This window comes from Burkholderia sp. MSMB1835 (assembly GCF_001526365.1).
Classification (GTDB): domain Bacteria; phylum Pseudomonadota; class Gammaproteobacteria; order Burkholderiales; family Burkholderiaceae; genus Burkholderia.
Genome location: NZ_LOYP01000028.1, coordinates 1 through 56,638, shown reverse-complemented (window position 1 = coordinate 56,638; position 56,638 = coordinate 1). Strand labels below are relative to the sequence as shown.

The 56,638-nt window shown below is 65.7% G+C and carries 51 protein-coding genes, 1 tRNA gene and 1 rRNA gene (1 of these 53 cut by a window edge); 23 read left to right on the top strand and 30 right to left on the bottom strand.

Annotated features, from left to right (window positions below; translation table 11 throughout):
- Nucleotides 1–555, bottom strand: the 5' portion of a protein-coding gene (locus tag WS96_RS12255) for an alpha/beta hydrolase family protein (protein ID WP_059832818.1). The gene continues 483 nt to the left of window position 1, outside the view; only the first 555 of its 1,038 coding nucleotides appear in the window; its start codon is at nt 553–555; its stop codon lies off the left edge, out of view.
- A gap of 280 nt (nt 556–835) precedes the next feature.
- Between WS96_RS12255 and WS96_RS12250 the strand changes: the two genes are divergently transcribed.
- Both WS96_RS12250 and WS96_RS12245 read left to right on the top strand, forming a co-directional pair.
- Nucleotides 836–1,777: a LysR substrate-binding domain-containing protein gene (locus WS96_RS12250; protein ID WP_059832815.1), complete on the top strand. Its 942-nt coding sequence runs from the start codon at nt 836–838 to the stop codon at nt 1,775–1,777.
- Nucleotides 1,778–1,941: 164 nt separating this feature from the next.
- Entirely contained in the window at nt 1,942–3,174 is a 1,233-nt protein-coding gene (locus WS96_RS12245; RefSeq protein WP_059832813.1) for an MFS transporter, read from the top strand.
- Nucleotides 3,175–3,309: 135 nt separating this feature from the next.
- On the opposite strand, the gene WS96_RS12235 is transcribed toward WS96_RS12245, so the two are convergent.
- Nucleotides 3,310–4,788: a cryptochrome/photolyase family protein gene (locus WS96_RS12235; protein WP_179949937.1), complete on the bottom strand. Its 1,479-nt coding sequence runs from the start codon at nt 4,786–4,788 to the stop codon at nt 3,310–3,312.
- Nucleotides 4,789–5,115: 327 nt separating this feature from the next.
- Nucleotides 5,116–6,096: a hypothetical protein gene (locus tag WS96_RS12230; RefSeq protein ID WP_034207941.1), complete on the bottom strand. Its 981-nt coding sequence runs from the start codon at nt 6,094–6,096 to the stop codon at nt 5,116–5,118.
- Between the two features lie 453 nt (nt 6,097–6,549).
- Between WS96_RS12230 and WS96_RS12225 the strand changes: the two genes are divergently transcribed.
- Nucleotides 6,550–7,917 carry an MFS transporter gene (locus WS96_RS12225; RefSeq protein WP_059832805.1) on the top strand — a complete coding sequence of 456 codons (1,368 nt, stop codon included), beginning with the start codon at nt 6,550–6,552 and terminating at the stop codon, nt 7,915–7,917.
- Nucleotides 7,904–8,950 carry a lactonase family protein gene (locus tag WS96_RS12220; protein WP_059832802.1) on the top strand — a complete coding sequence of 349 codons (1,047 nt, stop codon included), beginning with the start codon at nt 7,904–7,906 and terminating at the stop codon, nt 8,948–8,950. Before WS96_RS12225 ends, WS96_RS12220 begins: the two co-directional genes overlap by 14 nt.
- Before the next feature lie 67 nt (nt 8,951–9,017).
- Here the strand turns inward: WS96_RS12220 and WS96_RS12215 are convergent, their stop codons facing one another.
- Entirely contained in the window at nt 9,018–10,055 is a 1,038-nt protein-coding gene (locus WS96_RS12215) for an AraC family transcriptional regulator (RefSeq protein ID WP_059832798.1), read from the bottom strand.
- Nucleotides 10,056–10,279: 224 nt separating this feature from the next.
- On the opposite strand from WS96_RS12215, the gene WS96_RS12210 reads away from it, so the two are divergent.
- The gene (locus tag WS96_RS12210; protein ID WP_059832796.1) at nt 10,280–11,389 is read left to right on the top strand and encodes a fatty acid desaturase; all 1,110 of its coding nucleotides are present in this window, start codon (nt 10,280–10,282) and stop codon (nt 11,387–11,389) included.
- Between the two features lie 31 nt (nt 11,390–11,420).
- Here WS96_RS12210 and WS96_RS12205 read toward each other — a convergent pair whose 3' ends face one another.
- The 12 genes from WS96_RS12205 to WS96_RS12155 form a co-directional block, all read right to left on the bottom strand.
- A complete protein-coding gene (locus WS96_RS12205; RefSeq protein ID WP_059832794.1) occupies nt 11,421–12,044 on the bottom strand; it encodes an HAD family hydrolase in 624 nt (207 codons plus the stop codon).
- A 122-nt stretch (nt 12,045–12,166) separates the two neighbouring features.
- Nucleotides 12,167–13,039 carry a hypothetical protein gene (locus WS96_RS12200; RefSeq protein ID WP_059832791.1) on the bottom strand — a complete coding sequence of 291 codons (873 nt, stop codon included), beginning with the start codon at nt 13,037–13,039 and terminating at the stop codon, nt 12,167–12,169.
- Between the two features lie 51 nt (nt 13,040–13,090).
- Nucleotides 13,091–13,747, bottom strand: coding sequence for a TerD family protein (locus WS96_RS12195; RefSeq protein ID WP_006482759.1), 657 nt, complete (start codon nt 13,745–13,747; stop codon nt 13,091–13,093).
- A gap of 98 nt (nt 13,748–13,845) precedes the next feature.
- Nucleotides 13,846–14,862, bottom strand: a complete 1,017-nt coding sequence (locus tag WS96_RS12190) for a DUF475 domain-containing protein (protein ID WP_034207805.1) — start codon at nt 14,860–14,862, stop codon at nt 13,846–13,848.
- A 43-nt stretch (nt 14,863–14,905) separates the two neighbouring features.
- Complete coding sequence (locus WS96_RS12185) at nt 14,906–15,646, bottom strand: VWA domain-containing protein (RefSeq protein ID WP_034207806.1); 741 nt, start codon at nt 15,644–15,646, stop codon at nt 14,906–14,908.
- Nucleotides 15,647–15,666: 20 nt separating this feature from the next.
- Nucleotides 15,667–16,764, bottom strand: coding sequence for a toxic anion resistance protein (locus tag WS96_RS12180; RefSeq protein WP_059832788.1), 1,098 nt, complete (start codon nt 16,762–16,764; stop codon nt 15,667–15,669).
- A 348-nt stretch (nt 16,765–17,112) separates the two neighbouring features.
- The gene (locus WS96_RS12175; protein ID WP_059832785.1) at nt 17,113–18,450 is read right to left on the bottom strand and encodes a hypothetical protein; all 1,338 of its coding nucleotides are present in this window, start codon (nt 18,448–18,450) and stop codon (nt 17,113–17,115) included.
- A gap of 47 nt (nt 18,451–18,497) precedes the next feature.
- Complete coding sequence (locus WS96_RS32270; protein ID WP_027784933.1) at nt 18,498–18,761, bottom strand: PAAR domain-containing protein; 264 nt, start codon at nt 18,759–18,761, stop codon at nt 18,498–18,500.
- Nucleotides 18,762–18,770: 9 nt separating this feature from the next.
- Entirely contained in the window at nt 18,771–20,252 is a 1,482-nt protein-coding gene (locus WS96_RS12170) for a virulence factor (RefSeq protein ID WP_156443624.1), read from the bottom strand.
- The gene (locus WS96_RS12165; protein ID WP_059832783.1) at nt 20,249–22,510 is read right to left on the bottom strand and encodes a T6SS effector phospholipase Tle3 domain-containing protein; all 2,262 of its coding nucleotides are present in this window, start codon (nt 22,508–22,510) and stop codon (nt 20,249–20,251) included. The genes WS96_RS12170 and WS96_RS12165 overlap by 4 nt, the downstream gene beginning before the upstream one ends.
- A gap of 23 nt (nt 22,511–22,533) precedes the next feature.
- Nucleotides 22,534–25,311, bottom strand: coding sequence for a type VI secretion system Vgr family protein (locus WS96_RS12160; RefSeq protein ID WP_059832780.1), 2,778 nt, complete (start codon nt 25,309–25,311; stop codon nt 22,534–22,536).
- Between the two features lie 418 nt (nt 25,312–25,729).
- Entirely contained in the window at nt 25,730–26,359 is a 630-nt protein-coding gene (locus WS96_RS12155; RefSeq protein ID WP_059832777.1) for a LysE family translocator, read from the bottom strand.
- A gap of 338 nt (nt 26,360–26,697) precedes the next feature.
- Between WS96_RS12155 and WS96_RS12150 the strand changes: the two genes are divergently transcribed.
- Nucleotides 26,698–28,878 (top strand): TonB-dependent receptor, encoded by a 2,181-nt coding sequence (locus WS96_RS12150; RefSeq protein ID WP_059832775.1) that lies wholly within the window; start codon nt 26,698–26,700, stop codon nt 28,876–28,878.
- A 57-nt stretch (nt 28,879–28,935) separates the two neighbouring features.
- A tRNA-Ser gene (locus tag WS96_RS12145) sits at nt 28,936–29,026 on the top strand.
- A 229-nt stretch (nt 29,027–29,255) separates the two neighbouring features.
- On the opposite strand, the gene WS96_RS12140 is transcribed toward WS96_RS12145, so the two are convergent.
- The 3 genes from WS96_RS12140 to acs form a co-directional block, all read right to left on the bottom strand.
- Entirely contained in the window at nt 29,256–31,271 is a 2,016-nt protein-coding gene (locus tag WS96_RS12140) for a sodium:solute symporter family protein (protein ID WP_059832772.1), read from the bottom strand.
- A gap of 3 nt (nt 31,272–31,274) precedes the next feature.
- The gene (locus WS96_RS12135; RefSeq protein ID WP_059504019.1) at nt 31,275–31,619 is read right to left on the bottom strand and encodes a DUF4212 domain-containing protein; all 345 of its coding nucleotides are present in this window, start codon (nt 31,617–31,619) and stop codon (nt 31,275–31,277) included.
- A gap of 82 nt (nt 31,620–31,701) precedes the next feature.
- Nucleotides 31,702–33,684, bottom strand: a complete 1,983-nt coding sequence (acs, locus tag WS96_RS12130; RefSeq protein WP_059832770.1) for an acetate--CoA ligase — start codon at nt 33,682–33,684, stop codon at nt 31,702–31,704.
- Between the two features lie 318 nt (nt 33,685–34,002).
- Between acs and WS96_RS12125 the strand changes: the two genes are divergently transcribed.
- The 9 genes from WS96_RS12125 to WS96_RS12085 all read left to right on the top strand — a co-directional run bounded on the left by WS96_RS12125 (nt 34,003) and on the right by WS96_RS12085 (nt 41,281).
- Nucleotides 34,003–34,911 (top strand): DMT family transporter, encoded by a 909-nt coding sequence (locus WS96_RS12125; protein WP_059832767.1) that lies wholly within the window; start codon nt 34,003–34,005, stop codon nt 34,909–34,911.
- A 112-nt stretch (nt 34,912–35,023) separates the two neighbouring features.
- A complete protein-coding gene (locus tag WS96_RS12120; RefSeq protein WP_034207817.1) occupies nt 35,024–35,608 on the top strand; it encodes a TIGR00645 family protein in 585 nt (194 codons plus the stop codon).
- A 44-nt stretch (nt 35,609–35,652) separates the two neighbouring features.
- Nucleotides 35,653–37,176 carry a fumarate hydratase gene (locus WS96_RS12115; RefSeq protein ID WP_059832764.1) on the top strand — a complete coding sequence of 508 codons (1,524 nt, stop codon included), beginning with the start codon at nt 35,653–35,655 and terminating at the stop codon, nt 37,174–37,176.
- A gap of 193 nt (nt 37,177–37,369) precedes the next feature.
- Nucleotides 37,370–37,846 carry a bacterioferritin gene (bfr, locus tag WS96_RS12110; RefSeq protein ID WP_006482753.1) on the top strand — a complete coding sequence of 159 codons (477 nt, stop codon included), beginning with the start codon at nt 37,370–37,372 and terminating at the stop codon, nt 37,844–37,846.
- Between the two features lie 34 nt (nt 37,847–37,880).
- Nucleotides 37,881–38,738 (top strand): glutamate racemase, encoded by an 858-nt coding sequence (murI, locus tag WS96_RS12105; RefSeq protein ID WP_059832762.1) that lies wholly within the window; start codon nt 37,881–37,883, stop codon nt 38,736–38,738.
- Between the two features lie 146 nt (nt 38,739–38,884).
- The gene (locus WS96_RS12100; RefSeq protein ID WP_006482749.1) at nt 38,885–39,121 is read left to right on the top strand and encodes a (2Fe-2S)-binding protein; all 237 of its coding nucleotides are present in this window, start codon (nt 38,885–38,887) and stop codon (nt 39,119–39,121) included.
- A gap of 217 nt (nt 39,122–39,338) precedes the next feature.
- A complete protein-coding gene (locus WS96_RS12095) occupies nt 39,339–40,070 on the top strand; it encodes an energy transducer TonB (RefSeq protein WP_059832759.1) in 732 nt (243 codons plus the stop codon).
- A gap of 34 nt (nt 40,071–40,104) precedes the next feature.
- A complete protein-coding gene (locus tag WS96_RS12090) occupies nt 40,105–40,839 on the top strand; it encodes a MotA/TolQ/ExbB proton channel family protein (protein WP_027784946.1) in 735 nt (244 codons plus the stop codon).
- A 13-nt stretch (nt 40,840–40,852) separates the two neighbouring features.
- Complete coding sequence (locus WS96_RS12085; RefSeq protein WP_006478310.1) at nt 40,853–41,281, top strand: ExbD/TolR family protein; 429 nt, start codon at nt 40,853–40,855, stop codon at nt 41,279–41,281.
- Nucleotides 41,282–41,726: 445 nt separating this feature from the next.
- Here WS96_RS12085 and WS96_RS12080 read toward each other — a convergent pair whose 3' ends face one another.
- Nucleotides 41,727–42,701 carry a LysR substrate-binding domain-containing protein gene (locus WS96_RS12080; RefSeq protein WP_027784947.1) on the bottom strand — a complete coding sequence of 325 codons (975 nt, stop codon included), beginning with the start codon at nt 42,699–42,701 and terminating at the stop codon, nt 41,727–41,729.
- Nucleotides 42,702–42,822: 121 nt separating this feature from the next.
- Between WS96_RS12080 and WS96_RS12075 the strand changes: the two genes are divergently transcribed.
- The 3 genes from WS96_RS12075 (at nt 42,823) to hemP (ending at nt 44,664) form a co-directional block, all read left to right on the top strand.
- Entirely contained in the window at nt 42,823–43,695 is an 873-nt protein-coding gene (locus WS96_RS12075; RefSeq protein WP_059832757.1) for a pirin family protein, read from the top strand.
- 99 nt (nt 43,696–43,794) lie between these two features.
- Nucleotides 43,795–44,277: an SRPBCC family protein gene (locus tag WS96_RS12070; protein ID WP_059504035.1), complete on the top strand. Its 483-nt coding sequence runs from the start codon at nt 43,795–43,797 to the stop codon at nt 44,275–44,277.
- A gap of 141 nt (nt 44,278–44,418) precedes the next feature.
- Nucleotides 44,419–44,664: a hemin uptake protein HemP gene (gene hemP / locus WS96_RS12065; RefSeq protein WP_034207822.1), complete on the top strand. Its 246-nt coding sequence runs from the start codon at nt 44,419–44,421 to the stop codon at nt 44,662–44,664.
- Nucleotides 44,665–44,939: 275 nt separating this feature from the next.
- On the opposite strand, the gene WS96_RS12060 is transcribed toward hemP, so the two are convergent.
- From WS96_RS12060 to uvrB, 5 genes are all read right to left on the bottom strand, one after another.
- Nucleotides 44,940–46,337, bottom strand: a complete 1,398-nt coding sequence (locus WS96_RS12060; protein ID WP_034207823.1) for a 4Fe-4S binding protein — start codon at nt 46,335–46,337, stop codon at nt 44,940–44,942.
- Nucleotides 46,334–47,176 carry an FTR1 family iron permease gene (locus WS96_RS12055; RefSeq protein WP_059832753.1) on the bottom strand — a complete coding sequence of 281 codons (843 nt, stop codon included), beginning with the start codon at nt 47,174–47,176 and terminating at the stop codon, nt 46,334–46,336. Before WS96_RS12055 ends, WS96_RS12060 begins: the two co-directional genes overlap by 4 nt.
- 57 nt (nt 47,177–47,233) lie before the next feature.
- Entirely contained in the window at nt 47,234–47,566 is a 333-nt protein-coding gene (locus tag WS96_RS12050; protein ID WP_006478303.1) for a cupredoxin domain-containing protein, read from the bottom strand.
- A gap of 55 nt (nt 47,567–47,621) precedes the next feature.
- The gene (locus WS96_RS12045) at nt 47,622–48,173 is read right to left on the bottom strand and encodes an iron transporter (RefSeq protein WP_006483880.1); all 552 of its coding nucleotides are present in this window, start codon (nt 48,171–48,173) and stop codon (nt 47,622–47,624) included.
- Nucleotides 48,174–48,399: 226 nt separating this feature from the next.
- Nucleotides 48,400–50,490, bottom strand: a complete 2,091-nt coding sequence (uvrB, locus tag WS96_RS12040) for an excinuclease ABC subunit UvrB (protein WP_034207824.1) — start codon at nt 50,488–50,490, stop codon at nt 48,400–48,402.
- 259 nt (nt 50,491–50,749) lie between these two features.
- Between uvrB and WS96_RS12035 the strand changes: the two genes are divergently transcribed.
- A complete protein-coding gene (locus tag WS96_RS12035; protein ID WP_059832750.1) occupies nt 50,750–51,949 on the top strand; it encodes an amino acid aminotransferase in 1,200 nt (399 codons plus the stop codon).
- A 123-nt stretch (nt 51,950–52,072) separates the two neighbouring features.
- Here the strand turns inward: WS96_RS12035 and WS96_RS12030 are convergent, their stop codons facing one another.
- Nucleotides 52,073–52,861, bottom strand: a complete 789-nt coding sequence (locus WS96_RS12030; RefSeq protein ID WP_059782050.1) for a 3-hydroxybutyrate dehydrogenase — start codon at nt 52,859–52,861, stop codon at nt 52,073–52,075.
- 165 nt (nt 52,862–53,026) lie between these two features.
- Here WS96_RS12030 and WS96_RS12025 point away from each other — a divergent pair, with 165 nt between their 5' ends.
- Together WS96_RS12025 and WS96_RS12020 are read left to right on the top strand one after the other, a co-directional pair.
- Nucleotides 53,027–53,998, top strand: coding sequence for a potassium channel beta subunit family protein (locus tag WS96_RS12025; protein WP_059827528.1), 972 nt, complete (start codon nt 53,027–53,029; stop codon nt 53,996–53,998).
- 105 nt (nt 53,999–54,103) lie between these two features.
- Complete coding sequence (locus WS96_RS12020; protein ID WP_059832747.1) at nt 54,104–54,949, top strand: 23S rRNA (adenine(2030)-N(6))-methyltransferase RlmJ; 846 nt, start codon at nt 54,104–54,106, stop codon at nt 54,947–54,949.
- Nucleotides 54,950–54,964: 15 nt separating this feature from the next.
- Here WS96_RS12020 and WS96_RS12015 read toward each other — a convergent pair whose 3' ends face one another.
- Nucleotides 54,965–55,300 carry a hypothetical protein gene (locus tag WS96_RS12015; RefSeq protein WP_059832845.1) on the bottom strand — a complete coding sequence of 112 codons (336 nt, stop codon included), beginning with the start codon at nt 55,298–55,300 and terminating at the stop codon, nt 54,965–54,967.
- On the opposite strand from WS96_RS12015, the gene WS96_RS34500 reads away from it, so the two are divergent.
- The gene (locus WS96_RS34500; protein ID WP_257127979.1) at nt 55,229–55,435 is read left to right on the top strand and encodes a hypothetical protein; all 207 of its coding nucleotides are present in this window, start codon (nt 55,229–55,231) and stop codon (nt 55,433–55,435) included. The genes WS96_RS12015 and WS96_RS34500 overlap by 72 nt on opposite strands.
- A gap of 12 nt (nt 55,436–55,447) precedes the next feature.
- On the opposite strand, the gene WS96_RS32250 is transcribed toward WS96_RS34500, so the two are convergent.
- The 3 genes from WS96_RS32250 to rrf form a co-directional block, all read right to left on the bottom strand.
- Nucleotides 55,448–55,594, bottom strand: a complete 147-nt coding sequence (locus tag WS96_RS32250) for a DUF3563 family protein (protein ID WP_006478295.1) — start codon at nt 55,592–55,594, stop codon at nt 55,448–55,450.
- A 215-nt stretch (nt 55,595–55,809) separates the two neighbouring features.
- Nucleotides 55,810–56,214: a Cu(I)-responsive transcriptional regulator gene (cueR, locus tag WS96_RS12010; RefSeq protein ID WP_059832745.1), complete on the bottom strand. Its 405-nt coding sequence runs from the start codon at nt 56,212–56,214 to the stop codon at nt 55,810–55,812.
- Between the two features lie 252 nt (nt 56,215–56,466).
- Nucleotides 56,467–56,579: ribosomal RNA gene (gene rrf / locus WS96_RS12005) — 5S ribosomal RNA — on the bottom strand.
- Nucleotides 56,580–56,638 lie beyond the last annotated feature (59 nt).

The window sequence follows — 56,638 nt, the reverse complement described above, 5'->3', positions numbered from 1 at the left end:
GAACACGGCCGCGAGCGCGGGCATCGCGACATGCCACTTCCACCACATGCGGCGCCGCTCGGCGGGCAGGTAATCGCGCCAGTACGCATACTGCGCGCCGACGGTCACCACATGCCGCACGTGCACGTTCGATGCCGCGAGGCCGAGCACGCAGCCGCCGATGCTGTGCGCGACCACATCGAGCGGCTGGCCCGCAAACGCGTCGCGCGCGTAATGCAGCGCGGCCTCGCAATCGAGCCGCCCCCAGTCGAGCCAGGTCGCGCGCAGCTTCGCGAGCTGCGCCGGGCGCGACCCGCCGATGCCGCGATAGTCGTAGACGAGCACGTCGCGCCCCTGCGCGAACAGCCAGGCCGCGAAACGAAAGTAGTAGTCGCAGCGCACCGACGTCGCGCAATTGACGACCGTCACGGGCCGCACGCCGCCGCCGCGATGGCGCCAGACATGGCCGCGCAACAGGTAGCCGTCGGCCGCGCGCAGCGTCACGGGCTCGGGCGGCAATGCGCCTGCCGCGCGAGTGCCTGGCGCCGCGCCGCTTTCCTCGTTCGAAATCGTCATCGTGTCTCCTGTCGGTCCGAGTGGGCGCTTGAGCGCTTACCTGGACCCCATGCATCGCGATCGCCCCAGTTGGCGCTGCCGCGCTTACCGGGTTCTCGTACAGGGCGGTCGCCCTCGTTAGCGTTTCGGCGCTTACTGGAATCCCATGCTTCCGGGTCGGTCCGGGTCGCCGCCTCGGCGCTTGCTCGGTCCCGCTTCCGCGATCGACCCGCCTCCATTGAACTTGACGCGTGCCGCGTTCTCAACCAATCTTGCTGCTCCGTTCGCATGAGCCACACGCATGTCAACGCCACTCGTCCGTCTCCCGTCGCTCGATCTCGTCCGCGGTTTCGTCGCCGTCGGCCGCCGCATGAGCATCACGCTCGCCGCGCAGGACCTGTGCGTCACGCAGTCGGCGGTCAGCCGTCAGGTCCATGCGCTCGAAGCGCATCTCGGCGTGACCTTGCTGCAGCGTGGCTACCGGAAGATCGCGTTCACGCCGGAAGGCGAGCGGCTGTTCCACGTCGCCGATGCGGCGCTGCACAGCCTGCAGGACACCGTCGCGTCGCTCGCCGCCGCGCGCGAGCGCCAGCCCGTGACGATCACCGCCAGCATCGGCGTGACCGCGCTCTGGCTGCTGCCGCGGCTCGGACGGTTGCAGGCGCGGCTGCCCGCGATCGACCTACGCGTCGCCGCGAACGACAAGGTACTCGATTTGCGCGCCGAAGGCATCGACCTCGGCATCCGCTACTGCCCGCGCGACCGTGCGCCGGCCGGTGCGCTGCGTCTGTTCGACGAGATCGTCGTGCCGGTCGCGCATCCCGCGCTCGCCGCGCGGCCGGTCGCGAGCGCGGCGGCGATCGCCGATCACGTGCTGCTCGAATTCGACGGGCCGCCGCAGCCGCAACTGCAGTGGCACGCGCACCTGCACGCGGCGGGGCTCGGCGACGCGCGCCCGAAAGGCGTGTTGCGCTTCAACCAGTACGACCAGGTGATCCAGGCCGCGATCGCGGGCCAGGGCATCGCGCTCGGCCGGCTCGCGCTCGTCGCGCCGATGCTCGCCGACGGCCGGCTCGCGGTGCTCGGGCCGCACACGCAGACGCGATCGGAAACGTACGGCTACTGGCTGTTCCAGCACGATCCGGCCCCGCGCCGCGAAGTCGCCGACGTGCGCGACTGGATACTCGCCGAAGCGGCCGAATGCGACGCGGCGATGCACGCGCACGATACGACGTCGGCCTGAGCCGGCGATGCGGATGCGCGCGAGCGCAGACGACGGCCGCCCGCTTCGCATTCCCGTTGCGCATGTCAACCTGACCGAATGATCGCTTGAGCGACAGCCGCCCCGCTCGTCTAATCGGGATCGAGCGCGGCCGTTTCGCCGCGCGCCTTCATCCGGAGACACGCATGACCCCGATCGAGCAGGAAGTCCGGCGCCGCTGGCTGCCCGTGCTGGCAGGCGGTCTGATCATGGGCGCCGCGCTCGGCATCCGCCACGTGCAGGGCCTGTTCCTCGCGCCCGTCTCGCTCGACCACGGCTGGTCGCGCGAAGCGTTCGGGCTCGCGCTGGCGCTGCAGAACCTGATCTGGGGCGTCGCGCAGCCGTTTACCGGGATGGTGGCCGACCGCTTCGGCTCGGTGCGCGTGATCGTCGCCGGCATGCTGCTGTACGCGGCCGGGCTCGTCACGATGGCGCACGCTGCGTCGACCGGCCTGTTCACGGTCGGCGCCGGGCTCGTGATCGGCGTCGCGCTGTCGGGCTCGGCGTTCGCGTCGATCTACGGCGCGCTGAGCCGCCTGTTCCCGCCCGACCGGCGCGGTTGGGCGCTCGGTATCGCCGGCGCGATCGGCGGGCTCGGCCAGTTCTGCATGGTGCCCGTCGCGCAGGAACTGATCGGCGGCATCGGCTGGCGGCACGCGTTCGTCGCGCTGGCGCTCCTCGCCGCGCTGCTCGCACCGCTCGCCGTGCTGCTGCGCGACCGGCCCGCGCAGGCGGCCGGCGCCGCAGCCGGCCCCGACCAGTCGATCAGCGAAGCCGTGCGCGAGGCGTTCGCGCATCGCGGCTTCTGGCTGCTGAACGCGGGCTTCTTCGCATGCGGCTTCCAGCTCGCGTTCATCGCGACGCACTTGCCCGCCTACCTGCTCGACCACGGACTGCCCGCGCGCCACGCAAGCGTCGCGCTCGCGCTGATCGCGCTGACCAACGTGGCCGGCACCTACGCGTGCGGGCATCTGGGCGGACTGCTGCGGCGCAAGTACGTGCTGTCGGTGCTGTACCTCGTGCGTGCATTCGCGATGGCCGCGTTCGTCGCCGCGCCGCTGTCGCCCGCGAGCGTCTACGGGTTCGCGGCCGTGATGGGGTTCACGTGGCTCGGCACGGTGCCGCTGACGAACGGCATGATCTCGCAGGTGTTCGGCGTGCGCTACATCGCGACGCTGTTCGGCTTCGTGTTCTTCGGGCACCAGCTCGGCAGCTTCTTCGGCGTGTGGCTCGGTGCGATCGTGTACGACGCGACGCATTCGTACCTGCCGCTGTGGATCGGCTCGATCGCGCTCGGCGTGCTCGCGGCGTTGCTGCACCTGCCGATCGACGACGCGCGCGTCGCGCGCCCGGCATCGGGCCGCGCGGCGTGGGCATGATCCGCGCGGCACTGGCGGCCGGCACGCTCGCGTTCGTCGCGTGGTGCGGCGCGGCCTACTTCGATGCGGGCGTCGCGTACGCGCTGCTCGAGCACGTCGCGTTCTGCAATTGAGGCGGCAAACCGGAGCGGACGGTCAACGGCGCTTCGGCAACGCCGCCAGCGCATCGAGCGCCCGGGCGCGCGCGGCCGCGTGCTCGACGAGCGGCGCCGGGTAGTCGACGCCGAGCCGTACGCCGGCCGCGTCGAGCGCCAGCGGCGACGCTTCCCAGGGCGCATGGATCGACGCATCGTCGAGGCCGGCAAGCTCGGGCACCCAGCGCCGCACGTACGCGCCGTCCGGGTCGAACTTCCGCCCCTGCGCGACCGGATTGAAGATGCGGAAATACGGCGCGGCATCGGCGCCGCAGCCGGCTACCCATTGCCAGCTCGCCGCATTGTTCGCGGGATCGGCGTCGACCAGCGTGTCGCGGAACCATGCTTCGCCCGCGCGCCAGTCGATCAGCAGATGCTTGATCAGGAACGACGCGACGACCATCCGTACGCGGTTGTGCATCCAGCCGGTCGTCCACAGCTCGCGCAGGCCCGCATCGACGAGCGGGTAGCCGGTCCGCCCGCGTTGCCATGCACGTAACGCCGCAGGATCGGCGCGCCACGGCATCGCATCGAATTGCGCGCGGAAGTTGTCGGTCGCGAGCGCCGGGAAGTGATACAGCAGCATGTAACTGAATTCGCGCCAGCCGAGCTCGCTCAGGAATTTGTCGGCGTGCGCCGCATACGCCGCGCCGCCCGCACTCGCGGCGCTTTGCACCGCATGCCACACCTGCCGCGGCGACACGTTGCCGAAGCGCAGGAACGGCGACAGCCGGCTCGTCGCCGGGAGATCGGGCCGGTCGCGCGCGTCCGCATAGCCGGCGAGCGCGGTCGTCACGAACGTGTCGAGTTGCGCGTGCGCGCCGGCCTCGTCGGGCGCCGGCCACGCATCGCGCAGGCCACCGGCCCAGTCCGGCGCATGCGGACGCAACGCGAGTGCGTCGAGCGCCAGCGCGCGATCGCGCAGGGCCTTCGGCCACGGATGAAACGCGATCCGCCCGGGTGCCGGCAGCGGCGCGGCGACCGTGCGATCGCGCCGCGCCGCGCGCCAGTACGCGGTGAACACCTTATACGGGCCGCCGCTGCCCGTCAGCACCTCCCACGGCTCGTTCAGCAGGCTGCCGTTGCTGCTCTCCACCGTCACGCCGTGCGCCTTGAGCGACGCCTTCAGCGCCGCGTCGGCGTCACGCTGCGGCTGCGCATAGCGGCGGTTCCAGTACACGGCCGCCGCGCCCGTGTCGGCGACGACGCGCTCGATCTCGCGCGGCGCGTCGCCGCGCAACAACAGCACGCGCCCGCCCTGCCGCGCGAGCGCGGCGTCCAGCCCTGCCAGCGACCCGTGCAGCCACCAGCGCGCCGCACCGCCGAGCGCAGGCCCGGCGCCGGCTCCCGTGTCGTCGACGAAAACGCAGACGAGCGGCCGGCCGGATGCGACCGCACGCGTCAGCGCGGGCTGATCGGTCACGCGCAGATCGTCGCGGAACCAGACGATCGCGGGGGCAACGGACGACTGGGTGGACACGGGCAGGCACCTCGATGGCGAAAGCAAAAAGAGACGCGTATTGTCGCGGCTGCGCCGCACGGTGTCGACGCCGGCCGTCACCGCCGGCGCGTCACGCCGACACCGCGTGCGGCCGCACGATCGGCTTCGATTCGATGGAAGTCGCACTGCCGGAAGGCGGCACGCACGGCATGTTTCCGCGGCTGGGGTGCGTCGAGCGGTTTCTTGCACACCGCGCATCCGCACGGCTGGTGCAACGCCGAACGCATCGCATCGCGCTGCGGCCGCCCGACGGACCGACCGTACCGCCGGTGCGACCGACCGAGCGGGTCGTCACGACGGGTCGCGTCAATCGAGCCGGAACGCGGCCTCGAAGCGCTCGGCGAACGCATCGAACTCGGCTTCCGGCAGATGGTTGATGCCGCCCGCGCGCTTGCGCCCGCCGCCGGTCGAGAAGCCGCGGCAGAACTCGTCCGCGCCGATCGGCCGGCCGTCGGGCACGCGTACGCTGACGACGAGGCCGCCGTCCGCGCGCGGCGACAGCACCGCGAGCGCCGCATGCGGCGCATTGCGCATCCGCTCGTTCGCGAGCATGCCGGTCGCGCGCCGCGCCCACGGGAGATCGGGCATCCGCACGAGCGTCGCGCCCGGCACCTCGCGCACCGGCGCGAGCGCGCATGCACGCGCCATGTCGTCGCGGTAACCGTCGCGCAGCGCGGCGAACACGGCCGTCTCGCGCACGAAATCGAGCGGATCGATGCACGGCAGCATCGCGTCCGCGAGCGCCGCCGGATCGAAATGCAGATCGCCGACGCACTCGCCGTATGCGTTGTAGTTCAGATAGCGGCCGAGCTCCGCGAGCACGCAACGCTCGGCTTCGTCGACGCCGTGCTCGCGCGCCAGCGCATCGCCGAGCGCCGGCAGTTCGTCGCCGAATGCCGCGACGATCGCCCAGCGCGCGTACCGGCCGCCGAGATGGCGGTTCACGATCGCGCTGGTGCAGACGTCGGCGGCCGTGTCGATATGCGCGTCGAAGCGCGGGTGGTCCGGCAGTTCGCCTGCAAAGTGATGATCGAAGTAACGGACCGTCGCGCCGTCGCGCAGCAGCCGCGCGCACGCGTCGCGGTTCTGGTCGTGCGACACGTCGAGCACGGTGACGAGGTCGCCTGCGCCCGCGTCGATACGCTCGAGCAGCCTGATGTCGCGCTTCACGCCGGTCACGAGCGTGCCCTGCACGCGTTGCGCGAGCCGCAACTGCTGAAGCGCGCACAGGCCGTCCGCGTCGCCGTTGAACGCGAACACATGCCGCGCGTACTGGTTGTCCTGCATGATCCGTTGCTCCGTCGTCAAGGCATGAAATCGCCGCGGTTCGCGGCGAGCGTCGCGCCCGTCGCCGGGTGCGCACGCGAGGTATTTTGCCGCAACCGCGAGCGCATCCGTCGATGGAACGTAGCCGCCCTCCGCTGCAAACGGCGCGCGCGTCGCCTGCGCGTCGTTGAACGCGATCGCGCCGAGCTTCTGCCCTTCTTCATATGCGGTACGCCCCCCGAAGGCGCCGCTCGTCGCGACGGCAACTGGCTTGATGTCATACGTCATCAGACATTACGAGCAAAACATCCCTTGTCGACAACTTCGTCGTTATCGGGAGGATTTCCGGGTAAACCCGCGACGCCATCCCCGATACTCCGGCGTACCATGTCATACGACGACGTACTACACAAGCCACCACCCAGACGCCGACACGGAGCTGCCGCCCCGTCGGCCGCCCGACCGGAGACACCGTTGAACCCGCCCTCGTCCGCCCTGCCCGGCCGCGACCCGCTCGCGTCCGCCGTCTCGAAAGTGAAGTGGCACGTGCTACCGCTCGTGCTGATCATGTTCATCGCGAACTACATCGACCGCGTGAACGTCGGCTTCGTCGATCGCCATCTCGAAGCGTCGATCGGCATCGGCGCGGCCGCGTACGGGCTCGGCGCCGGGCTGTTCTTCGTCGGCTATGCGCTGTTCGAAGTGCCGTCGAATCTGCTGATGCAGCGCTACGGCGCGCGCGTATGGCTGGCGCGGATCATGGCGACGTGGGGCATCGTCGCGGCCGCGATGGCGTTCGTGTGGAACGACACGTCGTTCTACGTGCTGCGCTTTTTGCTCGGCGCGGCCGAGGCCGGTTTCTTCCCCGGCGTCGTGCTGTACCTGTCGCAATGGCTGCCGCCGCAGGAGCGCGGCAAGGCGATGGCGATCTTCCTCGGCGGCTCCGCGTTCGCGTCGGTGCTGTCGGGGCCCGTCACCGGCGCACTGCTGTCGATCCGCGGCTTCGGCCTCGAAGGCTGGCAATGGATGTTCCTGATCGAGGGGCTGTTCTCGGTTGCACTGTGCGGCGCAAGCTGGCTGCTGCTGAAATCGCATATCCGCGACGCGACGTGGCTCACGCCCGCGGAACGCACGGCGCTCCAGAACGCGCTCGACGACGAGCGCGCCACGCGCGACGTCCGCTCGAACGTGCCGGTGCGCGCCACCACGCTGCTGCGCGATCCGCAGATCGTGCTGTTCTGCTTCCTGTACTTCTCGATCCAGCTGACGATCTACGCGGCCACGTTCTGGTTGCCGACCATCATCCGCAAGATGGGCGGCCTCACCGATTTCCAGGTCGGTCTGTACAACACGATTCCGTGGATGATCGCGATCGGCGCGATGTACGGCTTCGCGGTGCTGTCGTCGAAATGGAAGCATCCGCAGCGCTGGCTCGCGTTCGCGCTCGTGCTCGCCGCGTGCGGGCTGTTCGCGTCGACGTCGCCCGATCCGGTGTGGTCGTTCGCGTCGATCTGCTTCGCCGCGCTCGGCTTCAAGGCGGCGGCGTCGCTGTTCTGGCCGATCCCGCAGGGCTATCTCGACACGCGCGTGGCCGCGGCCGTGATCGCGCTGATCAACTCGGTCGGCAACCTCGGCGGCTTCGTCGCGCCGACGGCCTTCGGCTATCTGAAGCAACATACGGGTTCGATCACGGGCGGGCTGTATGCGCTCGCGATCGCTTCGCTCGTCGCCGCGGTCGCCGCGCTGTTCGCGCGCACGCAGCGGCGCAGCGATCCGCCGCGCGGCCGGCCGGCCGACGATTCCCTCACGCACGCCCCGATGCTCCGCCATGCCGAACACTGACCGCCTGACCGTCGTCGTCTCGAATGCCGCCGACGGCGACCTCGCCACGTTCTCCCTCGCCGGCGACGGCACGCTCGCGCCGCTCGCCCACTATCCGGCCGCCGACGTCGCGATGCCGATCGCCGTGCAGGCCGACCGCACGCGGCTCTACGTCGCGACGCGCGGCGAGCAGCCGACGATCGTCGCGTTCCGCGTCGCCGCCACGGGCGCGCTCGCGCGCATCGGCACGACCGCGATCGACGCGAGCCATGCGTACCTGTCGCTCGACCGCAGCGGCCGCTGGCTGCTCGGCGCATCGTACGGCGGAAATTCGCTGAGCGTCTACGATGCGGCACGCGTGCGCGACGGCGACGGCGCGCCGCTGCAAGTCGCGGGCGGCATCGCGAACGCGCACGCGGTGATCGTGTCACCTGACGATCGTTTCGCGTACGTCAGCTCGCTCGGCTCGGACCGCGTGTTCGGCTTCGCGCTCGTCGAGGACGCCGCCGGCCTGCGCGCGGTCGAACACGGCGAAACGCGCGTGCCGGCCGGCTTCGGTCCGCGCCACCTGCGATTCGCGGATGACGGCCGCACGCTGGTCGTCGTCAGCGAATTCCAGGGCACGCTCGCGACCTTCGCCCGCGACACCGACACCGGCCGGCTCGGCGACGCACGCGTGAGTGCGCGCCACCCGGCCGTGGCCGACCTCGCGCAAGGCCATGCGCGTCCGCCCGCCCCCGCCGAGCCGTCCGTGTGGGCCGCCGATCTGCACCTGACGCCCGACATGCGTTTCGCGTACGTCAGCGAGCGCACGTCGAGCCGGTTGCTCGGCTATCGCCGCCACGAAGACGGGTCGTTCGAGCCCACGCACGCGACGGCCACCGAAGCCCAGCCGCGCGGGTTCGCGATCGATCCGTCGGGACGCTGGCTCGTCGCCTGCGGCGAACGGTCGGAACACGTGGCGGTGTATGCGATCGCGCCGCACGACGGCACGCTGTCGCTGCACGCGCGCGTGCCGGGCGGCCGCGGCGCGAACTGGATCGCGATGGTCTGAAGGCATGACGGCTTGAAGAAGCATCGGCGCGCGAGCGGGAGCCGGCACGCCGATGCCGGTGCGGCGTTCAGCGCCGCTCGCTCGGCGCAACGCCCGTCCAGCGCTTGAACGCGCGCGTGAAATTGGCGCGGTCGGTATAGCCGACGCGCGCCGCGATCTCGTCGACCGGCAGCCGTGTGCCTTCGAGCAGCCGCAGCGCGTCGCGCAGCCGGATCTCGTCGAGCAGCGCCGAATAGGTCGCGCCGTATTCCGCGAGCTTGCGCTTGAGCGTGCGCGCCGACACGTGCAACTCACGCGCGACGTCGTCGACCGACGGATAGCCGCCTTCGTCGCAGATCAGCAGGTTGCGCACGCGCTCGACGATGCTCTCCGCATAGCCGAGCCGCGCGAGCTCCGCCTCGCACTGCTGGACGATCATCTGCGCGGTCTGCGCGTTCGCGGTGCCGATCGGCTCGTCGAGCAGCGCCGCGTCGCAGCGAATGCGGTTCGCGCTCGCATCGAAATGGCAGCGCGGCAGCCGCGCGCGATAACGCTCGAACCACGGCGGCTCCGGCCATTCGAAATGGAGTTCGGCACGCGACTGCAGCGTGCGCCCCGGCGTCGGATACAGCAGCGAATTGAACAGGATCGCGGTCTCGACCAGGAAGTTTTCCACCGCGAACTGGCGCAGCCGGCCGAGCGGAAACGCTTCGAGCACGTCGATGTCGACGATGCCGTCGAGTTGCGCGAGCCGCACCGAGAAAAACGGCACGCGCGTCGGCAGGTAACGGATGCCGAGCGCGATCGCCTCGCCGAGCGTCGCGCAGCTCATCAGCCCGAAGCCGATCAGCCCCGCTTTCGTCAGGCTGCTGCGCAAGCCGATCTCGATCGCGATCGACGGATCGTCGGTCGCGTCGAGCAGGTTGAACACGATCGTCGCCTGCTGCAGCGGCGTGATGCGCGCATCGGGCTGCGCGAGCCGGTCGCGCTCGACGCCCGAGCCGGCGAGAATGCGGCCGCCGTCGATGCCGCGCTCCTCGGCCAGCATCAGCATGAACAATGCATACGCGGACGATACCGTCGCCTTGTTCAACTGGCGCGCGGCATCCGGAACGGACGGGACCATGCGGCTCACTCCGGGCGGTTTCGGCGGATTGTAGCGTCGCTGGCCCGCAATGACACCGCGGCGGCACTCTAGCCGCGTACCGGCGCATCGAACGCGGATTGCCGGCCAACGTGGCCCGAAATGACACCACCATTGGCACCGCCGGCCCTCGCATGCGCGCCGGCACGCGCCTATGCTTGTCGCATCGGCATTGCGCCCTACTCTTTCCGCACGGATTCCGGTCGATGAGCCCACCCGCACGAACCGTCTTTCGAAACGACGCCGACAAGGTCGCGTACGTCCGCCGCGAAGTCAACGCCGCGAGCGACGCGATCCGCGCGCGCTTTCCGCTGCTCGACAACCAGAATCTCGTCGGCGCGACCGTGATGGCCGCGTCGGTAAGCGCGATGCTCGCGATCGCATGGCTGTATGCGCGCGGCGCGATCGCATGGTACGTCGCGCTGCCGCTCGCCGCGTTCGTCACGTCGCTGATCCACGAGCTCGAGCACGACCTGATCCACCTGATGTACTTCAAGAAGACGCCGTGGGCGTATCACCTGATGATGGCGCTGTGCTGGCTCACGCGGCCCGGCACGATCAACCCGTGGACGCGCCGGCGCATGCACCTGCATCACCACAAGGTGTCGGGCGGCGAATCGGATCTCGAGGAATTCGGCATCACCAACGGCGAGCGCTGGGGCGTGAAGCGTCTGTTGATGATCGCGGACGGCATGCTCGCCGTCGTGCTGCGACCGGCCGCGATGCGCCGCAAGGTGAAGCAGTACGTGGCCGCGCAGCCGGTGCAGGATCCGTCCGAGCGCCGGCAGTTGCGCGTCGAGCAGGTGTCGTCGTACATGCCGGTCGGTCACCTGTACTACACGCTATGGCATGCGTTCGTCGTCTATCACGTCGGCCTGTTCGCGCTGCATGCGTGCGGCTACGCGGTAACGGTGCCGGCCGTCGTCGAGCACGTGATGTGCGTCGTCGATTTCCTGGCGGTGGTGTGGCTCGGGCCGAACTTCGTGCGCAGCTTCTGCATCAACTTCGTCAGCTCGAACATGCACTATTTCGGCGACATCGATTCGCGCAACGTGATCCAGCAGACGCAGGTGCTGAACCCGTGGTGGATGCTGCCGTTCCAGCTGTTCTGCTTCAATTTCGGCAGCACGCACGCGATCCATCACTTCGTGGTGCGCGACCCGTTCTACATCCGGCAACTGACCGCGCGCACCGCGCATGCGGCACTGCGCGAAGTCGGCGTACGCTTCAACGACGTCGGCACGTTCGCGCGCGCGAATCGCTGGGGCAGCTATCGCCCGTCTCGCGGCACGCACCGCGCGCAAGCCGACGCGTAACGCCGACGGCGCGCATCAACGCATCGGCGCTTCATCGATCGCCGATCGGCGGCATCGGCCCCTGCCCGCGGATCCACGACCAGTTCGCGAGCTCGGCCATTTCCTTGTCGCCGCGGCTGTCGCCGTATGCGAACAACTGCTGCGGCGGCCGGTCGCCCCACCAGCCGCGCAGCCGCACGACCTTCTGCGGCCCCCAGCAGTTCTCGCCGTCGAGCCGCCCGGCGAAGACGCCGCGCTCGAACGCGAGCCGCGTCGCGAGCACGGCGTCGAAGCCGGCCGTCTTCGCCCACTTCTCCAGATACAGCGACGGCGACGCGCTGACCAGCACGACTTCATGCCCGCGCGCGCGATGCTCGCGAATGCGCTCGAGCATCTCCGGACGCACGAGGTTCGGCAGATAGCTGTCGACGAACCTGCGCGCCTGCGCATCGAGCGCGTCTTTGCGGATCGGCCCGAACGCGAACGATGCGAACTTCGCCTTCGCGTCGCCGCGCGACAGCAGTCCGGCCTTCATCGCGACGATCCACGGCAACGCCCGCAGCCCGGCCCACGCGAAACGCGGCGTGCCGACCGCATGGCGGACGAAATGGCGAAAGCTGTCGGTAGTCGTGATGGTGCCGTCGAAATCGAAGGCGGCGACGATGCGGTCGGTCATGAAGAATCGGCGGGAAAGCGATGAGATGCCGGGAAGATAACAGACTCGCGGCCGCGCGCGCGAAACTGTCGCGCCCGACACGAGACCGCGTGCGCCGACGCGCATGCGGCCGTATCGTGCGCTCAGCGCGACGGCCGCGCGGCCAGCGCCGCCGGCAGCACGACGTTCATCAGGTGGTCGGCGCGCGACAGCAGGTCGGTCACGCGCTCGTCGAGCCCGCGCAGTTGCGCCGGCTGCATCCGGATCTGCTGGACGGCCTGCCCGACGATGTTGCGTCGATCGAACAGCGTGCGCTCGACGCCCGCGTCGTCCGGCGCCCGCACGACGTCCGACACCGCGCTCAGCGCCGCGAGCACGACGACGAGGCTCTCCTCCGCATGGCGGACCTGCGCGGCGAGCGCCTCGGTACGGCGCGGGAAAAAGCCGAGCGACTGCTTGAGCGCGCCGAGCGCCGCGCGGTAGTCGACATGGTCCGACGCCGCACCGAACCAGCGCTCGAACATGCCGGCCTTGCGGGTCGCCTGCGCGAGCAGCCCCGCCATCATGTCGGCCGCGCCGAGTTCGTTGAATTCGCGCGTCGTCGCCGCGACGGCCTCGACGAGGTTGCCGGCCGTCTCCAGCGCGCCGTCGCCGATCGTCGCGACCGTCGCGAGCTTCAGCGGCACCAGTTGCCGGATATGCCGCTCGATGCGCGGCGCGTAATCGGGATAGAGATGGGGAAAGCTCGCCTGCGCGGCGCGGAAGCACGCTTCGAGCTGCGGGTGATTCGATTCGCCGAACAGCGCGCGGCCCACCGCATCGGCGGGCGCCGTGCGCACGGCTTGATCGGACGCGGGCGCCGGCCCGAAGTCGAGCGCCTGAGGTGCCGGTCGCGCCGGCGCACGCGCGACCGGCGCACCGGGCGCGGCCGGCGCGTCGAACGCAAGACGCCCGGGCGTGCGCTCGGGCGTCGTATCGAACTCGAGCCGCTTCGGCTCGTCGGACGGATTCGTCATCGCCGCTTCCTGCCCGGCGCGGCGGGGTGCCGCGCGCCGGGCTCCCGCCAGTCAGACCGCGCCGCCGTACGCGCGGACGAAATCGCCGAGGCCGCGGTTGTAGCCTGCGCCGACCGCCTTGAACATGAAGTGGCCGTCGCGACGATAGAAGCTGCCGACCTGCACCGACGTCTCCATCGAGAAGTCTTCCTCGAGCGCGTACTTCGCGATCACCGCGCCCGAGACCTCGTCGGCGATCTGGATATAGCTGTTGCGAACCTGCCCGAAATTCTGGCGGCGCGCTTCGGCCTGGTCGATCGTCACGACCACCGAGATTTCCTCGACGTCGGCCGCGAGCTTCGTCATGTCGATGAAGATCACTTCGTCGTCGCCGTCACCGCTGCCCGTGCGGTTGTCGCCGCTATGCACGACGCCCAGGCACTTCGACGAAGGCATTCCGCGCTTCGGGAAATCGTCGCCCGGCTGGATGAAGGTTTCCTTGCGCTCCATCGTGCGCACTTCGCTGTTGTAGAACACGAAATGCTGATCCGAGATCAGTTTCGGGTTGCTCTGCGCATCGTACTTGCACAGGAACACCGACACGTCGAGATCGAAATCCGTGCCCGTGTCCGTCGCGTTCGCGTCCCAACCGAGACCGATGCGGAATTTCTGCGTGCCGGGCGCTTCCTTCGACAGGTTGACTCGACCGCCTTTCGACAAATTGATCATCTGAACCTCTTCTGCTGGAACCGCCGTTGCGCCGGCGGCGATGCCGGGCCGCCCGCGGCGGCCCCTCGTTGATGGTTATCGCGCCGCGTGACGCGTGCTCACTTGCCCGCCACCGCGGCGCGGTCTTCCTTGCGCTGCACGACGATCGACGACCACACGGCCGCGGCGATCATCGCCGCGCCGATCAGGCCCGTGACGACCTCGGGCACCTCGAATTTCACGCCCAGGAACATGATCGTCGCGAGCGCGCCGATCGCCCAGAACGCGCCGTGCTCGAGAAAGCGGTACTGCGCGAGCGTGCCCTTCTTCAGCAACACGAGCGTCATCTCCCGGATGTAGGCCGCGCCGACGCCGAGGCCGAGCGCGATCAGGAAGATGTTGTTCGACAACGCGAACGCGCCGATCACGCCGTCGAAGCTGAACGACGAATCGAGCACTTCCAGATACATGAAACCCGCGACGCCTTCGCGCACCACGCGCGTGCCCGTGTCCTCGCCGCCGACCAGGTCGCCCACGCCGTGCGCGATCACGAAGCCGATCACGCCGAAGGCGCCCGCGAGCAGGAAGCTGACCTGCTCGGCCGCCGGCACGTAGAACGACGCGACGATCACGATCGCGAGCGTCAGCGCCACCTCCAGCGCGGTGATGCGGCCGAGATGACGCATCGGGCCTTCGAGGAAGCCGATCCAGTGCTCGTCCTTCTCGGTGTCGAGCATGAACTTGAAGAACACCATCAGCAGGAACGCGCCGCCGAACGCCGACACCTCGTGATGCGCGGACGTCAGCACCGCCGCGTACTTGTCCGGCGATTCGATCGCGAGCGTCAGCGCATCCCACAGGCCGATGTGGCCGATCACCGCGACGATCAGCAGCGGGAACACGAGCCGCATGCCGAACACCGCGACCGGCAAGCCGAACACCATGAAGCGGTTGCGCCACTTCTCCGACCAGTTCTTCAGCACCGATGCGTTGACGACCGCGTTGTCGAGCGACAGCGAAATTTCGAGCACGCACAGGACCGCGACGATCAGCATGTCCTTCACGCCGCCGAGGAGATAGGCCGCGATCAGCGCGAGCGCCGTGAGCGACAACGGGATCTTGAAGTCTTTCAACATGATGGGGTAATCGAGTTCAGAAAAATGGGCTGGCGGGGCGCGCTTACTTCGCGCGCACCCAGTCGCAGAATTCCTGCGTGATCAGTTGTTCGTAGATCTGTTCGTCGCTGAGGTCGAGCGATTCGAGATGCAGGAAGCCGACGTTCGGCATGTCGTCCGCGACTTCCGCGAGGAAATCGAATTCGCTCGGATCGCCGACGCCGACGAGCGACCAGTACAGCGGGAAATGCTGCGATTCGGCCAGCAACTGGCGCACGCGCTTGCGATCGTTCTTCGGGTTCTGCCCGTCGGTGACGAACAGCACCCATGCGGGCAGATGGCCGTTCACGGGCGCCGAGGCGGCCGGCGCGGACGTGTCGTCCGCCCCGCCGAACAGCCGGCTCAGGAAGCCGCGCTTTTCCTCGCGCTTCGGCTCCGGCGCGCGGAAGAAGAAGTCGACGATGTCGTTCATCACCGGCGCGTACTGCGTGCCGCCCCACTTGTCGATCCGCGCGTTGAGCACATGGTCGGAAATGTACGAGCCGTAGTTGTCCGGCGTCGCGGTCGGCAGGCGGTCGTAGCCTTCGGTGAAGGTCCACGTGTCGACTTCGCCGTTGTCGTCGAATTTCAGGGCGATGCCGAGAATCCGGTCGTGCGTCTCCTGGATCACGCCCGACTGGTACAGCGGCTTCGCGGAGCCCGAAATGTCGAGCGCCGCGCCGACGCGCACGACGGGCGGCTTCAGGATCTGACGTTTTTCGAGGACGATCGCGACCTTCGCCGCGCGTTTCTCAAGCGTAATCATGCAGTGTTCTCTCGGTTCTCTTAGTTGTGCTTCGGAGCGAATCGGGTGATCAGGTCCTGTTCGAGCTGGCGCAGGCGCGGCGCGTCCTGCTCGCGCTGGCGCTTGCCGTCGGCGATGATCTGCGTGATGTCGTCGAACGCGCCGAACAGCTGCTGCTGCGCGTATTCGAACGTGTCGGTCGAGATCACCGGACGCTGGCCGAGCTTCGCGACTTCCTGCGCGTTCCGGCGATTCAGGTCGGCCTGCGCGCGGATCGCCTCGTCGGCCGCGTCGTACGTCGCGTTCGCGAGCGCCGCCGCGCGCTTCGTGCCGAGCTGCTCGAGATAGAGCGCGAACGCATTGGTCCACGCGGGGATCAGCACGGTCTTGATCGTCATGAACTTCGACATCAGCGTGCGTTTCTGGTCCTGCTCCATCCGGATCTGCGGCGCGAGCTGCTTCGACATCAGCATCGCGCGATCGAGGTCGTCGAGCTTGCTTTCGAGCGCGTCGACCTTGCGCTTCACGTCGAGCAGGCGCTGCGCGGCGAATGCATCGTCAGCCGGCTGCTGGCCGGCCGCGAGATGCGCGCGCAGCGTCACGAGCGCCGTTTCGCCGTGCGCCTTCGACTGCGCGAGCGCCTGGTGCAGCGCGTAATTGTCGTTGTACATCCGCTCGAGCTCGTCGATGCCGGCCTTCTGGCGCTGCGCATGGTTTTCGAGCTCGACGACGAGCGTGTCCATCCGCTTGCTCACCGACTCGTATTGCGACAGCAGCTTCTCCTTGGTCGAGCGAAACAGCCGGGTGACCTGCGTGAGCAGCCCGCCCTTGTCGGCGCCGCGCGGGTCGAGCCCCTTCGCGGTCGCGATCAGCTCGTTGAGCTTGTCGCCGAACTGGTCGGCGTCCGATGCCCGGACGCTCGCGAGAATCTGCTGGGAGAAGGCGGCGATCCGCGTGCCCTGCGTCGCGCCGAGCTGGTCGATCTCGTCGACGGTGATCAGGCGCGCATGTTCCGTCGGCGACGCTGCCGGCACGACGACGTTGGCGACGGCTGCCGGCACGGCGACGGGCGACGAAGACGGGGTGGACGGACGATCGCTGACCGCATCGGATTTGTTGTCGTCGAATAGCGGCTTCATGTGCTACCACGTTTCCTTTTCTGCTTTTTGCTACGTGTTGTCGTGCGCGCGAGACGCGCTTGCGCGGTTGCCGTCGTGCTCTCTCACGGGCGGCAGACGGACAATAAGGGGCGACGGGGCGGCGCGTCAAGTCGGGCAAGTCTTTCAATTTACATACGATATGTAAGACATGCGATAGGAATTCCGACACGGCCTCCGACACGTCAGGACCCGTGCCTTGATGGAGCGCGAATCCGGATTTCCCCGTGCATATTGGCAAAGAGAATCAGAAAGTATTTTGAAAGAATCGGGTTCTCGTTATTCCGCTGATTGTTACAGATTGCTTAACGCAACCCCTTACGTCGCGTCCTAGTCCGAATAGCCTTGCGACGTCGGGCGCGCGTCGTGACGGCGCCCCCACCATGGCAAGTACGCGTTGTTCCCTCCGCGTGCGCGGAACCACTCCTTGTCGGGATCGATCGGCGTCAGCTTCGACGGCGCGACGACGACCAGGGCCGTCGGATGCTCGGCGTCGGTCGTGCCTGCCACGAGCACGTTTCCGCCGAGATGTTTTGCGCGGCCGATCGCGAGCGCCACATCGGTCAACGCAGCACCGGCCCCCATGTCACCGAGCAGTGCCGACGTGTTGAAGGTCGCGCCGCGGAGGTCGCTTTCCGGCACGGCCTCCGCGAGCCCTTGCAAAAGGGACGCGGCCCTTGCCGACGCGGTGGCGCTGCCCTTGCCTGCGTCGTGGATAACGTAGTTCAGCGACGAGACCGTGACGCCCGCATTGGCTGCGGCTGCGTCGATCGTCGATTTCCATGCCGGCACCGCGCGGCTCCCGTTCTGCTTCGCGTCGAGATCCTTGACGCTGCCTTGCGCCGCCTTGCCGATCCATGCCAGCGGTTCGCGCTCGGTCTTCAGACCGGGGCCAGCGAGGAACAGCACCACCATGTTCTCGTTGATCTGTTCGTCGTGCGGAGGAAAACTGGGTGCGTCCCAGTTCATCACCCACACGCTTTTGTCGGGATGCGCGGCCAGATAGTCCAGCGCCGCGTTCAGCGATGTGAAGCCGGCATTGCCTTGGCCCGACGTCACGTGTACGTCGGGTGGCGTATCGCGGCTCCATAGATTTTTTGCGGAGGGGTTGCCGATTTCGAAAATGTTGACGGCACGATCCCGCAGATATGCTGCTGCCAGTTCAGAGGCCAGCCTATCACCTGGAATAGCCAACTCGACTCGCATGCCAGCCAGTTCCCTCCATTTCCGCCGTGAACTCGCGCTGACGGTATAGAAGTAATCCTCGTTCGTAAAATATCGCAAACGAAAGAGAAGCAGAAGTTTGTCGACGTACTTCTCATAGAACCCGGAAAACGTCTCACTTCCCCAGTTACCGTCCGCGACGATGGAAACCGCCTGCAAGGTCGAGTATTTTTTGGGGTTTGTGCGCACCATGTCGTCATTAGCATTCGGCTTCACCAACCCGAGCGTCCATAGCAATTGCCACTCGGTCGGATAGTCGCGACGCTGCAGCGGATTGAGCCATTCAAGTCCGACGACTTGAGCAACAAACGGCGCGGCAGACGCACCTTCGACAGATTGCGCCGATGTAGTGCTCGTCGCGGCCCGCAACGGCGAGCCCGACAAGAGTGTCGCCATGACGATCGAGACGCACCCGATGCGTCTCGCAAGTTTGAAGCAGTGCATGAATATTCCCGATCGAACCGGCCAATCCCCCGCGCCGGTTCGGCAATTCATTCCCGTCCGGACGACGCTAGACTCGAAATCAGCGTCGCACCACACGATGTCTTGTGACCATCGAATGCAGCGGGTTTTCCGTCGACGATGACCTGCGGATCGCCTTCGGCGATAAAGCAGGCCTGATGGCCCGCGATCGGGCAGACACACGTGTCACCGAGCCGGGCGACCGGCCGCCCCATCACTTCGCTGACCGCACTGCCGGTCACGACCTGACCGCCGTGGCTCGTTGCGTCGCCAACTCGAATGATGCCGCGCATGCGCGCTCCTTATTCTGAATAGCCTTGCGATGCCGGACGTGCGTCGTGACGGCGCCCCCACCACGGCAAGTACGCGTTGTTCTCCCCGCGCGCGCGGAACCAGTCCTTGTCGGCGTCGATCGGCGTCAGCTTCGAAGGCGCGACGACGACGACTGCCGTCGGATGCTCCGCGTCGGTCGTTCCGGCTACGAGCACATTTCCACCAAGGTGATTCGCGCGGCCGATCGCCAGCGCCACATCGGTCAGCGCCGCACCGGCGCCCATGTCACCGAGTAGCGCCGATGTATTGAAGGTCTGCGTACGGAAATCGTATTCGGGCAGTACTTCCGTCAGCGTCTGCGACAGTGACGCAATGCGTGTCGATGCAGCATCGCTGCCCTTGCCCGCGTCGTGCACGATGTAATTTACCGACGACACCGGCACGCCTGCATTACTCGCCGCCGCTTCGATCGTCGACTTCCATGCCTGCACCGCGCGGCTCGCGCCTTGCTTTGCGTCGAAATCCTTGACGTTGCTTCGTGCAGCCTTGCCGATCCAGGCCAGCGGTTCACGCTCGGTCTTCAGGTCGGGACCGGCGAGGAACAGCACCACCATGTTCTCGTTGATCTGTTCGTCCTTCGGCGGGAAGCTCGGTGCGTCCCAGTTCATCACCCACGCGCTTTTGTCCGGGTGGGCGGCCAGATAGTCCAGTGCCGCGTTCAGCGACGTGAAGCCGGCATTCCCCTGCCCCGATGTCACATGCACATCCGGCGGTGTGTCGTGGCTCCATAAATTTTTAGCCGACGGATTGCCTATTTCGAAAAAATTAACAATCTGATCTCGCAAATGCGACGACGCCAGCTCAGGATCGAGTCGACCAGAGGGGATTGCCAGTTCGACATGCATGCCAGCCAATTCTCGCCACTTCTTCTGGCTATCTGATCTAACAGTGTAAAAATAATCTTCATTCGTGAAATATCGAGTCCGAAAAAGTACCAGCAACTCATTGACATACTTCTTATAGAACCCGGAAAACGATTCACGCCCCCAGCGGCCATCGGCCACGATAGAAATCGGTTGCAATGTTGAGTATTTTTTGGGATTGACCCGAACCATGTCATCGTTGACATTCGGCTTTACTAGGCCGAGCGTCCACAATATCTGCCACTCGGTGCTGTAATCCTTGCGCTGCAGCGGGTTCATCCAGCCAAGCCCGACGACCTGAGCCACGAATGGCCTGGACGCCCCGGCTCCGGTGACTGGAACCGCCTTCTCGTCCAATGAAGCCGCCACTGCTCGCGGGCCCGCAATCACCGTTGTAAATGCAAATACCATGATTGCTACAAGTCCTGGAACCAGGACTAACCGCTTCATCAAAGTTCCCATGCTCAACAATGCTCCTGTCCGCTCATCAGACGCAACCAATATCAAAACCGATACACCCAGCGCAAGAAGCAATGCACCGCCGGCGACTCCGAATCGACGCGGCCATGTAGCAATGGCCGATCTCATAAAATGCCTCCAAGCTTCAGGAAAAATCCGCCATCTCTTTCGTCGTGTATCTTGGAAGGCATTTTTGCATGATCATCCTTAACAACCCAATCCTGCAAAAATAATTTTTCACATTTCCCAGTTATAATATATTCTGCCATCTTACCATTTTGGCCCTCATCCCCCAAACCATTGGCAAATCGCCAATCAGCCTGAATCCTGATTTCCTCCAAATCCGTCTCAGTCAGATAACAGAGCCCAATTGCCACATCATAAGCCAACGCCTTCTCAGCATGGTCCTTGTTGGTCATGATGGTCGAATGGTTCGTTGGATTATTCTTGTCCCCGCCGTTCAGAATCTGAAATATCTCGTTGTTCCGCCATTCGGTATAGTCAGCGCTCGCGGCCCCCGGATTGTCCTCCCCGACCACATTTCCGAACTTGTCCACCCATCGACGGTTTCCGGATCTCCGCGCTTCCATCCGGAGAATGGAATGATCCTCATACCGCTGCGCAGCTTCGGACGCCGCATCCCCCTGCGCCTTCAGCGCATCACCCTCAGTCTTGAATTTTTCCGATTTCGCATCGAAGTTGTCGTACGGATCATCATCGCGCTTGTTCTCCTTGTTGGCGTCACGCGCAGCCGACGGCGGATCGTAGCTCTCGTTGAAGCTCCCTTCCTCGATCGGTTTCCCTTGCGCATCGCAAGCGCCCGATGGTTTGTCGTAGCGAAAGGCCTTCGGGAGAAAGCGCGTTTCCTCGTCTAGCATCGGCGCCGTGATCGGGACTTCCCAGTCTTTTGGCGGATCGGCATTGACCTTCATGTCGGTCAAATTGAACAGATAGAGAGCGGGGCTCGTTATAAGCGTGACAAACTTCGTGAGCAACTTGTCATTGGAATGCATGCCTCGTCCAAGACCATACCGTGCAGGCGGTGATGGCGGATACCAGAAGCCTTCCTTCTGGTTCTTGTCCTTGCGCCAGTCGTCCTGCCAATACCGATAGAGCTTGTTCTCTCCGCCCACCTCGAAATTCGACGCGAATACGCGTTGGGAGAAAACACCCCACCCGTTCGTCGAACTGATTTCATCGATACTCATCCCGCGCCAGCCGATTCCCTGAACGGTCAAGGCGGAAATGACCTGATCGTGCGGGCAGCAGTACAGCGTCACTCTCCCGTAGGTGTTTTTCTGGTACAACCCATGCGCCTCCCGGTCCTTGGCTGCGCTATACGGTTTGCCCCCGTTCTTCGACGGTCTTGCGTTTTCCATCGCCCGATCGAGATCCTCCGCAGGCATCTCGAGCTCGGCCCGAGCACGCAGGATATCGAAGTACGCTCTCAGCGTTTCCTTGCGCGCGACATAGGTCTCGCGCCCCACGTGCCCGTTCTTGTCGCGCACCCCGCGCTGCGCCCACGAGTCGGTCATGTTGGCCTCGACGAGACTGTACGGGGGATTGGCGAGCACATAGGTGTCGGCCACGCAGCGCCCTTTCTTGCCCCACTGATCCGTCACCTCGGGCAACCGGTCACCGAGAAACGCTGCGGCGAGACCGATCATGTTTCCCTGGCTGTGGCACACGATCGTGATCGGCGCGTCGGCTTGTCGCTTGCGGATCGATTCGACCAGGCGTGCCAGCCGCAGTGCGCCAAGCACACCGTAAGTGCGCGGTGGCGTCGAATAGATTTTTCGATTGCCGATGCCGTTCATGTGCTGGACGGTCAGCCACAGAAAAAGCCGATCGTTCAACCCGTCGTTCCACAGATCCGGCAAACTCGTACACCCGCCCGCGAACGGACCACCGCCCCAGTAATTCTTCTCGTTGAGCATGATCTTGTCGCCATACTTCTGCAGCTCCTCCGCATTCGCGGCATAGCCCCATCGAAAGTGGATGACGGGCGAAAAGGACGGATCGGGCTTGATGTACGTCTTCGACGACATGTCCGGATTCAGGAAACCGTCTGGCGTCAGGCTTTCGATATAGCTGACCGGCGTCATCTGCCCGGCCACCGGCCCCCAATGGAACAGCTGATCGTCATAACGCCCCATGCGCCGGTTCAACCCGGCACACAACCCCTTCTCGGCCTCCTTGAACCATTCCCCTTCCGAATTCACCCCGTGCACGAAAATGACGACGCCCGGCAGCGGCATCTGCATCACGCATTCGAGGTCGTTGCGGTTGAACAGCATCGTCCCCGATCCACCGCCCACCGAAGTCTGCGACGGGTCGTCCGTCGACGGTTGCCCGCCCGGGTTCTGCGCAAAGTTGTAGTTCGACATGTTGTTTTTCTTGAAGACTCAGCTCAGGTTCTCGACTTGAAAAAGCGAACCGCCAATTGTTCGAACTGATCGCTGCTGACCGGTGCCAGCTTGCCCTGCGCGTCCGTCTTTCCCTTGATCAATTCGCCCGACGCCTTTCGCACCTCGGCTTCCATGCCCTCGACCGGCTGCCCGTCGGTGGCCCGGACCAGCTTCGGCACCCGCCCCAGCGAGCCTTGGTCGAACTTCGGAAAATCGGCGCTCATGCTCGCCGGCCCGGCCCAGGTATGGGACGCGGACTTGACGGTAAAACTCCCCGGACACCCGAGCTCGATATCCCCGCCCTGCAGCTTCAGATACGCGCCGCCCGACGTCACGAACACGACCTGCTCGCTGGCCATTCCCGCGAGCTTGCCGCCGCCCGCCGTCATCTGGATGTTCTTCGCCGAATCGATCTGCGTGTCGTCGTTCTGGCTCTGCAGCGCCACCTTCCCCTGGTTGGCGATCGCCGATACGCCCTCGCTATGCGCGAACATCGCGACGCCATGCCCGGCCTGCAGGTTGATCCGCTGCCCGCTCGTGTACTGAAGATGGTTCTGCGCGACGACATCGACGTTGCCGCCCGCGTGGGTCGTCACGGTCTTCGGCGTCGCCATGCTGATGCCGGCCGGCGCGGTGATGCCGATGGCCGCCATCGACGCGCCTGACGACTCACCGCCGCCGGACGCCCCTCCATTCGGCCAGCCTTTCACCGTGGTCATGAGCGCGTCGTGCGGTTGCGTATCGGGCGCCACGCCCTGATGCTGGCCCGCGTAGTCGCCGAGACTCTTGAACAGTTCGACGCATTCCTGCATCAGTTGCAAATACTCGTCCCGCGCGAGGTGGCCGTCGCTCGCGCGAAGCCGCTCCCAGGCCGAAATCAGCATCGCCTTGCCGCTGCGAATCGCCACGTGCGCATCGCTGCGCAATTCGGCGCCCTCGCCGCGCGCCGCCCCCTGCCCGTTGTCGCGCGGCTGCGTCAGATAGCCGAGGTTCAGCTGACTGTACGCATGCTCGCTCGCCAGCTGGCTGCTGATCTGCCCGGGCGTATCGTCGAAGCGAATCTGGTTGTACCGCTGCCCCTTGATTTCCTTCGTCTTCGTGCCGGAAAGATAGCGGTTGCCCGGCAGCGCGCCGGTATGGCTGAAGGTCGCCGGCATGTTCGGCCCGTTGGCCAGTACACCCATCACGACGAGCCGGTCCGGATCGCCGCCGATATGGCCGATCAGCACTTCCATGCCGACGCGCGGCAACGTATTCGCGCCGAAACTCGGCCCGGCGAGCGCGCAGGCGACGCGTACCGGCGCACTGTCGGACGGCGTACCGCTCGTGCCGGCGCCCTGGGCGTGCGCATGATCGTCGGCGCTCAACCCCTGGATCCGCACGCGGATGCGGCCCATTTCATCGCAGAACACCTCCTCGCCCTGCGGCCCGACGACGACCGCCGTCATCGGATGCACGGGCGGCAGATCGACGTGGGGATCGTAGGCCGGCGTCAGCGGCACGCCGCGGCGCACGCACGAGAACGTGTTCTCGTAGCGCCTGTCGTTTTCGTCGCCCGGTTTGCCGCTCACGTCGGCCGGCACCGCGTCGAACAGCACGCGGCTTGCCGCGAACAGCGATTGCGCGCGCTCGTTCAGTTCCTTCGGCAGGTTGTTCCGCACGCAATGATGAAGCGACGTGACGACGAACTGCCGCTGTTCGGCCGGCAACATGTCGAGTTGCGGATGCTCCGCGAGCGCAAACCAGTGTCCGACGGCCAGATCGCGCACATTGCTCACGCCGTCGACGGATTCGGCGCGCAGTTCATGCGCCAGCATCCGGTCCTTGCCGATCCGGTCGAGATCGGACGACGAATCCCCGGCATGCGGGATGTCGATCACGACGTCGGCCAGCAAATGCCCGAGGTCGTTGCCGCCGTCGCCCTGATCGACGATCGTCGCCTGCTCGGTTTGCGACATCCGGCCGCTCTTGTAGTCCCACGTCGGCCGGACGATCTTGCCCGGGATCAATCGGCGGCTCGTCGCCCACAGCGTGATCGAGTCGCGCTCTTCGGTGGCGGCGTCGCGATGGTAGCGGACGGTGCCGGCGGCCGTCTGCGGCAACTTCATCGAGTCGTCGGCAAAGACGAGCGTATGAACCGGCGTGTCGTGCGCATTGCCGCTCGCCCGCTCGCCGGCCTTGCCCGCCTTGACGAAGACGGTCGCCCCCTCCCGTCGCAACAGCCGCCGGATGAAATGCGCATCCGACTCGTTGACCTGCCTCGTGAGTTCACGCGCGGGGTAACGCTCGGCTTGCAGACCGGACAGGTCAAACTCGAATGCGCCCGCGAGCGCCGAGCTGCGCTGGCGCCATTCCTGAAGCAGCACCCCCAGGATGTCGGGCAGGCTCTTGGACCGGAACAACCGCGAATTGGTCCGCCGCTCCATCACGGACAGCACGTCGCGAATCGTCAGTTGGTAGCAGGTCAGCGAGCCGTCCGATTGTCCGGTGCGAACGTCGGTGACAATGCCGTTGATGGTATGGAGACGCCCGCGATCGGTCGTCATCTCGACGGAGACTGGCAGCCCGATGAAGCTGCGGATCGGCAGATCGGCCCGTGCCGACACGCAGGTCAAATGCCCGTCGATACCGGTCATCAACCCTTCGCGGATATCGGCATACTGGAGCGCAAGCACTTGTTCGAGCGTTTTCTGGGCGGGCCCCCAGTTCATGCGAACCGGCCGATTGTTCTGATCGACCACCCCCGACGCAAACGTGCGCAGCAATTCGGCTGTATTCACAGCGTGACTCTCAGGATTTTGTTTGACTTCGTTGTTCGGCGGGCAATCACGCCCGCTGGTCCGCCCTGGGAGTGCCGCCCGTCTGATTTTCGGCGAGCATAGCAAATTTGTCAGGTTGGTGACGGCTTTTTGACAGGATTTAGAATCTTTTTTGCAAAGCGCCAAACGGGCTCAACCCTTCACATTCTTTCGAAACGGGCCGGTCCCGTCCCGGGCCCCTCGATCGTCACTCCGGTGTCGTTCCCGTATGTGCCCCGCCTCTCCAATATGGGCCGAACGAACGGCACCACTACGTCACGAATCGTGACATCCCCTCGCCTGTCGATACCGACGAACGTCGCGCCGAAACACCGACCGTCGGCCACGTCATGCGTCCTGATGGCACGGCGCCAAGCCGCTTCCCCGCTCCGTCACCGCGTCAATGCACGGCCTTGCGATACAGCGCAACGTACCCCGCGAGCATCAGCAGCAGCGATCCGCTGATCCGGTTCAGCCACTTCTCGCCGGCCGCCTTCCATACGCGAACCGAATGCACGCCCAGCAGCGCGTAACCGGTCATCCCGATTACATCGATGGCGACGATCGTCGCCGCGAGAATCGCGTACTGCGGCGCGATCGCATGCGACCGGTCGACGAATTGCGGCAGCAGCGCGGACATGAACAGGTAGTACTTCGGATTGCTCATCGCGACGAAGAAGCTCTTCAGAAAAGCGCTCCGGCGATCGGGCGTCGCGGGCACGCAGGGCTGCGCCGCCGCGGCCCCGCCGCTCGACGTCAGCATCCGGATACCGACATACGCGAGCCACGCCGCACCGAGCAGCTTCAGCGTCACGAACGCCGTTTCCGACGCGTCGAGCAGCACGCCGAGGCCGAACCCGACCAGCGCGACGAGCACGACGTCGGCGGTGACGGCGCCGAGCATGCCGACCATCGCGTGACGCAATCCGTAGCGCGAACCGTTGCTCATCGCGAGCAACACCGTGGGGCCGGGCGTCGCGACACCAACGGACAGGATCAGCGCAAAGGCGAGCAAGGCGGAGAGCGACATGGCGTGGCGTTCCTTTTGAAGAGAGCGGTGCGGACGGCATCGACGCGATCGGCCCGACGGACCGCAACCGATGCGGACGGTTTGTTACGACGAATGCGGACTTCGCATGATCGCATGTCCATCCCGACGCCCGCTCGGCGGTCGCGCGCCGTCGTCGCTAAACGATCCGATTATCTCAAATAGTGGACAGATCTTTCCGTAAACGACAATGATTCTCGTTTGCGTTAGACTCCGCCGCTCGATAAAAACACGTCCGCGACAGCACGGACGCGTCACGCCGCCCGGATTCCGACTCGCCGCCCTGGGATGGATCACCGACCACACCCGAATTGCGTCCCATGTCGACACTTTCGTTACCCGTCCGGCGTCTCACGCCGATTGCCTTCCGCATTGCGCTCGCCTGCACCTTCCCGGCCGCCGCCCGGGCCCAACAGGCCACTTCCGCCGCCAACGCCGCACCCGACACCACCATGCTGCCGTCGATCAACGTGACCGGCGCGGCCGAGCCGCTGCCCGGCGACCTCGCGCCGACCTACGCCGGCGGCCAGGTCGCGCGCGGCGCGGATTTCGGCGTGCTCGGCCGGCAAAAGGCGAGCGACGTGCCGTTCAGCATGACCACCTACACGTCGAAACTGATCGAGGACCAGCAGGCGCGCACGCTCGCCGACGTGCTCGACAACGATCCGGCCGTGCGCAGCGCCTCCGGCTACGGCAACTTCTCGCAGGTCTTCGTCATCCGCGGTTTCGAGCTCGCCGGCGACGACGTGTCGCTGAACGGCCTGTACGGCGTCACGCCGCGCCAGCTCGTCCAGACCGATGCGGTCGAGCGTGTCGACGTGTTCAAGGGCGCGAATGCATTCCTGAACGGTGCATCGCCGAACGGCTCGGCGGTCGGCGGCGGCGTGAACCTCCAACTGAAGCGCGCGGACGACAAGCCGCTCACGCGCGTCACCGTCGACGGCGCCACGTCCGGCTCGCTCGGCACGCATGTCGACATCGGCCGCCGCTTCGGCAGCGAAGGCCAGTTCGGCGTGCGCGTGAACCAGTCGGTCAACGGCGGCGACACCGCCGTCGACGACGAACGCCGCCGCAGCAACGTGACGGCGGTGTCGCTCGACTGGCGCGGCGACAAGCTGCGCCTGTCCGGCGACTTCCTGTATCAGCGGCAGCGGATCGACGACGGCCGCCCGGTCGTGCTCGTCAGCGGCAATCAGTTGCCCGCCGTGCCGTCCGCGACGCACAACTATGCGCAGCCGTGGAGCTTCAGCGAACTCGAGGACACGGTCGGCATCGTGCGCGCCGAGTACGACTTCCTGCCCGCGTGGACGGCCTACGTATCGGCCGGCGCACGCCATACGAACGAGCACGGCGACTACTACACGCCGACTTACTCGTCGTCCGGCACGACCGGCTCGCGCCTGAGCGTGCCGCACAAGGAAGATGCGCAGTCTGCCGAAGCCGGCGTGCGCGGCCGCTTCACGACCGGCCCCGTGTCGCACTTCGTGACGGCCGGCGCGTCGTTCATCCGCATCGACAGCCAGTCCGCGTACACGATGTCGAACGCGTTCCCGACGACGCTCTACGATCCGGCGCCGCTCGCGTCCCCGCCAACCGCCTATGCAGGCGGCGACATGAACGATCCGGGCACCGTCACGAAGACCTGGCTGCGCAGCCTCGCGGTATCCGATACGCTCGGCTTCCTCGACGACCGCGTGCTGTTCACGATCGGCGCGCGGCGCCAGTCGATCTCGGTCGACAACTTCGACTACACGGGCGCGGTCGCCACCACCTACAGCGACGCGATCACGACGCCGGTGTTCGGTCTCGTCGTGAAGCCGTGGCGCAACGTGTCGATCTTCGCGAACCGCAGCGAGGCGCTCGCACAGGGCGAGATCGCGCCGAACACCGCACGCAACGCGGGCCAGGCGCTGTCGCCGTACCGGTCGAAGCAATATGAAGCCGGCGTCCGCTACGACACCGACAAGTACGGCGCGTCGCTCGCGCTGTTCCAGATCGAGAAGCCGATGGCGTACACCGATCCGGCGACGAACCTGTACGGCGCCGACGGCACGCAGCGGCACCGCGGCATCGAGACGGCCGTGTACGGCGAGCCGTGGAAAGGCGTGCGGCTGATCGCGGGCGCGACGTATCTCGACGCGACGCTGCGGAACACGGCGGGCGGCGCGAACGACGGCCACCGGCCGATCGGCGTGCCGTCGTTCCTGCTCAACGCGGGCGCCGAATACGACGTGCCGATGCTGAACGGACTCACGCTGACCGCGCGCTGGATCCACACGGGGCCGCAGTACCTGGACGTGGCGAACACGATGTCGATTCAGGCGTGGGACCGCTTCGATCTCGGCGCGCGTTACGCGACGAACCTGTTCGGCAAGAAGACGACGTTCCGCGCGACCGTGCGCAACGTCGCGAACAAGTCGTACTGGTCGTCGACGATCGGCGGATATCTGACGCAGGGCGACCCGCGCTCGGTGTGGCTGTCGGTGACGACGGATTTCTGACGGGCGCCGAAGGGGGTGGCGGGCAGCCGCCAGAGTTTGCTATACTCTCGGTCTTCCGGAGAGATGGATGAGTGGTTTAAGTCGCACGCCTGGAAAGCGTGTATAGGTTAATCGCCTATCGGGGGTTCGAATCCCCCTCTCTCCGCCAGTATTCAATGCCCGCGCCAGCGGGCATTTTCGTTTCCGGAGAAAAGCAGGCCGATGGTTCGGCGGCGGGAGTTCGAACGGATTCGCTTGCAATCGAATCCGCGGAATCTGCGGCCAGCGCTTGTGCGGGCGAATCGCCCTCTCCTCGCCAAAAGCATGAAGCCAGCCGATTTCCTGAGAAGTCAGGGGGCTTTCCATTCGGCACGTCGACACCGTGCTCCCGCCTGCGCTCACGGATGCCGAATGTAATCCACCAGCGCCCGCGTATATTCATCCGGCCGCTTGTCGCACAGACTCACCGCGATCGCCACCGCGAACCCCGCCGGCACGCCGAACACGCCTGAGCTGATCGGCTCGATCCCGAACCACGCGCGCCCGGCGAACCCGGTCAGTTGCGTGAAGAACGGATAAGTCGACACGATGTAGTACACGCACACCGCCAAGCCCGTCACCATCCCGGCGATCGCGCCGCGCGTCGTCGTGCGCTTCCAGAACACGCCCAGCACCAGCACCGGGAAAAAGCTCGACGCCGCCAGCGAAAACGCGGCGCCGACGAGAAACAGGATCTTCCCGGTATTGAGCGACGCGACATACGACGCGAACAACGCCACCCCCAGCAGCAGCACCTTCGAGATCGTCACGCGCCGCTGGCTCGTCGCATCGGGCGCGACCATGCAGTAATAGACGTCGTGCGACAGTGCGTTCGCGATCGTCAGCAACAGCCCGTCCGCGGTCGACAGCGCCGCGGCCAGCGCACCGGCCGCGATCAGCCCCGACACCACGTACGGCAGCCCCGCGATCTCCGGCGCGGCCAGGACGACCATGTCCGGCTGCATCTGGATTTCCGACCAGTGCACGATGCCGTCGCGAATCACCTCGACGACGCTGATCAGGTCGGGTTCGAAGTGATGCCATTGCGTGACCCACGCCGGCAATTCGGCGAACGGCCGCCCGACGAGATTCGCGAGGATCTCGTACTTGATCAGCACCGCGAGCACCGGCACGCTCAGGTAGAACAGCGCGATGAAGAACAGGGTCCAGCCGACGGAGCGCCGTGCGGACGCGACCGACGTGGTCGTGTTGTAGCGCGTCAGGATGTGCGGCAGGCTCGCGGTGCCGAGCGACAGGCACAGCAGCAGCGCGAGGAAATTCCGCTCGCGCGGCTTGCGTTCGTCTTCGCTCGCGGCCGGAAACGGCTCGTGCATCGGCACGGGCGGCTCGGCACGCGCGAGGAGGTCGTCACGCGCCTGTGTCCACGCCACGCGCGCCGCCGCCGGATCGCGCGGGAAATCGGCCAGATCGCGCTCGAGCTGGCTGATCTCGCGCAGCGGCCCGTTGTGGCGCCGCAGGTCGGCAAGCCGGTCGACGAGATGCCGGCGCGCGTCCGCATGGGACGCCGGCAACCGGTCGAGCCGCGTCTGGATCTCCGCGGCTTGCCGGCGGTACGCATCACGCACCTGCTGCTCGTCGCGCGCGTCGCGCACCTGCGCCTCGCGGCCCGCGACGCGCACCATCAGCTTGCCGTAATTGAACTGCGGCACGGGCCCGAGGCCATTCTTCATCGCGATCAGCGACACCGGAATCAGGATCGCGCTGATCAGGATGATGTACTGCGCGACCTGCGTCCACGTGACCGCCCGCATCCCGCCGAGAAACGAGCACACGAGAATGCCCGCGAGCCCGCAGAAGATGCCGATCGCGAAATCGACGCCGATGAAGCGCGTCGCGATCAGGCCGATCCCCTGGATCTGCGCGACCAGATACACGAACGAACACAGGATCGCCGCACCGGCGGCGAGCGCGCGCACGGCCGTGCTCGAAAAGCGCGTGCCGAGAAAATCGGGAATCGTGTAGCGCGCGAGCTTGCGCACATACGGCGCGAGCAGGAACGCGACGAGGCAGAACCCGCCCGTCCACCCCATCACGTACGCGAGCGCGTCGTAACCGGTGGCGTAGAGCGAGCCAGCCAGGCCGATGAACGACGCGGCCGACAGCCAGTCGGCCGCCGTCGCCATCCCGTTGAACGCGGACGGCACGCGCCGCCCGGCCACGTAATACTCGACGAGATCGGACGTGCGCGACAACAACCCGATCACCGCATACACGGCGATCGGCACGAACAGAAACACGTAGCCGATCCAGACGCCCGAGCCCGTCGCGCGCTCGATCCGCCACATCAGCAGCACGAACCCGAGAAACCCGAGCGTGTAGAGCGCGTACGCGCGTATCAGTCGATGCGTCAGCATGAATCAGCGCCCGCCGCTCGCAGGGCCGGCGCGTGCCGCATGCTCGTCGTACGCGCGGCGCAGCGTACGGTCCGCGCGTTGCATCAGCCCGATGTAGACGACGATCAGCACGAGGTAGACGAGAATCGCGCCCTGTGCGCCGACATAGAACGGCAGGCTGAAACCCGCGAAGCGAACGCCGGCGAGCGCAGGTCCGAAAAACGGCACGATGAACGACACCGCGAAGCCGATCACCATCAGCACCGCGATCAGCGCGACGTTGAAGCGCCAGTAGCGTGCGTGCGCACGCGCGAGCGGCGCGGGAACGGGGGGTGGCGCGGCAGGCGCCGAACGGGTCGGAACGGTCATGCCGTTATGTAGCAAAAAGCCCCTGCGCGGGCAATCCGGATTGCCGCGCAGGGGCTCGCGCGCATGACGCGCAACCGTGTGCTCAACGCACTTCGGTGAGCTGCTCGAGGATGGCCGGATTCTCGAGCGTGGACGTGTCCTGCGTGATCGCCTCGCCCTTGGCGAGCGAGCGCAACAGGCGCCGCATGATCTTGCCCGAGCGCGTCTTCGGCAGGTTGTCGCCGAAGCGGATGTCCTTCGGCTTCGCGATCGGCCCGATCTGCTTGCCGACCCAGTCGCGCAGCGCCTTCGCGAGCGCCGCGGCTTCGTCGCCTTCCGGGCGCGAACGCTTCAGCACGACGAACGCCACGACCGCCTCGCCCGTCGTGTCGTCCGGACGGCCGACCACCGCCGCCTCGGCCACCAGCTCGTGCGACACCAGCGCCGATTCGATCTCCATCGTGCCCAGCCGGTGGCCCGACACGTTCAGCACGTCGTCGATCCGGCCCATGATCGTGAAGTAGCCGGTCTCCTTGTCGCGCACGGTACCGTCGCCAGCGAGATACAGCCGGCCGCCGAGCTCCTCGGGGTAATAGCTCTTCCTGAAACGCTCCGGGTCGCCCCAGATCGTGCGGATCATCGCCGGCCACGGGCGCTTGACCACGAGAATCCCGCCTTGCCCGTTCGGCACGTCCTGGCCCGTCTCGTCGACCACCGCGGCCGTGATGCCCGGCAGCGGCAGCGTGCACGACCCCGGCACGGTCGGCGTCGCGCCCGGCAGCGGCGTGATCATGTGGCCGCCGGTTTCGGTCTGCCACCACGTGTCGACGATCGGGCAGCGCTCGTGGCCGACGTGCTTGTGGTACCACATCCACGCTTCCGGATTGATCGGCTCGCCCACCGTGCCGATGATGCGCAGGCTCGACAGGTCGTAGCTCTTCGGGTGAACCTTGTCGTCGGCTTCGGCCGCCTTGATCAGCGAGCGGATCGCGGTCGGCGCGGTGTAGAACACGGTGACCTTGTGATCGTCGATCATCTTCCAGAACCGGCCGGCGTCCGGATAAGTCGGCACGCCTTCGAACACGACCTGCGTGCCGCCGCATGCGAGCGGCCCGTAGGTGATGTACGTATGGCCGGTGACCCAGCCGATGTCGGCCGTGCACCAGAACACGTCCGTGGGCTTCCAGTCGAAGGTCCACTTCATCGTCTGCGCGGCCCACAGCAGGTAGCCGCCCGTGCTGTGCTGCACGCCCTTCGGCTTGCCGGTCGAGCCCGACGTATACAGGATGAACAGCGGATGCTCGGCGCCGACCCAGGTCGGCTCGCACGTGTCGGACTCGCCGTCGGCGAGTTCGTGCATCCACAGGTCGCGCTCGGCATGCCAGTCGATCTTGCCGCCGGTGCGGCGATAGACGATCACGCTCTTGACCGCCTCGCAGCCGCCCATCGCGATCGCCTCGTCGGCGATGCTCTTGAGCGGCAGCGTCTTGCCGCCGCGGGCCTGCTCGTCGGCGGTGACGAGCGCGACCGCGCCGACGTCGACGAGCCGCTCGTTGAGCGATTTCGCGGAGAAGCCGCCGAACACGACCGAGTGCGTCGCGCCGATGCGCGCGCAGGCCTGCATCGCGACGATGCCTTCGATCGACATCGGCATGTAGATGACGACACGATCGCCCTTTGCGATGCCGCGTTTCTTCAGCGCATTCGCGAAGCGCGACACGCGTGCGAGCAGGTCGGCATAGGTGACGCGGGTGACGGTGCCGTCGTCGGCCTCGAAGATCACGGCGACGCGCTCGCCGTTGCCGGCTTCGACGTGGCGGTCGAGACAGTTGTACGACGCGTTCAGCTCGCCGTCCTCGAACCACGTGTAGAACGGCGCGTTGCGCTCGTCGAGCACCTGGGTGAACGGCTTGTGCCACGCGAGGCCCTCGCGCGCGAGGCGCGCCCAGAAGCCTTCGTAATCCTGCTCGGCCTCGGCGACGAGCGCGCGATAGGCCGGCATGCCGGAAATGGTCGCCGTCTTCTCGAGCGCCGCGGGCGGCGCGAACTGACGGGTTTCGTGAAGAACCGATTCAATCGCAGACATCGACTACCCCTTGGTGAACATGAATCCTCTGCATGGCGGCGCGATCGTGCACGCCGCGCGTCTTGGCCGGCGCTCGCGCGCCGCTGTCTCCCACCCACCCGCACGCGGCCGCGACGGCCTGCGCACGATGCTGCACCGCACCACATCACGCGAACGCGACCTGCGGCCCGGCAGTGTCCACGATAAGCGCTCCAACTTACCCGTCACTTACGCGGCATGGCCGCTTCATGCGCCGGGCGGCGCCGCATCGAGGCCGGCTTTACGCTGTTACAACCGCGACCCTACAATCCTAACTGAACTCGCCTTCCGGATTCCAGCTTGAATCGCTACGCCCTCTTCCTCATCCTGTCGATGCTGTTCGTCGGCAGCAACGTCGGTATCGGTAAATCCATCGTTGCATTCGTCCCCGTCGCCATCCTCGCCACGCTGCGCTTCGTGATCGCGATCGCCGTGCTGTGGCCGCTGTTCAGGCCCGTGAAAATGCGCGCGGTCAAGCGCGGCGAATGGCTGAACCTGTTCCTGCAAGCCTTCTTCGGCACCTTCATGTTCACGCTGCTGATGCTCAACGGCGTGCAGCGCACGAGCGCGGTGGCCGCGGGCGTCATCACGAGCACGATCCCGGCGATCGTCGCGCTGTTCGCGTGGCTGATCCTGCGTGAAAAGCCGAACGGCCGTGCGCTCGTGTCGATCGCGCTCGCGATCGTCGGCGTCGTGACGATCAACCTCGCCAACGGCAGCGCGGCCGGGCACGGTGCGCACGGCGACGCGTCCGGCTCGCTGACCGGCAACCTGCTGATCCTCGGCGCGGTGTGCTGCGAATCGATCTACGTGATCCTGTCGCGCCGGCTCACGCAAACGCTCGCGCCGATCGACATCTGCGCCTATACCCACCTGTTCGGCCTGTTCCTGATGCTGCCGCTCGGCGCGACGGCGCTGTGGCGCTTCGATTACGCGAGCGTGCCGGCCGGCACCTGGGCGCTCGTCGTCTGGTACGGGCTGTCGGCCAGCATCTTCTCGTTCTGGCTGTGGATGAAGGGTATCCGGCACGTGCCGGGCAGCCTGGCCGGCGTGTTCAGCGCGGTGCTGCCGATCGCCGCGGCCGCGTACGGCATCGCGTTCCTCGGCGAGCGCCCGACGCTCGCGCACGGCATCGCGCTCGCGTGCGTCGTCACCGGCATCGTGCTCGCCAGCCTGCGTGTGAAAAACGTGCCGGCCGCCGCCTCGTGATCCGTCCCTCGCAGTACCGGCGCGTCGCTGCAGCCGCGCCGGCCGACGCGTTACAATAGCGCGCCTTTTCAAGATTACCCCCGATACCTGCGCCCCGCGCCCGTACTCCGACATGTCCGCCCCGCATTCGCCCGGCCGCCCCGGCCGTCGCCCGCTTCGACCGCTTCCCGCGCTGATTTTCATGAGCCGCTGGCTCCAGGTTCCGCTTTACCTCGGCCTGATCGTCGCGCAGGCCGTCTACGTATTCCTGTTCCTGAAAGAAGTCTGGCACCTGCTGTCGCATGCGACGGGCCTCGACGAAATCAGCGTGATGCTCGCGGTGCTCGGCCTGATCGACGTCGTGATGATCTCGAACCTGCTGATCATGGTGATCGTCGGCGGGTATGAAACGTTCGTGTCGCGGCTCGGCATCGAGGGCCATCCCGACGAGCCCGAATGGCTCGACCACGTGAACGCGGGCGTGCTGAAGGTCAAGCTGTCGATGGCGCTGATCAGCATTTCGTCGATCCACCTGCTGAAGACCTTCATCAACCCCGACCAGCACACGACGCACGCGATCATGTGGCAGGTGATCATCCACGTGTCGTTCCTCGTGTCGGCGCTCGTGATGGCGTGGGTCGATCGCCTGACGACGCACACGCATCCGGCCCATTTCCACGAGACGCATGCGCCAGCGGCGTCCCGACCGGCGGCCTGAACCGTCGGCCAACCCTTCCCCACTGTCCCCACAGAGTCTCAGCCATGACCGTCATCAAACAGGAAGACCTGATCCAGAGCATCGCGGATTCGCTGCAGTACATCAGCTACTACCACCCGCTCGACTACATCCAGGCCCTCGGCCGCGCGTACGAGCTGGAAGAGAGCCCGGCCGCGAAGGACGCGATCGCGCAGATCCTCACGAACAGCCGCATGTGCGCGGAAGGCAAGCGTCCGATCTGCCAGGACACCGGCATCGTGACGATCTTCGTGAAGGTCGGCATGGACGTGCGCTGGGACGGCGCGACGATGGGCGTGACCGACATGATCAACGAAGGCGTGCGCCGCGGTTACACGCACCCGGACAACGTGCTGCGCGCGTCGATCGTCAATCCGCCGGAAGGCGCCCGCAAGAACACGAAGGACAACACGCCGGCCGTGATCCACTACGAGATCGTGCCGGGCGACAAGGTCGACGTGCAGGTCGCGGCGAAGGGCGGCGGCTCGGAGAACAAGTCGAAGTTCGTGATGCTGAACCCGTCCGACTCGATCGTCGACTGGGTGCTGAAGACGGTCCCGACGATGGGCGCCGGCTGGTGCCCGCCCGGCATGCTCGGGATCGGCATCGGCGGCACCGCCGAGAAGGCGATGCTGATGGCGAAGGAATCGCTGATGGAGCCGATCGACATCCAGGAAATCATCGCGCGCGGCCCGAAGGACTGGGTCGAGGAACTGCGCGTCGAGCTGCACGAGAAGGTCAACGCGCTCGGCATCGGCGCGCAGGGCCTCGGCGGCCTCGCGACCGTGCTCGACGTGAAGATCATGGCGGCGCCGACGCACGCGGCCTCGAAGCCGGTCGCGCTGATTCCGAACTGCGCGGCCACGCGCCACGCGCACTTCGTGCTCGACGGTTCGGGCCCGGCCAAGCTCGAAGCGCCGTCGCTCGACGCCTGGCCGAAGGTGCAGTGGGAACCGAACACCGAAACCAGCAAGCGCGTCGACCTGAACACGCTGACGCCGGAAGAAGTCGCGAGCTGGACGCCGGGCCAGACGCTGCTGCTGTCGGGCAAGATGCTCACCGGCCGCGACGCCGCGCACAAGCGCATCGCCGACATGCTCGCGAAGGGCGAGAAGCTGCCGGTCGACTTCACGAACCGCGTGATCTACTACGTCGGCCCGGTCGATCCGGTGCGCGACGAAGTGGTCGGCCCGGCCGGCCCGACGACGGCCACGCGCATGGACAAGTTCACCGAGACGATGCTCGCTCAGACGGGTCTGATCTCGATGGTCGGCAAGGCCGAGCGCGGGCCGGTCGCGATCGATGCGATCAAGAAGCACAAGGCGGCCTACCTGATGGCGGTCGGCGGCGCGGCCTACCTCGTGTCGAAGGCGATCCGCGGCGCGAAGGTGCTCGCGTTCGAAGACCTCGGCATGGAAGCGATCTACGAGTTCGACGTGCAGGACATGCCGGTGACGGTCGCCGTCGATTCGTCGGGCACGTCGGTGCACCAGACGGGTCCGAAGGAATGGCAGGCGAAGATCGGCAAGATCCCGGTCGCTGCCGCTTAAGCGCGATCGAACGAAAGGCCGGACGGACGTCCGGCCTTTTTACTTCTCATTCTCATTATTGTGCGCAGCCGGTTGTTCGAGGCTGATTCTCATTACACGCAAAAGGCAGGCCCGACAAGGCTTCGAGGCTTGGCTTTTCTCGTTCGAGCGATTATCGTTCGGTTTCTGAAGCCCCACTGAACAAGGAACAGCCATGCAAGGCGACAAGAAAGTCATCGAATATCTGAACGCCCAACTGAAGAATGAACTCACGGCGATCAACCAGTACTTCCTGCATGCGCGCATGTACAAGCACTGGGGCCTCGACAAACTCGGCAAGCACGAATACGACGAATCGATCGGCGAAATGAAACACGCCGACTGGCTGATCGAGCGCGTGTTCATGCTCGACGGCCTGCCGAACCTGCAGGACCTGCACAAGCTGCTCGTCGGCGAGGAAACCGAAGAGATCCTGAAGTGCGACCTGAAGCTCGAGCAGATCTCGCAGTCCACCTGCAAGGAAGCGATCGCCTACTGCGAATCGGTGCGCGACTACGTGTCGCGCGAGATCTTCGAGAAGATTCTCGACGATACCGAAGAGCACATCGACTGGCTCGAAACGCAGATCGACCTGATCGGCAAGGTCGGCCTGCAGAACTATCAGCAAACGATGATGGGTTCGCCCGAGTAATCGCGCCACCCGCCGGCCCGCCGCCCGCCCGACGATGACGAACCCGTCCGCCGCTACCGCTCCGCACGCCACCGCCCCTGTCGGCATCTTCGACTCGGGCCTCGGCGGCCTGTCGGTGCTGCGCGCCGCGCGCGCGCATCTGCCCGACGAATCGTTCGTCTACGTCGCCGACTCGCACCACGCGCCGTATGGCCCGCGCGACGAGGCATTCATCACGGAACGCACGCTGGCGATCGGCGAATGGCTCGCCCGCGAAGGCGCGAAAGCGCTCGTCATCGCGTGCAACACGGCAACGGCACGGGCGATCGCGGCGATCCGCGAACGCCTGTCGATTCCGCTCGTCGGCGTCGAGCCGGGCATCAAGCCGGCCGCCGCGCTGTCCGCGACCGGCGTCGCGGGCGTGCTCGCCACGCAATCCACGTTGAACAGCCCGCGCTTCCAGGCGCTGCTCGACCGCTACGGCGCGGGCCGTCGCTTCATCTGCCAACCCGGCCACGGGCTCGTCGAAGCGATCGAACGCGGCGACACGAATTCCCCCGCGTTGCGCGCGCTGCTCGAGCGTTACATCCAGCCGATGCTCGACGACGGCGCCGATACGCTGGTCCTCGGCTGCACGCACTATCCGTTCTTCACGGAAACGATTCGTAACCTTGTGGGCGAGCGCCTGACGATCGTCGACACGAGCGATGCCATCGCCCGCCAGCTCGCGCGGGTGCTCGACGAACGCGGGCTGCGCGCGCCGGCCGGCACGCACGCCGCGCCGCCGCGCTTCTGTTCGACGAGCGACGGCCTGCAACTGCGCGCGCTCGCGTCGACGCTGCTCGGCCTCGAGGCGCCGGTCGAATCCGTCACCATTTCCTCGCCGAACGCGCACGCCTGCGCGACCGCCTGACGCGGGCCGGCAGGTCCGCTCGCCCTGCTTCGCCACGCCCACCGCTTCAAGGGTCCGATGGCTTTAAAAAAAGCCGACCCAGGCTTGTCAACGTCTGCAAAATTAATGATAATAATTCGCATTAACGTTAGCTATCGCAACTCATCATGATCGTCTGCGTGTGCAAGTCTGTTTCCGATCGCAAGATTCGCGCGTCCCTCGCCGAGGGCGTGAACTCTTTCGATGAACTCCAGTTCGAGCTCGGCGTGGCCACGTGCTGCGGCAAGTGCGAGGAGTCCGTACGCGACCTCATGGCCGAGCAAGGCGTCTGCGCGAGCCGGTGCGGCGTCGAGCATCATGCGCATCCGATCCCGGTCACGTTCTACGACCGCAAGGCGGCCTGAGCGACACCGAGCGTGCGCATGCGGCCAGGCCGCATTTTTTGTTGTGACCGTCAGCAAGCCACCGTCTGCGCGAGCCAACGGCTTACCTGCCAAGGAGCCTGTGATGGAATTGCTGATCGGATTCGTAACCACCGTTTGCATCTCGCTGCTGATCTTCCGCAAGTGATGCCGATTCACCCGCCGCGCCCCGGGTGCGGCGTCGTTCTTTCAAGCTAACATGCAGGCTTCGCATCTCGCTCCTGCCGGCGCCATGCCGGCTGCACCACGTATGAATTCCCGAGTGATCGTCGTCGCGGTCGGTGTGCTTGCCGCACACGCGATCATGCTCACGGCCGCGTGGCTCCATCGCAACACGCCACCGCCGAAATCGGTCGAGGTCCAGACGATCACCGCGCAGCTCATCACGCCTGCGCCGATCGCGCAGCAGGTCGCGGCCGAGTCGATCCCGCAACCCGCGCCGCCGAAGCCCGTGCCGCGCGTGAAGCCGAAGGTCGAGCCGAAGCCGGTGCAGAAAGCGGCGAAGCCGACCCCGCAACCGGTTGCGCCGTCACCGGCCCCGTCGCCCGTCCCCGCTCCCGCCGCCGATCCGACACCGGCTCCCGCCGCGCCCGCTCCCGCGGCACCGGCCGCCACGCCGGCCCCGGCGCGCGAAACGATGCAGGTCAGCGCGCCGAAGAACGTGCCGACGCTCCAATGCAACTTCGTGAAGCCCGACTATCCGTCGATGTCGCGCCGCCGCGGCGAATCGGGCACCGCCTATGTTCACTTCGTCGTCGGCGTGACCGGCAAGATCGAAAGCATCGATCTGCAAAAGAGCAGCGGCTATCCGCGCCTCGACGATGCCGCCCTCGACGCGATGCGCTCGACCACCTGCCGTCCGTATGTCGAGAACGGCCAGGCGATCCGCGCCGCCCGCACGCAGCCCTACAGCTTCGGGCTCACCGACTAACCTGCCTCATCCGGAAGATTCAAAGGAAACAAAAATGCAAAGCTACGGTATCGCGCACGTCTGGGCGCAAGGTGATTTCGTCACACGCGCGATTGCGATCACGCTGCTCGTGATGTCGGTCCTGTCGTGGATCGTGATCGTCGTCAAAGGCTGGAACGTGATCCGCCTGAATCGCCTCACGAAGAACGCCGAACAGGCATTCTGGCATTCCGACAATTTCGACGACGGCATCAAGAAGCTCGGCCTCGCCGCCTCGACGCCGAACGACAACCCGTTCCTCGCGCTCGCGCTGTCGGGCAAGGAAGCCGCCGACCACCACCATCAGACGCAGCCGCACCTGCACGATCGCATGGACGTATCGGACTGGGTCACGCGCTGCCTGAAGGACACGATGGACGAAGGCATTTCGCGCATGCAGAGCGGCCTCGCGATCCTCGCATCGGTCGGCAGCACGGCGCCGTTCGTCGGCCTGTTCGGCACGGTCTGGGGGATCTACCACGCGCTGCTCGCGATCGGCGCCACCGGCCAGACGTCGATCGACCAGGTCGCGGGCCCGGTCGGCGAATCGCTGATCATGACGGCCTTCGGCCTGTTCGTCGCGATTCCCGCCGTGCTCGGCTACAACGCACTGACCCGCGCGAACAAGGGTGTCGTCAGCAAGCTGCGCCGCTTCGCGCACGGCCTGCACGCGTACTTCGTGACGGGCGCGAGCCTCGCGTCGTCGTCGACGCGCGACGGCCTGCGTCTCGCATCGCGCGCCGCCAGCTGAGACGAGGTGATCCATGGCCATGAACACCGGTTTCAGCGACGATGACGACGATGCCGTGATGAGCGAGATCAACATGACGCCGCTCGTCGACGTCATGCTCGTACTCCTGATCATTTTTCTCGTGACGATCCCGGCAATGCAGCATGCGGTGAAGATCGACCTGCCGCACGCCAGCAGCCAGCCCGTCGACGAAAAGCCGCAGACCGTCGACGTCGCGATCCAGGGCGACGGCACGATCCTGTGGGACGACCACACGGTCACGCGCGAACAACTGCAGGCACGCATCGCGGAAGCCGCGAAACGCACGCCGCAGCCGGAATTGCACCTGCGCGCGGACCGCAAGGTGGCGTACGAGCACGTCGCGGAAGTGATGTCGGATGCGCAGGCAGGCGGCTTGACGAAGCTCGGCTTCGTGACGGAGCCGGGCGCAAAAGCAAAATAACGTGCACACGTCCCGCCGCCGGTAGTAACTGGCGCACCTAGTCGGGCGTCCCTAGCCGGGCGTCCCTAACCGGGCGTCCCTAACCGGGCGTCCCCAACCGGGCGTCCCCAACCGGGCGTCCCCAAAGTAAAAGGCCTTCATCGCCAGATGAAGGCCTTTTTTCATGCGCACGCGGGCGCCTTCGGGCGGCGGGCTCTTCGGCGGTATCGGTTGCGCCTCGAGCAACGCAAATGCGACTCTGCCGTGGTCTGCACGGACTGCGCGTTCTGCCCTATCTGGCTCACAATATATGCGGCCACCTGATTTCGCTCAGAACTTCCTTCACGAAATGGGATTTCAATATAGGCCCGCCCGTCCGCGCATTCAAGGTTCCGGCGATTGAAACTTGCGATTGCAGGCGACGCTTCAATGACAAAACAAATTTGCGTCGTCGTGGGCGCCGTGTTCAGGTCGCCGAAACATCGGCCGCCGCTTCCTTCTTCGCGCGCTCGGGGCAACCCGGCTCCTTGTACGCGCCATGGTCGAGCTTCTCGACCAGGTAATCGACGAACGCACGTACCGCGGGCGGCATCCCCTGTCGCGATACGAACACCGCATACAGCTGCGGCACCGGCAGCGTCCAGCCGGGCATCACGGGCGACAGTTGCCCCGCGCGCAGCGCGTTGCCGTACATCATCTCCGGCAGCGCCGCGATGCCTAGGCCATCGAGCACGGCTTCGCGGATCGTCATCAGGTCGGCCGTCACGAGCCGCGGATCGTGCTCGTGCACGTGGCGCGTTCCGTCCGGCGCGATCAGGTTGAATACGTGCCGACCGTCGACGCTCGGCGTATCGAGCGTCTCGAAGCCGGTCAGGTCGTCCGGCGCCAGCGGCGGCGCATTCTGGCTCAGCAGGCTCGGCGCGCCGACCAGCATCTGCTCGGTGCGCCACAGCGGCCGCACGACGATGTTGGCGTTCTGCGGCGGCTCCGAGCGCACGCGCAACGCGACGTCGATCGAATCCTCGAACAGGTCGATCACGCGATTCGTCACGCGCACATGCACCTTCACCTCGGGGTAGCGGCGCAGGAATTCGGGCAGGATGCGCGACAGCATCGTCTGCGACAGCGTCACCGGCACGCTGACGCGCACCGAGCCGCGCGGTGACGCGCGCAACTGCTGCACCGCATTCATCGCGGCCCTCGCTTCGGCGAGCATCGCCTGGCAATGCTGGTAGAACAGCTCGCCCGCCTCGGTCAGTGCGAGCTTGCGCGTCGAACGCTGCAGCAGGCGCACGCCGAGCGCCGCCTCGAGTTCGGTCAGGCGCCGCGACAGCCGCGATTTCGAGATGCCCAGCACGCGCTCGGCGGCCGAGAAGCCGCCATGTTCCACGACCTGCGAGAAGTACATCAGGTCGTTCAGGTTATGTGCATCGATATTCATCTCATCGTTCCAATTTCAGAACAATCCATTGCGAACCGCCGCGAATCGCGCGGTAAAACGCCCCATATAATAGCGCCATGTTTCAAAAATAACGCTATTCCGATGATGTCGAGGGCTTCCCATGACCACCGCTCGCTCGCTTGATCGCACCTACCCCGCGCTTCGCACCATCGAAGGCGGCGGTTTCGTGGTTCACCGCCCGTTCCCGACGCGGCTGCTGATGGATTTCGATCCGTTCCTGCTGCTCGACGAAATGGGGCCCGTCGACTACGCCCCCGGCGAAGCCGTCGGCGCGCCCGATCATCCGCATCGCGGCTTCGAAACCGTGACCTACGCGCTCGACGGACGTTTCCGTCATCGCGACTCGTCCGGCCATGCCGGCACACTCGGCCCCGGCGACGTGCAGTGGATGACGGCCGGCGCCGGCGTCGTGCACAGCGAGATGCCGGACCCGGCGTTCGCTCAGGCAGGCGGGCGCTCCCATGGCTTCCAGCTGTGGGTCAATCTGCCTCGCCGCGACAAAATGATCGCGCCGCGTTACCAGGAAATCCCGGCTGCCCGCATTCCGACCGCGACGTCGCCGGACGGCCGCGCGCACGTGCGCGTCATCGCCGGCGAAGCGTTCGGCGTACAGGCCGCGATCGAGACGCGCACGCCGATCCTCTATCAGCATTTCACGCTGGAACCCGGCGCAACGGTCACGCAGCCCGTGCCGGCCGGTTACCGCGTGTTCGCCTATCCGATCGACAGAACGGGCCTCTACGGGCCCGACCGGCAGGCTGTCGACGCACGGCGCATGATCGTCTACGGCGACGACGGCGACGCTGTCACGTTCGCTGCCGGCGATACGTCGCTCGACCTGCTGCTGATCGGCGGCGTGCCGCTCAACGAGCCGATCGTCCGTTACGGCCCGTTCGTGATGAATACCGAGGAAGAAATCCGGCAGGCCGTCGTCGACTACCAGACCGGCCGCATGGGCCGCATCGATGCGTGAGCCAGTGAAGCGCAGGTGCCGCGAAGCCCGTGGTTTTGCGTCACAATGCGTGCTTGAATCATGCATGTGGCGACCCGCCACCAGAAGGAACTCCAGCCCTTGAACTTCGAACATCTGATCCAGATCAACTCCGACGATCCGGCCGTGCCGGCCCTCACCCGCGACCAGCTCTGGGAAGGCCTCGTGCTGCGCGCGGAACAGCCGCAGCTGTTCGTGATCGGTCTCGACAGCTGCGTCATCCACGAACGGACGGACACGACGCTCGAACGCGAACTGCATTACGGCCACGCGACCGTGCGCGACCACGTGACGTTCACGCCGAACCAGCAGGTCCGCTACGACATCCGCGCGGCCGACGGCGAGATCGGCGGCTCATTGACGATGACGATCGAGGAGCGCGACGACAACGAGCTGTTCCTGCGTTTCGAGTACCGCACGACGCTGACGGTCACGGACGACAGCGAAGAAGCGCGACAGACGCACGGGATCGTCAAGGAGGCGTACCGCACGTCGGATATCGATACCGTTCGCCTGATCCGCGAATACGCGCAGGGTCGCAAGGATCCCGATCCGCTGCACTGAATCCCCGTGGCGGCCTGCGGGCCGCCTTTCTTGATTCAAGCTATCAGAACTGACATCTCAATTGATAAAGAGTTTTTGTAAATGGGAATGGTTATCATTTAGAATTCATTCCATCGTATCGACAGTCACCGCTCAAACCGAATGACCGACACCATGCGCCCGACCACGCTGACCCTGCGCCGCACCACCGGCACCGCAGCCAGCAGCCGTCAGAAGACGGCAGCGGTCACCACGCCGGCGAAACCCGCCGGCAACCGCGATGCAGGCACGCGGGTCGTCAACAGCGATGCGCTGCTGCAAGGCCAAAGCCACGTCAGCATCGCGCATAACGGAGAGACTTATCAGTTGCGCGCCACGCGGCTCGGCAAACTGATCCTGACGAAGTAACGACCGAGTATTGTGGGGACCACCTCCCTGAGAGGTGTTGGGCAGTAGCCAGCGTAACGGCTTGCACGCGAGATCTAGACCCCTTCGTGCAAACACACTCAAGCAGCCGTTGCAGCAAGCCAAGCCACTTTTTTTGGTTCTCGCACCAGGAAGAAAAAAGCGACACGTCGAAGGACGTGTCGCTTTTTTGTTTGAGCAGACAATGCGCGCAGCACGTTGCCCGGGTGGCGTTGCTGCCGTCGATGCGCGACAGCGAGAGCGGCATGCGCGCCGCGTCAGAACCCCCAGAACATCAACCACCATGCGCTGTCGACGACGGCCAGCCCGACGGCGAACCACGCGAATGCCGCGAGCCGGCGCGGCCACGCCGCATAGCGCCCCGTTACCTTCCACGCGAGCCACGCACTCCACACGTTGGCGCCGACCAGAATCGCGATACGCACATCGGATGCCCAGCCGAGCGGCACATGCTCGGCGCGCAGCAACGACAGCGTCGTGGCCGACAGCCCGAGGAACACGCCCGCACCCGCGATCGGGATCAGCGCCTGTGCGAGGTGATGCAGGCGCACGCGATCGAAGCGGCCGAGCATCAGCGTGGCGCCGGCCAGCAACACCAGCAGCGCCGTGCCGTACACGAGGCCCGTGCCGACGATGTAGCTGACGACCAGCCCGCCATCGAGCCACGAGAACACGTCGTTGCGGTCCGGGTAGTGCGTGAGCAGGAACCACGGCGCATTGGTCTCGAGCGGCCACGTGATGTCGCGGTCGATCAGCCAGCCCGCGAGCCATTGCTTGATCTGCACGAACCAGGGACTGACGGTCCAGTGGAACGCGCCGATCGCCACGCCGAGCAGGCCGTACAGGATCAGCGCGGTGTCCCACGGGTTGGCCTGTTCCGCACCGAGGTTCACGACTTCGTCGGACGGCGAACGCAGCGACAGCGAAATCGCGTCGCGGTGCCCGCTGCAGCGGCCGCACATATGGCAGGCCGCCGCACCCTTCATGTTGCGCAACGGCACGAGCGGCGCGCAGTTGATCGGAATCACGCGATGGCCGTGCTCGCCGTTCTTGTAAGAACGGCGCCATGCATCCTCGTCGACCTTGTAGCGCATCGGCGCAAGCCGTGCGAGCAGCCCGAACACGCCGTTGACCGGACACAGGTACTTGCACCACACGCGTTTCTCGCGGCCGTACAGCACGCCGATCACGATCGCGCCGACGGTCGAGCCGCCGAGCACGAACAGCACCGCGAGCGGGTACTGGTACACGCTCACCATCTGCCCGTAGATCGTCGTGATGCCGAACGCGACGAACGGCCAGCCGCCCCACCGGATCCAGCGCGGAATCGGGCCGCCGCGGCCGAACTTGCTCGCGTATTCGGTGAGCGCGCCCTCCGGGCACAGCACACCGCACCAGACGCGGCCGAGCATCACCATCGACAGCAGCACGAACGGCCACCAGATACCCCAGAACGCGAACTGCGCGATGAGCGTGAGGTTGTTCCACAGGTGCGCGGAATCGTCGGGCAGCGGCAACACCGCCGGCACGATGATCAGGAACGCGTAGACGGCGACGACGATCCACTGGATACCGCGGATCAGCGCACCGTGGCGCTGCATCCACTGGCCGGCCTGCGCGAGCCAGCCCGGCTTGACGGCGGCGACGACACTCATGCCGCGCGACCCGCTGCGACGGCCGGACGGCGGCTCGCGCGCTTCATCAGCAGCCAGACGACCGCCCAGTACACCGCATACGCCACCAGGTTGGTCAGCGCCGGGTGCGCACGATAGCCGGTCAGCGTCGCGACGAGCGAACCGAACGTGCCCGAATCATCGAGGATCGCGGACGTATCCCACACCTGCGAGATGCCGAGCGGCAGGATTTCCTTGTCGATCAGCTTGTCGATGCCGGTCTGGAACAGGCCCGCGCCGAGAAACAGCAGCATCACCTCGGTGACGCGGAAGAAATGCCGCCACGAAAAATACTTGCCGCCGAGCTGCAGCAGATAGAACGTGAGGAACGCGAGGCCGAGACCGATCACGACCGCGAGCATCTGGCTACCGTCGACGTGGCCCGACTGGCCGAAACCGAGGCCGTACAGGAAGATCACCGTCTCGCTGCCTTCGCGCGCGATCGCGAGCGCGACCAGCACGGCGACGCCCCACCAGTTCGAATCGCGCGTGCTTTGCTGCAGCGACTGCTCCATGTCGCGCTTCAGCGTGCGGCCGTTCCGGCGCATCCACAGCACCATCTGCACGATCAGCACGCATGCGATCAGCACCATCGCCGTCTGGAAATAGTCCTGCGCATCGCCGGACAACACCTCGGTGAACCCGACCAGCGCGGCGCCGAGGCCGACGGCCATCAGCAGGCCGACGCCGACGCCGGCCCAGAGGAAAGGCAGGCCGCGGCGCGCGTCGTCGTCGCCGTTTTTCAGCCATGCATAGAGAATGCCGACGACGAGCAGCGCTTCGACGCTCTCCCGCCAGACGATGAACAAGATCTGACCCATCGATACCTCCTGACGCACGGGGCAAGGGACTGGACGCCCGCGCGCAGATAAAACGCGTTACTTCGCGACGATCACGCCCTGCGCCTGCTGGTGAAAATCGTCGAAAAACTTGTATTCGCCCGGCGACAGCGGGGCGACGACCACGAACGAATCGGCGCCCGGCGCGAGCACCTTCTCCTTGCGCAACTGCACGCTCTCGAATTCGGCGGCGCCCTTGCCGGTGTTCCTGATCTCGATCTTGAAACGCTGGCCGGCCGGCACTTCGATGCGTGCGGGATTCAGCTTGCCGTCCGTCATCTCGAGCTTGAACGTCGGCAGATCGGCCGCATGCGCCGCGCCGGCAAGCCACAGCGCAGCGGCTGCGGCAACGATTTTCTGGGGAATTTTCATTCTGGGTTCTCTACGCCGACGGCGCGCCGAAGCGCGCCGTTCGTCATGCCACCGATCAGTAACCGCCCTTCTTGCCGATACCGGCGAACGGGAAGTCGTACTCGAGCGTGATGGGCTTGAACCACGGGCCCACGCCCGTTTCCTTGTCGACGTGACGACCGAACGCCATGTGACCCGACTGCATCGGCGGCTTGACGACCATCGTCAGGTGATACTTGCCCGGGCCGGCGAGCTTCACGTTGTCGCCGTAGTGCGGGCCGTCGCTCGCGACCATGCCCATCAGGTCGCCCTCGGCCTTCCACTTCGTGTCGCCCTGCTTCGTCAGCTTGTACGTGACCTGCAGGTACGGCATCCAGTCGCCTTCCGCGAAACCGGTCGGGTTGTTCTTGACCGCATGGATGTCGGCCTCGAGGTGGATGTCGGAATCCGACGCCTTGCGCATCATGCCTTCCGGGTCCATCGTGATCGGCTGCAGATACACCGCGCCGATTTCCATGCCGCCCTGGATCTGCTGCTTGCCGATCGGATACTCGGCCGCCGAGGCCGACATCGCGGCCAGCGCCGCCGCTACCGCAACCGTCGTGCGGATGAACGAAGAACCCAACATGGACACTCCTTGTTATTTGTCTGACTATCTTGACGACATGCGAGCCGCCGCCGGGCCGCCCGCTGGAAACACTAACGCGACGAAGAACGTTAATGCGAACTATTCTCAATACATGAGGAGTTTAGCACCGAACCCGTTTCGGAACAAACGGAGCGCGCCGTAAACCCCTGATCCGACAAGGCTTACAGGCGCTTTACCAAAAGGATTCGGTGACGCTTGGAAAGATTTACCGGCCGCCGCTGATGTGATCGCCGACGTTCGCGCCGAACACGCGTTCGCGCAGCACGGCAAGCTGGTCGCGGGTCGCGGCGGCCTTCTCGAATTCGAGGTTCTTCGCGTAGTCGGCCATCTGCTTCTCGAGACGCTTGATTTCCTTCGCGAGTTGCTTTTCCGACATGTCCTCGAATTTCGCGCGCTGCTGCGCCTCCTTCAACTCCGCACGCGCGTCGTCGGCGTTGTAGACGCCGTCGATGATGTCCTTGATGCGCTTCACGACGCCGCGCGGCGTGATGCCCATCTTTTCGTTGTAGGCGATCTGCTTCGCGCGGCGCCGCTCGGTTTCGTCGATCGCGCGCTTCATCGACTCGGTCATGTTGTCCGCGTAGAGAATCGCCTTGCCGTTCACGTTCCGCGCGGCACGGCCGATCGTCTGGATCAGCGAGCGCTCGGCGCGCAGGAAGCCTTCCTTGTCCGCGTCGAGGATCGCGACGAGCGACACTTCGGGAATGTCGAGGCCCTCGCGCAGCAGGTTGATCCCGACCAGCACGTCGAACGTGCCGAGCCGCAGATCGCGGATGATCTCCACGCGCTCGACCGTATCGATGTCGCTGTGCAGATAACGCACCTTGACGCCATGGTCGGCCAGGAACTCGGTCAGCTGTTCGGCCATGCGCTTCGTCAGCACGGTGATCAGCACGCGCTCGCCGGCCTTCACGCGCGCGTTGATTTCGGTCAGCACGTCGTCGACCTGCGAGCTCGCCGGCCGCACTTCGATTTCCGGATCGACGAGGCCCGTCGGTCGCACGACCTGCTCGGCGATCTGCCCCGTCACGCGCTTCTCGTAGTCGGCCGGCGTGGCCGACACGAACACGACCTGGCGCATCTTGCGCTCGAACTCGTGGAATTTCAGCGGCCGGTTGTCGAGCGCCGACGGCAGGCGGAAGCCGTAATTGACGAGGTTTTCCTTGCGCGCGCGGTCGCCGTTGTACATGCCGTTCAGCTGGCCGATCAGCACGTGCGATTCGTCGAGCAGCATCAGCGCATCGGGCGGCAGGTAATCGACGAGCGTCGGCGGCGGATCGCCGGGCGCCGCGCCCGAGAAATGCCGCGAATAGTTCTCGATGCCCTTGCAGAAGCCGAGCTCCTGAAGCATCTCGAGATCGAAGCGCGTGCGCTGCTCGAGGCGCTGCGCCTCGACGAGCTTGCCCTCGCGATGGAAGAACTCGAGCCGTTCGCGCAATTCGTCCTTGATCGTCTCGACCGCGCGCATCACGGTGTCGCGCGGCGTCACGTAATGCGACGACGGATACACGGTGAAACGCGGAATCTTCTGCCGGACGCGCCCGGTCAGCGGGTCGAACAGGTGCAAGGTCTCGACCTCGTCGTCGAACAGCTCGACGCGCACAGCCATTTCCGCATGTTCGGCCGGGAAGATGTCGATCGTGTCGCCGCGCACGCGGAACGTGCCGCGCTGGAAATCCTGCTCGTTGCGCGTGTATTGCATCGCGATCAGCCGCGCGATCACGTCGCGCTGGCCGAGCTTGTCGCCGGTGCGCAGCGTGAGGATCATCTGGTGGTATTCGGACGGATTGCCGATACCGTAGATCGCCGACACCGTCGCGACGATCACCACGTCGCGGCGCTCCATCAGGCTCTTCGTCGCCGACAGCCGCATCTGCTCGATGTGCTCGTTGATCGACGAGTCCTTCTCGATGAACAGGTCGCGCTGCGGCACGTAGGCCTCAGGCTGGTAGTAGTCGTAGTACGAGACGAAATACTCGACCGCGTTGCGCGGGAAGAATTCGCGAAACTCCGCGTAAAGCTGGGCCGCGAGCGTCTTGTTCGGCGCGAACACGATCGCCGGGCGGCCGAGCCGCGCGATCGTGTTGGCCATCGTGAAGGTCTTGCCCGAACCGGTCACGCCGAGCAGCGTCTGGAAGGCAAGGCCGTCGCCGACGCCTTCGACGAGCGTGTCGATCGCGGTCGGCTGATCGCCCGCGGGCGGATAGGGCTGGTAAAGCTGGAACGGCGACCCTTCGAAAGTGACGAATTTGGATTCGTCGAGCGCGTCGCCGACTTCGGCATGATGTTCGGACATGGAATGCGGCCGGAGCAAGGGCAAAGAAAGCATTCTAGCGCTTCGCGGCCGCGCGAACTGCTGTCGGCTCCTGACGCGCGACGGCCGCCCGAATTCACGATTCGCCGCCCCGATCGCGATGGAATCGCCGCCCCCGCCAGCGCGAATTCGCTACAATGTCAGGCTGCTGCGCTTTCCGGCGTCGCGCCGTTGGCGCGCTGTTCCGCGCCCGCGCTGCCGGCTGAAAGCCTGACCCTCTTTTCACTACTGCCGAATCATCATGTCGCTCTTCTCCGCTGTCCAGCTTGCTCCCCGCGACCCGATCCTGGGCCTGAACGAAGCCTTCAACGCCGACGCGCGTCCGACCAAGGTCAACCTCGGCGTCGGCGTGTACACGAACGAAGACGGCAAGATTCCGCTGCTGCGCGCGGTTCGCGACGCGGAGAAGGCGCGTGTCGAGGCCGGCCTGCCGCGCGGCTACCTGCCGATCGACGGGATCGCCGCCTACGATGCGGCCGTGCAGAAGCTGCTGCTCGGCAACGACTCGCAGCTGATCGCGGCGGGCCGCGTGGTCACGGCCCAGGCACTGGGCGGCACGGGTGCGCTGAAGATCGGCGCCGATTTCCTGCGCACCGTGAATCCGAACGTGAAGGTCGCGATCAGCGATCCGAGCTGGGAAAACCACCGCGCGCTGTTCGAAGCAGCCGGCTTCGAAGTCGTCGCGTACCCGTATTACGACGCGGCCACCAACGGCGTGAACTTCGAAGGCATGCTGTCGGCGCTGAACAGCTACGCGGCCGGCACGGTCGTCGTGCTGCATGCGTGCTGCCACAACCCGACCGGCGTGGACCTGACCGAAGCGCAGTGGCAGCAGGTCGTCGACGTCGTGAAGGCACGCAACCTCGTGCCGTTCCTCGACATGGCCTACCAGGGCTTCGGCGAGAACATCGAAGCCGATGCCGCTGCCGTGCGCCTGTTTGCCGCGGCCGACCTGAACGCGTTCGTGTCGTCGTCGTTCTCGAAGTCGTTCTCGCTGTACGGCGAGCGCGTCGGCGCGCTGTCGATCATCACGTCGAGCAAGGAAGAAGCCACGCGCGTGCTGTCGCAACTGAAGCGCGTGATCCGCACGAACTACTCGAACCCGCCGACCCACGGCGGCGCGGTGGTTGCGGCGGTGCTCGCGTCGCCGGAACTGCATGCGGCGTGGGTGCAGGAACTCGGCGAAATGCGCGACCGCATCCGCGCGATGCGCAACGGTCTCGTCGAGCGCCTGAAGGCGAGCGGCGTCGATCGCGATTTCAGCTTCATCAACGCACAGCGCGGGATGTTCTCGTATTCGGGCCTGACCTCGGCACAAGTCGATCGCCTGCGTGACGAGTTCGGCATCTATGCGGTCAGCACGGGCCGGATCTGCGTCGCCGCGCTGAACACGCGCAACCTCGACGCGGTCGCCAATGCGATCGCAGCGGTCCTGAAGTAAAGCGGCGCCGGGCGGCAGCCGTCACGGCTACACGCCCTGCCGACATGAAAAACGCGCTCCGTGGAGCGCGTTTTTTTGTTGTGCCGCTCAGCGCGGCGGGCGGCTACACTGCCCGCCTCCGCGTTACTGCATGAACCAGCCGTGGCTGACGACCACCGACTGGCCCGTGAGCGCGGCGCTCGGGAATGCCGACAGGAACAGCACCGTCTGCGCGACGTCCTGCACCGTCGTGAACACGCCGTCGACCGTGTTGCCGAGCATCACCTTCTTGATCACTTCCTCTTCGCTGATCCCGAGCTCCTTCGCCTGCTCCGGAATCTGCTTGTCGACCAGCGGCGTGCGCACGAAGCCCGGACACACGACGTGCGAGCGCACGTTGTGCTTCGCGCCTTCCTTCGCCAGCACGCGCGCCAGGCCCAGCAGCCCGTGCTTGGCCGTCACGTACGCCGACTTCAGCGGCGACGCTTCGTGCGAGTGCACCGAGCCCATGTAGATCACGACGCCGCCGCGATCGTCCTTGTACATGTGCTTGAGCGCGGCCTTCGTCGTCAGGAACGCGCCGTCCACGTGGATCGCCTGCATCTTCTTCCAGTCGGAGAACGAATAGTTCTCGATCGGGTTGACGATCTGGATACCGGCGTTCGACACGAGGATGTCGATCGAGCCGAACGCTTCGGCCACCTTGTCGATACCGGTGTTCACGGCTTCCTCGCTGGTCACGTCCATCGCGACGCCGATCGCCTTGCCGCCTGCCTTGTTGATCTCGTCAGCGACCGCGTTCGCGCCGTCCTGGTTCAGGTCGGCGATCGCGACGGCCGCGCCTGCCTTGGCCAGCTCCAGCGCGATTTCCTTGCCGATGCCGCTCGCGGCGCCCGTGACGACGGCGGTCTTGCCGCTCAGATCTGCTGCCATGTCCTTCTCCTCCCGTTGTCGGATCGATAAAACACGCGCCCGCCGCATCCGCGCTCATCGCGAAATCGTATCGGCGTGCCAGCCGTCATTGTGCACGATCGGCCCCGCCGTTCGCGCGCAAAACGTCTAAGCTTAAAGGTCGATTCCGTTCGACAGGAGGTTCTCATGCACTATCGACGGCTAGGCCGCTCCGGCCTGCAGATCAGCGAGCTTTCCCTCGGTTCGTGGGTGACGTACGGCAATCAGGTCGATCAGCGGGTCGCGCGCGAATGCCTCGCTGCGGCCCGCGACGCGGGCGTCAATTTCTTCGACAACGCCGAGGTCTACGCCGGCGGCAAATCCGAGGAAATCATGGGCCACGCGCTCAAGTCGCTCGACTGGCCGCGTATCAGCTATATCGTGTCCACGAAGTTCTTCTGGGGGCTCGCGGAAGCCCCGAACCAGTATCACACGCTGAACCGGAAATACCTGCTGAACGCGATCGACGGCTCGCTGCGCCGGCTGCAGCTCGACTATGTCGACCTCGTCTATTGCCATCGGCCCGACCCGCATACGCCGATCGAGGAAACCGTGTGGGCGATGAGCGACATGATCGTGCGCGGCAAGGCGCTGTACTGGGGCACGTCGGAATGGAGCGCCGACGAGATCCGCGCAGCGTGCGAGATCGCCGAGCGGCATCATCTGCACAAGCCGGTCGTCGAGCAGCCGCAGTACAACCTGTTCCACCGCACCCGGGTCGAACAGGAATATGCGCGGCTCTACGACGATTACGGTCTCGGCCTCACGACCTGGAGCCCGCTGGCGTCGGGGCTGCTCACCGGCAAGTACCGCAACGGCGTGCCGGCCGGCAGCCGCGCGCAGTTGCAGGGCTACGACTGGATGCGCGAACGCCTGACCGATCGGGCCGCCAACGACATCGTCGAACGGCTCGGCGAGATTGCCGCCGAACTCGGCTGCAGTACCGCCCAATTGGCAATCGCATGGGTGCTCGCGAATCCGCGCGTGAGTTCGGTCATCACGGGCGCATCGCGGGTCGACCAGATCGGCGACAACATGCGCGCGCTCGACGTTGCCGCGAAGCTGACGCCGGACGTGAAGCAACGCATCGAGGCGGTGGTCGGCGACGCATACGAGTAAGGCGACTCACGGCCACTCGCGTACAATACGCGGCCTCGGCGCCCGGCCTGACGGCCACGCACGATCCGCTTTCATCGATTCACCTTTCGTTTCAGGCAGCCCGCCATGCTCAGTTATCGTCACGGTTTTCACGCAGGCAACCACGCGGACGTGCTCAAGCACGCCGTCGTCGTCCAGCTGCTGCGCTACCTGAACAAGAAAGACAAATCGTACTGGTACATCGATACGCATGCAGGCGCCGGCGTGTACTCGCTGCGCGACGGTTATGCAGCGAAGACGTCGGAATTCGATACCGGCATCGGCCGGCTGTGGAACGAAAAGAACCTGCCGGAGGCGCTGGGCGACTACGTGGATGAAGTCCGCGCGCTGAACGCCGACGGCGAACTGCACTTCTATCCCGGCTCCCCGTACATCGCATGGCGGTCGATGCGCGAGCAGGATCGGATGCGCCTGTTCGAAATGCACACGACGGAAATCGATGTCCTGCGCCACAATTTCCGCGACGCGGGGCGACGCGCGATGATCTTCGCCGGTGACGGCTTCGAAGGTATCAAGGCGCTGCTGCCGCCGCCGCCGCGTCGTGCACTCGTACTGATCGATCCGTCCTACGAGGACAAGAAGGATTACGCGCGCGTGGTGAGTTGCGTGACGGAGTGCCTGAAGCGTTTCGCGACCGGCTGCTATGCCATCTGGTACCCGCAGGTCTCGCGGCTGGAATCGCAGCGCTTTCCCGAACAGTTGAAGCGCCTTCAACCGAACAACTGGCTGCACCTGACGCTGACGGTGTCGAATCCGCCGACCGACGGTCTGGGCCTCTACGGCAGCGGGATGTTCATCCTGAATCCGCCGTATACGCTCGCTCAGAGCATGAAAGAGGTACTGCCCTACCTGGTCGAGATGCTCGGACAGGATAGCGGTGCCCGCTGTCAGATCGAGCACCGCGGAAACTGATCGGGCGACTGGTCGTTACGGCTGCGGTCTCGGCGCGAGCCTCGGCTGGTTGGCCGGCTGCCCGCCCCAGGCGGGAACGTTGATATACGGGGCGACGAACAGCGGAACCGACGTGTTCGGCGCCTGCCCGGCCGGTGCCCGCATGCCTGCGGGCTCGACGATCGGCTCCGACGACAACGGTGCCGTCTGCAACACCAACCCGCCCTTGCCGTCCTGGATGCCGCGCTGCGTATCGAGAACGAGCGGCCTGGACGACGTCGCGGCACCGACCGCGAGGCCATGAACGAGCACGGCCGCGCCCAGAACGAGACGCGCGCGAGCACGACGACGCACATCGACACGCAAACGCATGATCGTGTCCTTCAGGATGAAAAGCAGGTGCATACCATAGCGCTGCGCCGACGTTTTCGCCAGATCCGGCGCACAAAAAAACAAAGCCCCGTCAATACGGGGCTTGCTTGTCGTTCGGTGCCGCTCGGCACCTGACGGTAACTTCGATTACAGCGAGTAGCCGTTGGTTTCGAGCGAGCGGATGCGGCTCTCGAGCTGGACGATGTCCGACGACGTGGCGAGGTAAGCCTCACGGCGCTCACGTTCTGCGGATTCGAACCAGTTGCTCAGCTTTTCGACGATGTAGGCGATCATGACGTTCTCCAAGGAAGAGGGACCCCTGGTGAATCGAGATTCAGGGATTTCCCGTATAGGGTTATCCCGAATTATAGCGATGCCGCACCAAGATGCTAGTGAAATACGCGCATGGAGGCCATTCCAATTCGGAATGACGGCAGTCGGGCCGCCCATAACCCGTTGATTTTTAGTGATATTGAAGCCGAGCTCGTTTTGAGACTCGAAGGTCTGCACTAATTTGGTTCGCCGGCGGGGTCGGCCAGGCGCGCCAAAATCGGGCATTCTGGCCGCCCGTCACCATGACAGTGCGCGGCCAGATCCGCCAGTGTGTCGCGCATGTCGCTCAGTTCCGCGATGCGTTTGTCGAGTTCGGCCACGTGCTCAAGCGCGATCGATTTCACTTCGGCACTGGCGCGGGAGCGATCCTGCCAGAGCATCAGCAGCTTGCGAATGTCTTCGACGAGGAAGCCGAGTCGTCGCGCCTGACGGATGAACCGCAGGATATGGATTTCGTCCGCGCCGTAGATCCGGTAGCCGGCATCGGTACGCTTGCTCGGCGCAAGAAGGCCGACTTGTTCGTAGTACCGGATCATTTTCGCGCTGACTCCGGATTCGCGCGACGCGTCGCCGATATTCATTCCCCCGCCCTCTTCATCAAGCTCTGGTTTCGAACACGAATGTCGACGGATGCTCGCGTCGACGACACTTCGATCGTATCAAATCACGGGGTTTCGTTCCGAGGGAGAGCTTGGCAGGCAGCAGGAACGTGGCTGACCGATCTCTGGCGCGCACGCGGTTGGGTTACGAGGAATGAGCGCGCTTCTCGCATTTTTGGGGCGCCGAAATGCAAAAACCCCCGCCTGGTTGGGCGGGGGTTTCTGGCTTAGGGAGCCTGACGATTACCTACTTTCACACGGGAATCCGCACTATCATCGGCGTAGAGTCGTTTCACGGTCCTGTTCGGGATGGGAAGGGGTGGGACCGACTCGCTATGGTCATCAGGCAAAGAGGGTTGTCCTGCTGGCGTGGCCAACAGAACCAATCTGGGAAGAAGCAGTAATT

What these genes read in the sequence shown, in the direction of transcription:
- WS96_RS12020 (WP_059832747.1), top strand. Translation starts at nt 54,104, where the DNA reads ATGCTCAGTTATCGTCACGGTTTTCACGCAGGCAACCACGCGGACGTG.
- WS96_RS12140 (WP_059832772.1), bottom strand. Translation starts at nt 31,271, where the DNA reads ATGCTGACGCATCGACTGATACGCGCGTACGCGCTCTACACGCTCGGG.
- WS96_RS12230 (WP_034207941.1), bottom strand. Translation starts at nt 6,096, where the DNA reads ATGCAGGACAACCAGTACGCGCGGCATGTGTTCGCGTTCAACGGCGAC.
- WS96_RS12220 (WP_059832802.1), top strand. Translation starts at nt 7,904, where the DNA reads ATGCCGAACACTGACCGCCTGACCGTCGTCGTCTCGAATGCCGCCGAC.
- acs (WP_059832770.1), bottom strand. Translation starts at nt 33,684, where the DNA reads ATGTCTGCGATTGAATCGGTTCTTCACGAAACCCGTCAGTTCGCGCCG.
- WS96_RS12205 (WP_059832794.1), bottom strand. Translation starts at nt 12,044, where the DNA reads ATGACCGACCGCATCGTCGCCGCCTTCGATTTCGACGGCACCATCACG.
- WS96_RS12175 (WP_059832785.1), bottom strand. Translation starts at nt 18,450, where the DNA reads ATGCACTGCTTCAAACTTGCGAGACGCATCGGGTGCGTCTCGATCGTC.
- WS96_RS12060 (WP_034207823.1), bottom strand. Translation starts at nt 46,337, where the DNA reads ATGAGTGTCGTCGCCGCCGTCAAGCCGGGCTGGCTCGCGCAGGCCGGC.
- cueR (WP_059832745.1), bottom strand. Translation starts at nt 56,214, where the DNA reads ATGAATATCGGCGACGCGTCGCGCGAATCCGGAGTCAGCGCGAAAATG.
- WS96_RS12200 (WP_059832791.1), bottom strand. Translation starts at nt 13,039, where the DNA reads ATGACGAATCCGTCCGACGAGCCGAAGCGGCTCGAGTTCGATACGACG.
- uvrB (WP_034207824.1), bottom strand. Translation starts at nt 50,490, where the DNA reads ATGTCCGAACATCATGCCGAAGTCGGCGACGCGCTCGACGAATCCAAA.
- WS96_RS32250 (WP_006478295.1), bottom strand. Translation starts at nt 55,594, where the DNA reads ATGATCGCCTACATCGTCGAAAAGCTGAGCAACTGGTTCGAATCCGCA.
- WS96_RS12245 (WP_059832813.1), top strand. Translation starts at nt 1,942, where the DNA reads ATGACCCCGATCGAGCAGGAAGTCCGGCGCCGCTGGCTGCCCGTGCTG.
- WS96_RS12090 (WP_027784946.1), top strand. Translation starts at nt 40,105, where the DNA reads ATGCAAAGCTACGGTATCGCGCACGTCTGGGCGCAAGGTGATTTCGTC.
- WS96_RS12075 (WP_059832757.1), top strand. Translation starts at nt 42,823, where the DNA reads ATGACCACCGCTCGCTCGCTTGATCGCACCTACCCCGCGCTTCGCACC.
- WS96_RS12025 (WP_059827528.1), top strand. Translation starts at nt 53,027, where the DNA reads ATGCACTATCGACGGCTAGGCCGCTCCGGCCTGCAGATCAGCGAGCTT.
- WS96_RS12035 (WP_059832750.1), top strand. Translation starts at nt 50,750, where the DNA reads ATGTCGCTCTTCTCCGCTGTCCAGCTTGCTCCCCGCGACCCGATCCTG.
- bfr (WP_006482753.1), top strand. Translation starts at nt 37,370, where the DNA reads ATGCAAGGCGACAAGAAAGTCATCGAATATCTGAACGCCCAACTGAAG.
- WS96_RS12135 (WP_059504019.1), bottom strand. Translation starts at nt 31,619, where the DNA reads ATGACCGTTCCGACCCGTTCGGCGCCTGCCGCGCCACCCCCCGTTCCC.
- murI (WP_059832762.1), top strand. Translation starts at nt 37,881, where the DNA reads ATGACGAACCCGTCCGCCGCTACCGCTCCGCACGCCACCGCCCCTGTC.
- WS96_RS12120 (WP_034207817.1), top strand. Translation starts at nt 35,024, where the DNA reads ATGTCCGCCCCGCATTCGCCCGGCCGCCCCGGCCGTCGCCCGCTTCGA.
- WS96_RS12030 (WP_059782050.1), bottom strand. Translation starts at nt 52,861, where the DNA reads ATGGCAGCAGATCTGAGCGGCAAGACCGCCGTCGTCACGGGCGCCGCG.
- WS96_RS12080 (WP_027784947.1), bottom strand. Translation starts at nt 42,701, where the DNA reads ATGAATATCGATGCACATAACCTGAACGACCTGATGTACTTCTCGCAG.
- WS96_RS12015 (WP_059832845.1), bottom strand. Translation starts at nt 55,300, where the DNA reads ATGCGTTTGCGTGTCGATGTGCGTCGTCGTGCTCGCGCGCGTCTCGTT.
- WS96_RS12150 (WP_059832775.1), top strand. Translation starts at nt 26,698, where the DNA reads ATGTCGACACTTTCGTTACCCGTCCGGCGTCTCACGCCGATTGCCTTC.
- WS96_RS12215 (WP_059832798.1), bottom strand. Translation starts at nt 10,055, where the DNA reads ATGGTCCCGTCCGTTCCGGATGCCGCGCGCCAGTTGAACAAGGCGACG.
- WS96_RS12190 (WP_034207805.1), bottom strand. Translation starts at nt 14,862, where the DNA reads ATGTTGAAAGACTTCAAGATCCCGTTGTCGCTCACGGCGCTCGCGCTG.
- WS96_RS12050 (WP_006478303.1), bottom strand. Translation starts at nt 47,566, where the DNA reads ATGAAAATTCCCCAGAAAATCGTTGCCGCAGCCGCTGCGCTGTGGCTT.
- WS96_RS12045 (WP_006483880.1), bottom strand. Translation starts at nt 48,173, where the DNA reads ATGTTGGGTTCTTCGTTCATCCGCACGACGGTTGCGGTAGCGGCGGCG.
- WS96_RS12165 (WP_059832783.1), bottom strand. Translation starts at nt 22,510, where the DNA reads ATGTCGAACTACAACTTTGCGCAGAACCCGGGCGGGCAACCGTCGACG.
- WS96_RS12095 (WP_059832759.1), top strand. Translation starts at nt 39,339, where the DNA reads ATGCAGGCTTCGCATCTCGCTCCTGCCGGCGCCATGCCGGCTGCACCA.
- WS96_RS12210 (WP_059832796.1), top strand. Translation starts at nt 10,280, where the DNA reads ATGAGCCCACCCGCACGAACCGTCTTTCGAAACGACGCCGACAAGGTC.
- WS96_RS12195 (WP_006482759.1), bottom strand. Translation starts at nt 13,747, where the DNA reads ATGATCAATTTGTCGAAAGGCGGTCGAGTCAACCTGTCGAAGGAAGCG.
- WS96_RS32270 (WP_027784933.1), bottom strand. Translation starts at nt 18,761, where the DNA reads ATGCGCGGCATCATTCGAGTTGGCGACGCAACGAGCCACGGCGGTCAG.
- WS96_RS12100 (WP_006482749.1), top strand. Translation starts at nt 38,885, where the DNA reads ATGATCGTCTGCGTGTGCAAGTCTGTTTCCGATCGCAAGATTCGCGCG.
- hemP (WP_034207822.1), top strand. Translation starts at nt 44,419, where the DNA reads ATGACCGACACCATGCGCCCGACCACGCTGACCCTGCGCCGCACCACC.
- WS96_RS12055 (WP_059832753.1), bottom strand. Translation starts at nt 47,176, where the DNA reads ATGGGTCAGATCTTGTTCATCGTCTGGCGGGAGAGCGTCGAAGCGCTG.
- WS96_RS12155 (WP_059832777.1), bottom strand. Translation starts at nt 26,359, where the DNA reads ATGTCGCTCTCCGCCTTGCTCGCCTTTGCGCTGATCCTGTCCGTTGGT.
- WS96_RS12250 (WP_059832815.1), top strand. Translation starts at nt 836, where the DNA reads ATGTCAACGCCACTCGTCCGTCTCCCGTCGCTCGATCTCGTCCGCGGT.
- WS96_RS12185 (WP_034207806.1), bottom strand. Translation starts at nt 15,646, where the DNA reads ATGATTACGCTTGAGAAACGCGCGGCGAAGGTCGCGATCGTCCTCGAA.
- WS96_RS12180 (WP_059832788.1), bottom strand. Translation starts at nt 16,764, where the DNA reads ATGAAGCCGCTATTCGACGACAACAAATCCGATGCGGTCAGCGATCGT.
- WS96_RS12115 (WP_059832764.1), top strand. Translation starts at nt 35,653, where the DNA reads ATGACCGTCATCAAACAGGAAGACCTGATCCAGAGCATCGCGGATTCG.
- WS96_RS12085 (WP_006478310.1), top strand. Translation starts at nt 40,853, where the DNA reads ATGGCCATGAACACCGGTTTCAGCGACGATGACGACGATGCCGTGATG.
- WS96_RS12170 (WP_156443624.1), bottom strand. Translation starts at nt 20,252, where the DNA reads ATGAGATCGGCCATTGCTACATGGCCGCGTCGATTCGGAGTCGCCGGC.
- WS96_RS34500 (WP_257127979.1), top strand. Translation starts at nt 55,229, where the DNA reads ATGAACGAGCACGGCCGCGCCCAGAACGAGACGCGCGCGAGCACGACG.